Below are 44,021 nucleotides of genomic sequence, written 5' to 3'. Positions count from 1 at the left end.
TAATCAGGGTCAGGCTTATCTTCCTAGCTCTGGCGGTCTGGTTGCGCTGCGCTGCGGTGGCTACTGGGTTAACGGCGTGCATTGTGGTCCGCGCACGGTGGACTTGAACGGCTACCCGTGGGGCGTGCACACGGGCATCGGTTCCCGGCTGGCCTGCGACGCGGCTGCGTAAGCAGACGCCCTGGCGGCGGTTTTACCGCCGCTGCCTGAATTTCTGAATCTCTGGTTTTGCTTTATGAATGAATTAACTGATAGACAAAAGACCGTCCAGGTGAACAAAGAACCGTTTGGCGCTGTTGAGAACCTGAAATTGTTCCAAAAATTCTATGACTTTATGACGTACTTTGAGCCGATTATAGAAAGGTTTCCGAACTTTGAAAAATCAGCCTGGTGCGCTGAAGCTAAAAAGCAGCTTATCAGAATGATGCGGATCATTATTGTAACAAATAAATCCCGGCAGAAAGTGGCCGGATGGCATGAATTTGATACTGAATTAACAGTGTTGAAAATGTACATCCGGCGTTTCCGCGAAAAGAAATACTTATCCACCAAAACTTACGAACACAGCGTAAAACTTCTGGATGAGATTGGTAAGATAACGGGTGGTCTTATTAAAATTGCGCAAAATGCGCGATAAGAAGGTAAAGTGTCGAAAAAATATTGTTGTTCCTAACTCTGACGGTCTGGTTGCGCTGCACTGCGGTAACAACTGGAATAACGGCGTGCATTGTGGTCCGCGCACGGTGAACTTGAACAACTACCCGTGGAACGTGAACACGAACATCGGTTCCCGGCTGGCCTGCGACAAAGTTTTTAAGCATTTGAATAACGCAATTTGAATAGGCACGGAAATTTCTTTAAGGAGAGTTTCCGGCGATTATTCCGCTTTATAAGCGATTGTCGGGCATTTTATCTTTATTCCTTTTTGGAATAGAAGTATTCAAGCCGTTGCGGTTACGACTGTAACGGCTAATTTTATTTAAAGTGATAAGAAGATGGATAAACCTAGATTTGAACAAGTGTACGATTTTGAAAATATTTACCAAAGTGCAAAAGAGGTTTTATGTGGTAAAAAGTTTCTGCCGCATGAGTTATATTTATCTTATAATTTAGAATCGGTTTTAATAAATATTCAAAATAATTTAATCTGGCATACTTACGAACCAGGTCCATATAGTAATTTTTATGTACACGATCCAAAATTAAGGCTTATAAGTGCGCCTGGATTGCTTGATAGAATAGTTCAAACAATGGTTTGCCGCGTTATTGAGCCATATATAGATCCGCGGTTAGATTATGATTCATACGCCTGCAGGGATGGAAAAGGAACGCTGAAAGCAGCTGAACGGGTTGCGCATTTTATAAACCGTCCTGATTGTAAATATTATCTTTATTTTGATATTAAGAAATTCTTTGAAAGCGTTCCTATTTTTAAGCTGGAAGAAATTTATAAAAACTTTGTTACTGATGATAAAGATATTTTGTGGTTATTGCATAAAATATTTATGAATGAATGCAATGGTATCGGATTAAAGAAAGGATGCAGAACCAGCCAGCTGAGCGCAAATATTTATTTGAATGAACTGGATTTTCATTTAAGGCATAGTTTACATTGTGAACATTTCTTGCATTACATGGATGATTATTTGGTATTTGATTCTGACCTGAAAAGATTGGAAGAATTGAAGTATGAAATTCCTGAATTTTTGGAAACGTTGTTTTTAGGACTGAATGATAAAACGCGCATTGGTGAAAGTGCGGCCGGATTGTGTTATGTCGGCTACAGGATTATGCCGGATTATAAGCTGGTAAAGAAAATTACTATGGACCGACAGAAAAACGATGTTAAAGCGTGGCATAATGGAAAAATTACGGATGATGAACTATACGCAAAACTTGCTAGCAGATACGGGCATTGTCAGGGAACGGCAAGTTATAAATGGATAAGTGAAGAACTGCTGAAGATATTGCATGAAAAACTTACCAATCAACAGTAAAGCCCAGCTTCTTAAAATGTTCCCGGTAGTCTTCGCCACAGTAAAATTCAGGCTCAGTTTTGCAGAACATACCGTCACTTATAGTAATTTCAAAACTGGTGGCTTCTGGATGCTGAAAATAAAAATCTATAACTTCGCTTATAGAATCGAAATATAAACAGCGGAATGACCAGCCGCCAAAAAGATCTACAGGGAATGAATAAGAAATCCTGATTTTATCCATTTGTTGTTTCTTCCTTCTGGGGTTTGAATAAATAATCCATGTCAAAAAGTGTCGGCTGGTCGCAATACTGAACATCAAAAAGAATTAAGTATTTTGCAACTTTTTTATTTGTTTTATACCAGGATCGGATTATAGTGGCGGCGGCTTCTTTGGCTGTTTGTAACGATGGAAAGCAGTCTTTTTCTTCGTGTGGATAGACGGATTTAATGAATCTGCCCAGCTTGGCATCTATCGAGAATAAAAAATAGTTTTCACCCTGGTAGATGCGCAAAATAATTTGAGAATCCGGCTTTGTTTCATTTTGTTCCCATATTACAGGCAGATTTTTTATACTAATCATTTTCTCTTGTTATCACTGGGCCATTGGCTGAATAGTGGTAAATATCCATGTTTAAGACTTTGGCAATTTCACGTTCAAGTTTTGCGCCTTTTGACGTTTGCCAGTCTTCCAGAAGGCAGATGCCGTCACAAAATAAAAGCTGCATAATATCGGCTTTTAAGTATGTGTTATAAGGTAGGCTTCCGGCGTATTCTGCTTTAAATTCTTTGTCGAGGTATTCAGAAATATCTACAGGATTAACAACTTCACATTCTAAGTTGTCGGCAATGATTTTAGCAGCTTTGTTGAACTTTCCGCGAAAATCCGGGTCTGAACTGATTGCGCCTGATATGTAGATTTTCATTATTTACCTTCCTTGTCTTTTTCGCTTTTAAGCTGTTCTTTGTTCTTATAATATTTGATTCCGACAATTACGACTTCGCCGCCGTATTTGATGCGGAAAAACTCATTGTCAATTCTTTTTACTTTGATAAGTTTCTTTGTTCTGGTGTTGATGTTCAGAATGTAGTTCTGAACCCACTGACATAAATTAAAGTTTTCTGGATTCATCATTGGTTATTCCTCCGGTGCAAAGTCAAATATATGTGAAGCATTTTCTTTGTCGCGCATTACAATAACGCCGCCTTTAGGTATTCCAAAAAGCCCGTATGCACACCAATTACAGCCAGAACTATCACCTTTAACCGGTGAACCTTTTCCAGTGTATCTACCAATACATTCTTGATATGCACAATTTGGATCTTTAGCGCCAGCGTTTTTGAAATCCTGAACTGATGCTATATGTCCGCACATAGGGCATAAAAATTTCCAGTCCATGTAATTATCACCGAACCTTCTATTTCCTTCTTTCGTCCAGGCTTCAGGTGATTCATAAACTTTTGTATTGTTATCATCAAAAGTCATTGTTTGTCTGTCTGACAGTTTTACTTTTCTTTCCATTGTCTGTTCCTCCTAAAATATATCTGGCTGGTCGTCGTCAAAAGGATTATCTTCTGGCGGCTCTAAGTCTAAATATTGCGGCTGCTGACGAGGTGGCGGGGCCGGTTGCTTTGTTTCTTTTGGCTGTTGTTTTTGTGCAGCATTTTCCCATTTTACAAGTTTGATATTCTGGAAAATCTGTTCAGGATTACCACCAAAACGCTTTTGTTTAAGCACTAATTCGCGGTGATCACGGCGCAAGTATTTGATTACTTTAGCGCGTGACATTGCTTCTTTTGAATCTTCAGTGAGCTGGTAGAAATCAAGATAACGCTGGTAAACATCAGCGGTCTTTTCGTAATACGGTTCACCGGTTGCAGGGTCAAATTCAAGGTCAACTTTGATATTTGCTTCAAAAAAGCGGTCAAGGTCGGTTTTTTGTTCTTCGCGGTATAAGTCTTTATAAGCAATACATTCCTGAGAAAATGGAATATTGCCTTTTAAGTTAATATGTAAATCAACATATTTTTCACATAAAAACTTAATTATTGCCGGAAATTCCGGTCTTAAATCGCTTACAAAGTCATTTGAAGTTTTTGTGTCTTTGCTGCCTTTTGCGTGTTGAATCTTAAAATGATAAACGGCCATACGGGTAAAAGCTGCATCATCGTGAGCGTCAAAAGATGGCGCATAGTTTGAAGCAATAATAATTTGCGCTGTTGGCAAAAAGTCATGTGGATTTTCGCGCAACATACGGGCTGTTAAAGTATCGCCACCGGTCAATTCTTTCCAGAAATTTGTATTTAATGCGGCGTTGCGGGCTGTTTCCTGAACAAAGGCAGCGCAACGGCCTTCCAGCTTTGCAATTTCCGGTGTTGCTTCGTTACCGCTTACGTTGCGGCCGCCTGCAGAAACGAGAACTTCAGTTTTAAGGCGCACACAACAGCCAGAAAAAACAGCTTCAATAACGTTCAAAGTGGTTGATTTACCCGTATCATGCTCACCCAGAAAAACGCCGCCGTATTTATAGCCGGTGTTACGGCTAGGAATGAGCGATAAATAGTAAAATAAAGAATTAAGCGTTTCTTCGTTTGCAAAGTTTCCGCGCATAAACTTTAAGAAGTTTTCCGGCGTTTTTGCGTTTCTAACTTCATCAACTGTATAAGGCAGCATTTCGCGGCGGTAGTCTTCTGTCTGGCTTTGACGGAATTCTATTTTATTGCCTGAGAAATCCATAACGCCGTCCAAAAGTGTCAAAGTTTCACGGATTTGCGGACCATCAAAAGGTAATGATTCACACCATACATCCGGCTTGGTTCCGTTAATATCCTGGGTGATTCCCTGGCGGAACGGGCGGCCGCCAATTTTGACCAGCAGTTCTTTTGCAGCCTTCTTTTCTTTTGGATTTTTTTCAAGATATTTTTTGATTAAAGAACAAAGGATTGTATAAGCAATTCCGGCAACGTCAGGTTCACGAACCCATACAAAACCATTAAAGAACCAGTTCTTTTTGTCGTTTTCAGTATAGCGCAAACGGCCGTTGAAAATTTCTACAATAAGCTGAGCTGCAGAAGCGGCATCTTTAAATTCAAAAAACTGATTGAATGATTCAGATTTTAGAATCTTGTCATAATCAAGTTTTACAATAGTTTTGCGGTCTTTGATTGATTTTACAATTCTGGATGCCGGAATAAGTGCGGCTTCCAGTTCATTGCGCAAGTATTTTGAAACTCCGTATTTGTCACAGGCTTCCAAAAGGAAATAAGGACTGATGCCGGAATTTTCTTTGATTGTTTTTTCATCCAATACAGCATTACTGGCGGCGGCCCATTTGGTCAGCTCAGTGCGTGTTTCTGTTGATTTACAAGCCTTCATGCAGGCATTTACAAACAAGTAAACATCTGATTCGTCAATAGCGGAAAATTCTATTTTTTTAAGAAGTGCTTTAAGTCTTTTTATGCCGATTGTGTCAAATTCTTCTTCGCCTTTTTCGTTGAAGCGGTCGGCTGGTTTTGGTTTGCCTGGCTTTGGAAGCGGTTTCCATTCCTGGGCATTTTTAATAGCGGTATCAATAAGATCTATTCTGTTGTTGATAATACATTCGTCACAATCTTTATAATCACAGTCTTCCGGTAATTGCGCAACTTTGATAATGCCTTTATATCCGGCCTGTCGGAAGATTTCAGGGCGTGAGCTTGTGCCTTTTCCATCTGCAAAAGGAATGATGCCGGAATTTTCTTTTCCTGCAGTGTCCTTATCGAAAAGAAAAATAACTTCTGGAACATCCAGCAGATACTTTTGAACCTTTTCTTTTGATATGCCGCCGGTTCCGCCAGCTGAAAAAACATTGTTAAATCCGGCGGCATTGCAGGCAAGTGCGTCCATTTCACCTTCAACCAGGATGATTGAAGACGGAAATGGTAAGCAATAAGGCTGCGGAAAGGTTGTTACACCTGAACCGTTCCATTTTACGCATTTTGTTTTGTCGTCAATATAGTAATGAAGTTTGAAGCCATTAGATTCTTTAAGCGCTACGCCTGAATGATCCCATGAGCTTTTATTATTCTTTTCAGGATTACGGCCGCCGATTCCTGCAGCAACTAAAGTTTGCCAGCCTAATTCAGCTTCTGCAGCGTCAAAACCCGGCCAATAGTAAAGAGTTTTTAACAGGTTTTGTTCTACAAAAGAAGGATAGCTTTTAATTTGCCCTTGTGTTGTATAACGTGCGCGACAGTCTAAAAAATTTTTGATTGCTTTTTGTGCGGCCGGAAGTGTTGAAATCTTTTTGAAATAGCTTTCAAGAGTTTCAAGGGCTTTTTTGTCCGGTTCTTTCTTTTCTTTTGCTGGAACAGGTTCTTTTGGAACATATTTTGAAATTGAACCTTCACCGGTTCCAAAATGAGAATCTACCCATCTGAATTGTTCGCCGCGGTCAGAAATGCCTTCCAGGAAGCCTACAGCGTCGTAAATATCAAAACGCTGATTGCAGCCAAAACAATAACAGTTATCTTCATACACTGCCATTGATGGCCCGGCATCTTTATGCGCCGGATTGATACAACGGATATTTTTGCGGGAAAAATCTATTCCTTTTTGAGTAAGATAATCACGTAAAGCATTTTTGTATTTGTCGAAGTCGTACTTTATTTCTGACATTTTCTAATTTTCTCCGAACTTTAGATTTTCCCTTCCTGGAATTGCTGGCGGCGCGTCCACAACTGTTCCTTCAAACAGTTTCTTAATGATATGAACCTGAATCGGACAATCGTTTCCAGAACGTGCAATTAAAGCAAGCTCAGAAGGTGAATACTTTACACCGTCACGAGTAAAAAGCCAGCCTGATGTTTTATCGTATGCGCAATCTTGCTGAATTGCGTCACTATGAAACTTAGTCCAATTTCCTTTTGCCATTAGATACCTTCTTCAAAAAATTCAAGTAAAGCAGTGTACAGGTCAAAAGCGGTCATATCTTCTACACGGTCACGATAGCGCGCCTGATATGTCTTCCAGAAGTCGCGGATCTGAATTGCAATGGTATTTTGCAAAGACTTATCCGGCGCCTTCTGTTTTGCCGGTTTGTTTGAAACTGGCTTATATTTATGTTGAATTTCTGTTGCAGCTTTTACAGTTCCGCCTTCATGTTTTAATTCTTCAACCGCCTGCTGAAGATTTTCCTGCGGGACACTGCGGATTTGAGCCATTGCGCGTGTGCCGATTCCTGAAGTATCAATTCCGGCAGATTCAGCTTCCTGGCGTTTATTGATTCCGGCTACAATGTCAGAAACCCAGTTAATTGACTTGCTTAATTCAGCGGCAATTTGTCCTTGTGTCATGCCGGAATCTAGCATTTGCTGAATTGCAGCTTCTTTATCTTTTGCGCTTAAATCTACGCGCTGGATGTTTTCTATAAGCTGCAGGGTGTGCATTTTTCCGCTAGGGCGGATGCAACATTCAACCATATTGAAATCAAAACCATCTTCACAAAGTTTCTGGATTGCCAAAACACGGCGGTGGCCAGCAATTACTTCATAAGTCTTTTCGCCGTCCTTTTCCACTGCCGGGCGTACTGAAATAGGATTCAATAAGCCGTTTTTCTGAATTGACCAGGCGAGCTGCGAAATGTCGCCGTTGTCAATTTCTTTTCTGACGTTTTCTGACATATATAATTGTTCAACCGGAATTTTAATAAAGGTTGCGTTTTGTGCGTTCAGTTTCATATTAGTTCCACTCCTTGCCGGTGATTGCATCAATAAATCCTTTTACGCGGTTTTCTACATCGGCGCGGATTTTATAATCGTTGTCAAAAACAATGCGCTGGAAGCTGTTCAGCTGCGGCACAGGTTCTTTAATAAGATAGTCAGTGAATTCTTCCTGATACTTTTGCCAGATTCCGTTTGGATCGCGCGCTTTGTTGTATGCGTTGCAAACCACATACACATCTGATTCCAGGCAACATTCAGCAAGCTCTTGCAGAAAGTTTTGAGTTGCTACAAAGTCCAGCGGTGAGCATTTGCCACACACTACAACAGCATCTGCAGCGTTTACAGCGTTTCTGGTCATTGCAGACCATGTTCCAGGCGGGTCTATAAGGATATAATCATAGTTTGATTCTAAACCCAGTTTTTTAAGTTCAAATTTTAGCTGAGTATCTTTCAAGTTTGAAATCATTGAAAGATTCAATTCAGACGGCACAATGTCGAGCCGGCCGCCGTCGGTTGATTTTTTTACATTGTACGGGCTTACAGTTTGCCCGGTAAGAAGTAAACGGCTTGTTTGTTCCTGAAGAACTTTGCCGTAAATCTCTGAAATACTACAGTTTGCATCCAGGTCAATAATCAAAACTTTTTGATTCTGACGGTAGAGAAATTCAGCCAGAACGGTCATAAGTGTTGTTTTGCCCGTTCCGCCTTTTCCATTAGTGATAGTGATTTTCAATTTTGCTTCCTCCTGCGAAAATAGATTTGGTGAATCACAATTTATTTTTTTTTAATTTTCTGGATTGTCGATATTATCCCAGTCAGGTGGATAATCAGGTTCCGGCGCGTCATAAGTTGGCTGGCTTGCAGCTGTTGCCGGCGTTGAAGATTTTCCTTCACCTGGCCGGCGCAAAGGTCTAACTTTTGATGCACGGATTTTAATTGCTGAAAAAGATTTTCCATCTTTTTCCCAGCGATCTTGCTTCAATTCACCTTCAACCAAAACTTCACGGCCTTTTGTGAGTTCTGGCACAGCTTTTGAAGCATATTCGCCAAAATAGTCACAATCAAAAAAGCTTGTCACCTGGTTCCAATTTCCTGCCTTGTCTTTAATCGACTTATTTACAGCCAGAGAAAGACGAACCAGCGGTGTTCCGGTTGAAAGCGTTGTTAATTCAGCGCTCTTTGTCAAACGGCCCTGCAAATAGACTTGGTTTAAGTCGCTCATTTGTTTTTATCTCCTTCCGGTAAAATTCCGGCATTAACATCAAATTCAGGATGCAGATTTGCCCATTTAACAGTCACAATTAAATGACCAGAAACTTTATATGGCGCGCCCTGGTTCTTTTTGTATTTATTGAAAACGTTTGGATAACCCAGTTCAAAATCTATCGCGCCGGACAATAAAGATTCATACCTGATGCCGTCAATGTACACAGGTATTGCGAAGCGGTTGCGGTTTGACTTTTTGTTTAAAACCTTTTTATAAGCCATCCTTCGTTCTTTTTTCAAAAAGCTACTACTCACGTGAGTAGTTTCCCCTCCGGATCACTCACGTGAGTAGTAAAAAAAACAGGCTTTTGACTGCCCGACTAAAAACAACCAAAAGCCTTTATATCTGAAACAAGGTGTTTAGCCTTGTGCCAGCGCCTAAAAATGTTAGTCGGTATTAAAGCATGACATTTCTAAATGCTTTAATACCTTGATTATATGAAGGAATAACTACAATGTCAAGAATAATTAAAAGTTTTTCTTTGAATTGAGCATTTTAAATGCTATAATTCTGTTGACATTTGTATGTGGGTGGGCGGTCTTCAACGATAAGTTGATAGTCTTACAGCTTATGGAGTTTCAACCCGACTATGAAATGCCTTGAAGAAGATTTTAAGCGATTTTACAAACTTGTAGAATCTGGCCAGTTGCACAATAACGCGGCTGCAAAAGCGTGTAATTACACACCGGAACAATTCAGTCGATTGCGAAAAAAATATTCAAAAATCGGTGACAGAATGTTTATTCACGGATTAAGCGGAAAGAAAAGTAATCATACAAAACTTACCGCTGAAATCAAACACTTTATTATTGAGCAATATTTAATCGAAAGTTCAGAAAGAAATCCAATCAATTTTAAATACTGGCGTGATGAGCTTGAAGAAGTTTATGACATTAAAGTGTCGTATAAAACTGTTTACAATGTTTTGACTGCTGCAGGAATCAATTCACCTGAAAAGCGCAAGGTTAAACGTGCGCCGGTAAAAAGAATCAGCTTCCGGCGTAAAAACTTTGGTGAGCTTTTACAGTGGGATGCTACACCTTACCAGTGGTTTGCGTGGGCTGGCGATACGAGATATTACGCACTTCATGGCGTGATGGATGATTCACGTTCTACCTATCTGGCTTTATACATGACTGAATTTGAATGTCGCTATGGTTATATTGAATGCCGCCGGCAAGTTTTAACGAAATACGGCGTTGAACTTGAAGATTATTCTGATAAAAGCCCGGTATTCCATAATAACTACAAAGATCAAACGGCCCTATCCATTGCAGACCAGCTGGCCGGAACTGAAAAGAAAAAAGCATTGTGGGAAATTATGAACCAGGAATTAGATGTTGATTTACACCTGGCAAATAGTCCACAGGCAAAAGGAAAAATTGAACGCGGCTGGGAAACTATTCAGGGCCGTTTAGTCAATGAGTTCAAGAAGCGCGGAATTAAAACGATTGAAGCTGCAAACCCGTTCCTTGAAAATGAATTCTGCGGTTACTACTTTAAGCATTTTGGAAAGAATAAAGAAAACGTGTCAGTATTCAGAACGCTGGATAAAGGAATCAACTTACAGAATCTGCTTTGTGTGAAAGAAAAGCGAACTGTAAATCGTGAAGGCTGCATAAGTTTCAAAGGCTTGAAAATTAAAGTCCTGAACTTCCAGCACACGCAAGTTGAAGGTGATTTGTGCATAAATCAGAACGGGCTTTGGTTCTTATACAAAGGTCAGAATTACGCCGTTCAGATTAAATCCCCTGCCAGTGAACTTTCAGCTGATGTTCCGCAAGTTCTGGAAAACATCATTCACGATTATTTATTTTCCGAAATGCACTTTAAGGCGGCTTGATGTTGCAGATGTAAGTTGTTTTTTCACTTACGGCAACACCGAAAAAAAAATAAAAATCCTTTTTTCTCACGTTTTTTTTGAAAAATAAAAAATTTTTCACTGTATAGGTTTATATTTTTATTTTTTACAAATTTTTTAATTTTTTCATTTTGAAAAAATCGCGTTAAAAATTAACAGTTTTCTTTCATATTTATTTGTATTTTATTTAGTGTAAGTTTGTAAGTCGATTTTATATATTTAGTATTCAATGACAATGAATAAAAAAAATATGAATAAAATAATAAAGAATAATTACTATACAATATTTTTTATCTAATACGAACAAAAAGAAAAACATTTAAATTTGTCTTACAAACTTACAGATACCAGGAACTGTTTTTATATAACAAAAAGGTACTGGGAACCCCCTATCCCTTATGCAATAATTCGGCGGCGGGTGCCTTTTGCAATTTGTGTATCAGGTTTGAACATGGGTTAAAAATCGGTTAAAGATAGTTATAGCGTTTTTAACTTTTAACTTCTAAAGTTAAAGAATGGAAGTAATACCTAGTCGATTTGCGGAAATGTGCATGGTTTCACCAGCGGCCATTTGCAAAAAAATTAAAAACGGAACTTTAATTCAAAACTCTGCTAAGAAGCTGGATACGGACAATCCGATTAACAGACAATACCTGATGCAGAAACAGGCAGCGTTTAAGGCCGGCATTACTGAAGGCAATTTGAACGTCGTTGCAAATAAACCAGGCTTTGAGCTGGCGGCGCAAACTGCCGGCATTACACCGGAATTGATTCAGGCGGAAACTACTCACGTGAGTGATGTGGGACCAGCTGAAAAGAAAACTACTCACGTGAGTAGTGGCGGAAAACCGGCCGTGTTTACAGCTGCAAACGATATGCAAATTTCCGGCGCGGCGAATGAAGCGCTGAATATGACTTTGCGAGAACTGATTATTTACAGGGGCGGCGGGTCCATTGATGGCGTGGAAAAATATTCAAAGATTTTGCGCGACCTGGTAACAGCTGATGAAAAGGATCAGAAGCTGCAGGAACGTCGATTAGTTCAGATTCCTAAAGATTTTGTGGTTTCCAGGTTGTTTAATTTTATTGACCAGCTGATGAATAAGCTGCTGGATGTTCCAGAAAGCATTACTGACCAGGTAATTGCACGGGTGCAGGCCGGCGGTGATACGATGCGGCAGGATGTTATTAACCTGATAAGCGACAACGTGAGCAGGTGCATTGCCGGAACTAAGGAACATATTATTAGCGAGCTGAACAGCTTGCGCGGCAAGTATGAAAAACAAAGTGATGCGGCCGATGATATGGTTTCTGAAATTAAAGAACAGTTGGAGGCGGAAAAATGACAATAAGTGAAATTCCGGCGGCGGTTGCTACCTGCGCATTTTACATAATGATGATTTTTCTTGCCGTTCTTTCCTTTCCGGTAGTGTTCATTATTTCCGTGGTGGAAAGTTTTCTGGAAGAAGAAGAATATCACGAACATTCTTGAAAAATTTTGCTTTAAATAAAAACGGCCACTACTCTGCCGCATAACAGGAGGTATTAAAAAATGAAAAGTACACTTGAACAACTTGAAAGAAGTATGCAGCGCGAACGGATAACGGCGCTTACTGAATATTATGCCCAGGGAAAAGATACTGACAAAACTTCGCCGTTTTTCTTGCGGGCCGTGTCTAAAGACGGGCTTATGGCTGCCTGGCAGAAAGAAAGCGAAATTGAAGCTGTTGAGCTTGCAAAGGATTACTGGCTTAAAGGCTTTGTTTACGTCGAAGTTTTTTGCTGGCGCAATAAAAACATTGATATTGTCTATCACGGCGTAAGGTGGGGATTTTAGTGATGGAATGCAAAGTTAAAGGCATGGTTTGCGAAGTAAAGGATAACTTTGGGAACGTTGAAAAAGATTATATGAGCTGGCTTGAAAAGGCTTATAACTCTTTTGTGTATATTTCCAGCTGGAAGTTTAATACGACAAAAGCGAAAAAAGAAATCAAAAATATTTGTGATTGCATGGTCGAACTTAAAGATTTTATTGATAAGTACGAGCTGGAACACGAAATTGAAAACCTGAATAAAGACAGCGCACAATTTGACTGCGAAATGTACATTAAAAAAAATGAGCTTGAATATATTGCGGACGAGATACGGGCGGCATATAAGAAAGGCTGGCGGTTTTGTATGGATTCAAAGGAAAAGCCGGAGGTCAAACAATGAAAGATATGTCTAAAAGGATTTTGTTGGCTAGGTGTCAGAATTGTGAAGAACAGATTCAGCGGCAGGGCAAACGTTGCGCCTGGCGAAGTTTGGGCAACGATTATTGTTTTGAAGGAATGAGCAACGAGGAAGCGAACGCGGAAATTAGCAGGAACTTTAAGGACTTTCAAACAAAGATTGCCAGGGAGATGATCTAGGATGTTGAAGCTGGAAGATATTAAGCTGCCTAAGAGTTACCAGGAAACCGGCGAAAAGGTGCGACACGTCCGGAAATGGATAACGCCACCCGGACAATTTTATAATTATAGTATCGTTGCAAGTGATATAAACGGGCAGCTTTATGTGAGTATTGCGAACGCCTGGGACTACAACAGCGAAATTCCGGCGAAGGTGATTCAGCAGGTAAAGCAGGATGTTTTTGGTGATGCGAAAACAAAAGTCAGTATTTACCACAATCATCCGTATATTTGTGAGGTGGCGGAAAATGGGAAAAAGTAAGTGGGACGATTTGCCGGATTCTTTTTCTTTTCCGGGGACGGCGCGGGTAAAGATTGCACGCGGGGCAAGGTGGCGAAAAAAAATCGCTTTAAAAAAGGCGGCGGCCACTGCACTGCATCTAAATGATACAACAGATTCAAACCAGGAGGAATTGAAAAAATGGGAACTGAGAAAAAAGAACTGAATGACAACGTGAATCATCCAGCGCACTACTGCAAGGGTGGCATTGAATGTATTGATTCAATTAAGGCCAGCATGACTGACGAATGTTTCAAAGGCTTTTTGAAGGGAAACGTTATGAAATATGTTTACCGTTATGAAAGCAAGGTGAACCCGCTGGAAGATCTGAAAAAGGCGCGCTGGTATCTGGATAAACTGATTGCTGAAGTTGGAGCTGGTGCAAAATGATTTATAACCAGATGGAAAATGATGATATTTTTACTGAGTTCTGGGCAAGTAATGAGCTGCAGGAGCTTTCTGAAATGTGCTGCGCCGGAAAGATTGACACTGACGTTTTAAGGCAGAAGATTTCAAAGGTTGAAGGCGTTCTTTGCAAAATTAAGGACACAATCAATAAAGTTGAAAAGGGAAATGGAAAATGAAGTTTTGTGAAAACAGCGTGAAGCTGGTAAACAGCAATGTTGAATGGACTGGTGAAGATTACGCCTGGGATATTGCTTTTTACATTGAAAAAATCGCACGGAACGGGACACAGACACAGGACCGTGACAATGCCATGACAAGGCCGATTGAGTTTTGCAGGAACGCATGGAACGCACGGCCGCGGCATAGTTCTATTTTTGAATTTGTGGATTTGACTTTTCAGCTGAACACTTCTATTGCGATCAGCCGGGAATTGATACGGCATAGGCTTTGCAGCTTCAATGAAAAATCTACACGCTATTGTGATGAATCGAACCTGGAAGTAATTCTGCCCTATTGGTGGAAGGATGCCAGCGCGGAAATGCAGCATAGATGGGCTGAGTACATGGAATGCGCTGAAAGATTTTACCAGGAAGATATTAAAACTGGAATGAAAAGACAGGAAGCGCGGGGAGCTTTGCCGCTGGATGCTATGACTAGTGTTTACATAAAAGCAAACCTGGTTGAATGGTCGCATATTCTGCGACTGAGATGCGACAAGGCTGCGCACCCGGATATGCGGGATTTAATGAATAAGGTCAAAATGGAAATCGGGCGGATGTGTCCGTGGATGGAGGAAGCTAAATGAAACCGTGGGAACTTTTTAAGCTGATTGAAGATACTGAATATATTAGCGGCGGCGATGATGTACAGTTTGCTGTTAAGCCGGTTAAAGAAGAAAAGGCGATTTATTTACTTTTTCAGGAATCGGCAAGCAAAAGGGATTGGCAGGTGAATCTTGATTTTCCGGTTAAGGTTTATAAGCAACAGCAGAAATTCTTCCTGGTGCATCGGGGATGGGCTAAAGCCTGGAAAAGCATTAACGATATGGTTTTTACTGAACTTTTGAAAGTTATTCAGGGAAAAGAGGATTGGAAAATCATTGTGGCTGGTTGGAGTTATGGCGGGGCTATGAGCTTACTGGCGGCAGAAGATTATTTCTTCCGGTTCAAAAAGCCGGTGGCCGAAGTTATTACTTTTGGCGGTCCTAAGCCGTTGTTTGGTTTTTATACACGGCATTATTTTAAGAAGGCGGCTGAAAAGTTTTATCAGTATGAATTCAGCTATGATTTTGTGACCTGGTGCGTTCCACTGCCGTTTTACATGAGGTGCGGAAATAACATCATTGATAAAAAGAACTGCTGGAAACTCTGGCGGGTGTTCCAGACAGGGAAATGGCATTGCGCTTATGGTGATGCTGAATATTACTAGAAGTCATATTTTACGTGGGAAGCATCGGGCGGAAATATAGAGAGTTACTACTCACGTGAGTAGTTGGGAAATAATGACTGAGGTTATAACTGAATACGACATTGATTTTTTAGTTGAAAATTTCTCACGAATTACGGCAAAAAGAAGCTATGTGAAGCCGTCGGAATATATTGAGCAGGTGCGATATATTGACCGGGCTTTGTCACCTTTTCCGGGAAAGTTCAGTTATGATAAGTTTCCGTATTTTAGAGAGATTATCAATCAATTTGCGCCGGACAGCCAGACGCGGCGCGTTTATGTGATGAAGGGAAATCAGATTGGAGCGACTACCGGAATCCTTGAATCTGTAATGATGTATTATATCGGCGAGAATCCGGCAGCGGTGCTTTACGTTTTGCCTGATGAAATGATGGCAAAAGATGCAATGGCTACAAAAATAGATCCGACAATCGACAACTGCGGATTGCGGCCATTGATTTACAATCAGACAAGGCAGGCGCGAGGATCTAAAAAGACCGGTGACACGGCTATGAAAAAGGAATATCCGGGCGGATATTTGCACGCGGTCGGCGCTGGTTCTGGAAACCGTTTCCGTAACTTTTCTTATAAGGTTGGGTTGGTTGATGAAGCTGATGGAATGCAGGCGAAAATTAAGGGCGAAGGTTCCGTTTATGATTTGATGGTGGCGCGCCTGGATGCTTACCCTACTTCCAGCAAGTTGTATATTGGTTCAACACCTGCAGAAGAAAAAAGTTCTTTGATTTGGCGATTGTTTCAAAAAGGTACGCAAAAGTTTTTTTACGTGCCGTGCAAATATTGCGGGGAGATGCAGCGGCTTGAATTTACTGTTTGGGATCCGGCTGACAAGTCGCGGAAGATTGGCGGCATTGTGTGGAAGCAGGATGAAAACGGAATTCCTGATTTAAGCACTGTTGGTTATGAATGCCCGTATTGTCATAAGATTATGAAGAACTATGACAAGGCGGTTATTATTCCAAAGGGTGAATGGCGAGCTACAGCTCAGGCGGTGCAGCCACAAACAGAAAGCTATCATATTACGGCGCTTTATAATCCGCCTGGAATGTTTTCCTGGGAAGATTATGTTTCTGCGTGGGCTGAATGCTGGGATTTGAAAAATAATAAGGTGCGCGATAAGGAAAAATATAGGGTTTTCCGTAACTTAAAACAGGGCTTGCCGTATCTGGAACAGAATGAGCAGATTAAATATGAACGGGCCGTTTTACACAGGCGGTTTGGTTTTGCTATGGGAACGGTGCCTAATAAAATGGCGCGTGAAGATGCCGGAAGCAACATCCTTCTTCTTGTTGGGTCGGTGGACGTTCAGAAAAACGGGCTTTATGTAGACATTAAAGGCTATGCGGATAACGGCGTTACTTACACGGTTGATTTTATGTTCCTAGAAGGACCGACTGAACAATTTGGCGGCCCGTGGGATAAGCTGGCGGATATTTTTGACAATAAAGTTTATGCGGATGACAGCGAAGGCGAAAACGTAAAACTTTACAAGGTTGCCATTTTGTTTGTGGATTCCGGTCATTACACGGACTGGGTTTACAGCTTTTGTCAGCGTTTTACTTCCGGTGTTTATGCCTGCAAGGGTATGGACTGGATTAAGGGCGGCGAAACTTACCAGCTTTTCAGCAATTCTACTTTGAATAGAATTGGTTTACAGCTGGCTTATCATGTAAACACGGGAAAGCAAAAGGACCGCATAAGTGTTGCAATGAATGTTCTGCGATGGAACAGCGGCGAACTGCAGCCGGCGTGGTATCCGAATTTCCCGGAAACGTTGCACGATGATTATTATAAAATGTTCGAAGCGGAAGAAAAGGTTGAGGTTATAGACAAAAATACCGGGCAATGGCTGAAGACGATATGGCGGGCAAAGTTTGGCGCGCCGAACCATGCGTTTGATACTTACGTTTATAACCGCACGGCGCTGGAAGTTCTGGCGGATGATATTTGCCGGAATGAAATGGGCTTGCGTTACCTGGACTGGGCAACGTTCTGGAATTACGCAAAAACAGGCGCGTTCTACTACAGTGACAAGGCGACTGACGGGCCGATGTTAAAGGGCTTTAGCGCTGAGGAATTGGCGGAACAGGCGTTGAAAAATGGTGAATAATGGGTGGTGAAAAATGGATAAGCGTTTTATTTGCATCTGGAAAACTAACAAAACCTGCACGATGAGCGCAAGCGCTACAAATATTGTCGTTGAAAAGCTGTTTATTCCTTTTGGTCAGTATAAGAAATGGGCTGAAATGAAAAACAGGACCAGCGGAAGTTTGTTTGAGGAATGGTGATTTTATGAATTATGGATTGCCATATAAAGGCAGTAAAAATTCTATTGCGGCGCAAATAATCGACTTTTTGCCGCCAGCGGAAAACTTTTATGATTTATTTGCCGGCGGCTGCGCTATTACTCATGCGGCTTTATTGTCAGGTAAATACGAGCATATTTATTTTAATGATATAAACCCTGGAATTACACAGCTTTTTGTTGATGCAATACACGGGAAATACCACAATGAAAAACGCTGGATCAGCCGGGAAGATTTTTTCAGATTAAAAGAACAGGAACCATATATTAAATGGTGTTGGAGCTTTTCAAACAATGGGCGTGATTACCTTTATTCAAAAGAAATTGAACCGCTTAAAAAGTCTTATCATTACGCGATTGTTTTTGATGATTGGTCATTGTTGAAAGAAATCTATCCTGATGAATGGGAAGATGTTTATAATGCAATTCATAATATCAAAAATCAAAACAAAAGGCGCTTGAAATTCAAAACAGCTATTCAGGATGCAATTAAAAAAAATGAATCAAAACACTTGACAGAACAAGGCGACGGCGGTATTTTCCGACTTGTCGGGGAAGAAAGAAGTCAGTCGCTAGAAGCATTACAAGGTTTGCAGAGCTTGGAGCGGCTGGAGCGGCTGGAGCGGCTGGAAGGAAGCTATGAGAAGGTCTGCATAAAACCTAACAGCGTGGTTTATTGCGATATACCTTACCGCGACACAAACGTTTATGATAAAGATAATTCGTTTGATTACGAAAAGTTTTATTCCTGGGCGGAAAGACAGACGGAACTTGTGGTTATTTCTGAATACAAGATGCCCGGTGAAATTGATGTGGAAGATTACCAGCGGGAAAATAAACGCGGATATTTTGCCGATTAAGTTTTTTAGACTACTCACGTGAGTAGTCTTTTTTATTTTAAATCATGTTATAGCGTTATTTTTTTATATCCTTGAAAATAAAAAGCGTTACAGGAGGAAGCAAGTATGGGTAACGCATTAAGTGATTTGAATAATATTCTTTTTTCACAGGTTCAAAGGCTGGCGAACGGCGAAAATCTGAATCCTGAAGATATGAAAAAGGAGATTGAAAAGGCAAAAGCCATTGAAGGACTTTCTAAGCAGATTATCAGCAATGCGAAATTGCAGCTGGATGCGGTGAAGTTTTCTAATACCAGCAGGACGGCGGCAAGGCAGATGCCGGATGTTCTGCAGAATAAGAACGCTAACAAGCTGATTGAAAATAAGAATCAGAAAATTCTGGTGGTGGATATGGAAACCGGAAAGCAATGTGAATTCAAGAATGTTCACGAATCCAGCCAGGCGACGGGCGTGCCGGTGGCTAAGATTCTTTTCTGCATCGAAAGCGGAAAGGAATATCAGGGTTATGCTTTTGACGAGGTGTGCTAAATGAAAGGTAAACCAATTAAGTGGCCGGATGAATGTGTGGATTTTTTGCGCGCCTGGTGCCCTTTCTTTTTGGATAAGGAGCTGGCGGCAATTTTAAGCGCTGACTGGGATATGAATATTGACAGGCGGATTTTGAACGCATTCAGGCTAAGAAAAGGAATTAAAACCGGAAGAACGGGTTATTTTCATACGGCGGAAAATCCGGGATATGTGCCGCCTAAAGGGTCGCATCTTTCGCCAGCGACGGAATTTAAAAAAGGCATGAAGCCGCATAATACGGCGGCGGTGGGAACTAAGGTGAAGGATGCTGACGGCTACTGGAAGCAGAAAATTGCGGAGCCTGACAAGTGGGAATATATTCACCGGATGATCTGGGAAGAAGCTCACGGAAAACTTGACCGGCAGGTTCCGGTTGTTTTCTTAAATCAGAACAAGGATGATTTGCGGCTTGAAAACCTGATGGCGATTACGCGCGGGGATTTGGTGACGCTGAATCACACTATGAAACTTTCTACTGATGCGGAAATCAACAAAACAATGATTATTACTGCAAAATTAAAAAGCGCGATTTTTGGCGCGACTACTCACGTGAGTGGTAAAAAATAAGCTGGGGGAAAATATGCGGGTGATTGCTATTAGTGCAAAAGGGGATGAAACTTTAGAATTTAAATCTTTACATGAAGCGGCGCACTGGGCGGGGCTGGAATCTGGCAGAGAGATTAAAGGGCTGATTGACAGCGGGGGTGAATACAGGGGCGTTTTTTTTGACTGGGCGGATGAAAAGATGGAATCTTCTAGCGTAACAGAAAACAAAACACCTGGGCGGACGGAATCGGATGGAAATTGTGAGAAAAAGGAAAAGAAGCCTTCTAAGTGGGATGATCCTGAATATGTAAAAAAATGGCGGCATGAATGGTATTTGCAGCATAAGGAATACATGAAAAATTATGCTAAACAATATGCGGAAGACCATAAAGAAGAACTGGATCAGTACAGGAAGGCTAACGCTGAGAAAATCAAACAGAAGAAAAAGGAATGGCGGGAAAAGCACGCTGAGGAAATACGAGCTTATAACCGGGAATATTTTAGGAAAAGGCGGAAGGCTAAAAAGGCGGCGGAAAATGAAAAAAATTGAAAAGGTTTTGAAAATCAAACTGCGGAAAAATGAGGTTCCGGCCGGATTTGGCGCGCGGGTGGAAATCCTGCGGCCTACTTCTTTCTTTTGGCGGCGACAGCTGGAAAGTTTAAGGGTGCAGCTATACTACGGGTATGCTTATAGGATCGAAACGGTTTTGAAATATGGATTAAACAGCTGGACCGGGCGCGTGGAAAAAGTGAATATTTTTTATAATGACCGCAAAAAGAAATGGTGGTATAAGATTTTTATACAGGTTGATGGGATGAAGATTTGATTTGCAATGCACTGGAAACGGTGCATTTTTCGTGTTTTTTTTGAAAAAAGTTATTGACACTTTTCAATAATTGCAGTATATTTATAAGTGTCAGGGGGTTGGTGATTCACCCAGGACAAGGAGCAAAACATGGAAAACATTCAGATTAAAGAAGGTTCAATCTTTTACAGCAGCTGGGGTTATGACCAGACAAACATTGACTTTTACCAGGTTGTAAAAGCAACTGCAAAAACTGTTTGGCTTAGAAAGCTGAATGCAAAGGTTGAAGAAAAAGGCTTTATGAGCGGCGACACTATGCCGGTTGTAAACAGCTTTTATGATGATGAAATCCTTAGAAGAAGGGTTTCTGATTATGGCTGGGGACCGCGGGTTTCGATTGAAAGTTATGCTTCCGCTTCCCTTTGGGACGGCAAGGCTAAAACCTGCAGCTGGTATGCTTAATTAAAAAGCCAGGGCGCAAGCCCTGGCGTTTGGAGGTGGTGGAAATATGGTGGAAGCTGAAAAGAAAAAAGACGGGCGTGGCGGTGCGCGGGCTGGATGTGGGCGGAAGGCTACGGGAAGGCAGAAGATTTATGCTACTACGGCGATTGCCGGAACGCCGGAAGAAATTGAAAAGTTGAAAAAGGCGGCGGCGGCCGCTGGAAAGTCGGTTTCACGGTTTGTGCTGGACATGATTTAATTTTTCTTCAAATTGTGATATAATCTTTGCAGTGATTTACACGGAGGTTTATATGAACAAGGTTGGAAAATTCTTCAGGAATTTATTTTTCGTTTTGGTGGCTTTGCTGGTGGTGCTGATTATTGCTTTTAATATCGACACCAGGAAGAAAAAGGCTGCGGAAGTTCCAGCGGCTGAGGTTCTGACGGTTGAAGCTGCGGCAAATAAAACAGCTGATAACAAGCCGGAAGTTTATGTTTACTGGAACGGAATGCAGGCAGCTTTGGCAAACCTTACAAAAATTAAGGATTTTGATAAATACTACGGAATTGTTTCTATTGCTGATTTTGAACACTTTTCTGATGATGATTATTTGAAAACTTTGGAAAGTGTTGAAAAAAGCGGAATCAGTTATTTAGCTGTTAGATGCTTAGACACTAACCAGGTTTTGGTTATTCATGATGTAAGTAGATACGGAACGGCAAGTTTTGGCACTATGGACGAGCGCGGGAACTTGCAAAAGTTGCTTTATTACTTTACTATCGAAAACGGAAAGGTTCTGCGTTTAACTGATGCAGAACTTGACGCGCTGGAAAGTGCGAAAAATTAAAACAGGCTTTTTTACCAGTCAGACATTCAGGCGGCTGACTTGCCAGCACGTTGATTTGTCGGCGTAAATCGTGCAGGGACTTAAAAAGAGGAATGGCATCCTAGTCCTGACGACAAGGGACAAAATGCTATTAAAGGGCAGTTTTCACTGCCCTTTTTTATTTTTAAAGCGCGTTCATTGCGTCGTTGTAAAAGACCTGCATTTCCTTTGCGGCCATTTCACTGGCAGGTTTAAGCCAGGGATTTGCCGGGGTGATTGTGGATTTATGTTTCATGTTCAGGACCATTTTCTTTTTGAATGAAATTGCATCGCCGGACTTCCTGAATGATGTTACTTTGAAAACGCTGTTGTTATAGCGAACAAAACCGCCGGTATTTTTTGCGACAAAGGCACGGGCTACGGAATTACTTTTCTTTGAGCCGTGGCCGGATGCCATTGGGATTATCTGCGATTTAATTTTTGAATAATACATTGAAGCTGATACGCGGTTTTTTGGATTTCCGCGGCGGGCTGTTACTGTTGGAATGATTAGGTTTCCGCCAGAAGAACTTCTTTTTGTTCCGCCGGATTCCTGACGGGCCATGTATTCAGCGCGATCTAATATTCCGGTGTAGCTGGCAAGGTTTACAACGGTGTTTGCCTGCTGGCATTTGGTATAGCGCACGCTGTTTGCCGTAAAATTATTACGGGTAATGAAATTCTTATGAATATTTTCTTTTGCGTACTCTGACGCCTTAAACGCTGCCTGATTCAATGACAGGGCGGCGGCTTTAATCATTGTGTGGTGTGCGTCGTCGTATGCTTTGGAAAATGTGTTGAATGTTTTAATTGAACTCATGGTTTTATTTTTGGGCGGGTCTTATAAAAACGCAATAACAAAAAAAAATGTCCGTGTATGGAACACGGACTTGTGATTCACCCGAAGGAAGCATCTTCAGATACTTAAAAATATAACACATTTAGCGTTTTTGTCAAGGCGGAAAGAAATTCACGCTATATGTGGGGAATTTTCCACAAGTTTTCCACTCTTGTGGATTGATATGAGTACTCACGGGGATGCTGAAACAAGTTCAGCATGACGGGTGCAAGCTCAGCACGGCAGGTAAAGGAAAATAAAAGTTGATGTTATAGCGTTATTTATAGTTTGAATTGAAAATGAAAACCATGGGCATACTTTTAGACGATCCAGACGGAATCGGAAATTTAACAGGAAAGCAATATTGGGAAGTGCAGCTGAGAAACAAAAAGGTTCTGCTGCAGAAGGTGCAGGAAGGAATTTTGCATTTGTCTTCTGCTTCCGGTGCAAACAATATTGTTTCTTACACTATCGACACAGGACAGGATAAACAGACTGTTACACGCGCCGACTTGTCTTCTTTGAAATCACTGGAATTTAATCTGCAGAAAGAAATTGCGGCTTTGGAAATGCAGCTTTATAACAATGCGCCGCGAATAATTCAGCCGGGGTATTGATATGGGTTTGTTTAATTTTGGAAAAAAGAAGGAATCTCAGATAATGGCAATGCCGGAAAAAACGCTGAATAATTACGGCGTTTACCTGCGGGCTTTGGCTGGGGATTCCTGGAACGGTTCAAAGTTTGCTGGTAGTTTTGGTCCGATTGATGATTTTACTTTTGTTGACTACTGGACGCTGAGAAAAAGAAGTTTACGTTTATTTCGTGAAAACATTTACGCAAAAGGTATTATCCGCCGTTTAATCTGGAATGAAATTCACACTGGACTTGTGGCAAGTCCGGTTCCAGAAAGTTCAATTATCTGGCCTAAAGAAGATCCGACTGCACGGGAAGAAAAAGGCGTTCGTTTTGGCGAAGAAATTTCTACACAGTTTAATTTATACGCAAATACACCGACTGTTTTTGACTGGGGAAAGCATCGCAATTTTGGCGAGTTCCAGGCACAGGTTCGCTTTGAATCTTTGGTTTGCGGCGATGGAATTATTATTTCAAGAATTGACAAAGACACACAGCTTCCGCGCTGGCAATGGGTAAACGGCGATAATATCAGAACGCCGGATAATTACTCATGCCCACCGGGCGGATATATTAAGCATGGTGTTGAGTTTGACAAGAACGGAAAAAAGATTGCATTCCATGTTAGAAGCGAGGTAAACGGAACGGTTACTTATGAGCGTGTTCCGGTGCGCGGTAAACATTCCGGCCGTTTAATCAGCTGGATGGTTTATGGTTCAGAAACGCTTCTGGATGATACACGCGGGGAACCGTTCCTGGCTGATACTCTTTATATGCTTAAAGACCTTGACCGCTACCGTGATGCTGAAACACGCGCTGCGGTTGTTAATGCTATGCTTGCCTATTTTATTGAGCGTGGCGGAAACAATACGACTTTCACACGTCCTACTGACGGGCTTGCTTCCCGCTTACGGCCGAACAATATTGAGCCTAAAGGCTACATGGAAGAAGGACCGCGGCAGGAAATTAAAATCACTGAACCTGGTACGATTTACGATAATCTTTTGCCGGGTGATCATATTCAATCATTCCAGACTAACAGACCTAACGTTAACTATTCCACTTTTGAACAGGCTGTTTTAAGCGCTTTGGCTTGGACTCACGGCATTCCGCCGGAGATTTTAATGCTGAAGTTTGGCAGCAACTATTCTGCATCACGCCAGGCAAATAATGAATTTGAAGTTTATCTTTCACGCCAGGTAAAGAAAAATGCTGATGATTTCTGCCAGCAGATTTATGAACAGTTTGTAACTCAGGCGGTTTTGACCGGGCAATTAAATCTTCCTGGATTCATTGGCGCTTACAATGATGTTTCAAAATGGCGGATGATTTCTGCCTGGCTTAGCTGCGCATGGATTGGCTTGAATCGTCCGGCTGTTGACAGGCAGAAGGAAGTTTCTGCTAGTCAAACGGCGCTTGATAATGGACTTTCAACATTTGACATTGAAGCAAGAAGAACCTGCGGTTTGAGCTTTGCCCAGGTTATGCAGACGCAAAAACGCGAACGCGAGCTTATGGAGCGCATGGGATTCACGCCGCACACTGACGAAGATAACAACGGAAAGCCTGCTTATTCTTCCGGCAATAAGGATGATGGCGGCGAGGATGGCGACGATGGAAACAACGGAGCCATTTAGCTGGCTGAAACATGAAGCTGAACTGAAGCGTGAAATTGATGCTTTGGAAAAATTGGTTGCGGAACTTAAAGCGGATCTGAAAGAAAAGAACGGTTTAGTGAGCGACTGGAAAAAACGCGCATTAGCGGCGCAAACGGCGGTAATGCAGGCGTATATGATTGCGCTGCGTGAACGCTGGAACGCCGCGGAAGATATAAAACCGCCGATGGGCGTTCTGGTCTGGTGCCAGAGTTATGGCGGGGTTCAGAAAGCTGCGTTTTTTGTGGAGGGTGAAACATGGTACACGGAAGACCACAAGAAAATGCACGTGGAATGGTGGCAATATTTGCCATTACAGAAATAAAAGGAGGATGCTATGGAAAACATGGATAAAGAACTCTTTTTGAAAATGTATGCAGATATACAGGAAAACAGCAAGGTGATGGCAAGGGTTGAGGAGAAAGTTAACAACATTGTAGTTGTAACTGAACAGCAGCAGAAACAAATAAACAAGCTCATTGAAGATAATATTAAAAACCAGCAGGACAAAGAGGAACTGAAAAAAATCAGCAATAAACTTGACGGGGCTTTAACAAGAATTGATTCGCTGGAAAAAAAAAGCGGTCAGGTTGCGTTAGGGGCCTGGAAGAAAATAGGACTTGTAATTCTTACGGTTGTAGTAACTGCCGTAACAACGGGCGTAATAACCGCAATTACAACAGTTCTAAAAAAATGAGGTAGAAGAAATGGCTGAAGAAATCAAAGATGTTACCAGCGACGAAGCTGGAAAGGACGAAAAGAAATCTAAAACCGGAATTAAAAATCTTTCTAAGCTGGGAATTATCCTGGCAACGGTAGAAATGATTGCTATTCCGGTTTTGAAGTGGGCCGGCATCCTGAAAGAAGTTGACATTGGCGATGTTATAAAAATTGCCATTGGACTTGTGGCAGTGTGGACGCCAGGCTTTATTTCTATCTGGCTGGATAAAATTGCAGCCGCATTTATTGCAAAGTTTACGGGCAAGGTTGAAGGCAGTTCCAGCGGCGAGGTTTTACAATGAAAGCGATGTTAATTTTGTGCGGCGTGCTTTTTCTTCTTTTGGTGATTTTTATTTTGCTTTTCGTGATATTTCGTAATAAGGCGAAAAGCTACAAAGAGAGTTACCAGGAAGCGCAAAAGCGCAATGAAGAATATGCGGCTGAGCTTGGAAAGGCAAAGGCTGCAGAATGGATCAAAAGCGACGAAAGGAAAAAGACGGATGAAAAGATTAAGGAAACTAACAGCAAAACTGGCCGTGATAAGTTTGATGCTATTAACGACGGGTTGCGTAACAACAGAAATAAAAACTAGAACTGTAGTTCCTGCTGTTGATTGGCCGGTATTCCCGGATCCGGCAGGAATTGTTGTTTATGACGATGTTACCGACATGGTTTCTATGCCGCTGGAATTTTACGAAAGAATCTATGAATACAAGCTGCGGGTTGATGAAGCTGAAAGGGTTTATCTACTGCAGAAAGCAATCTTTGAAAAGGATAATCCTGAAAAATAAGCGGAGGGCATTAAATGAACTTAGCGGAATTTTTGAATAAGTACACCGGAAAGAAAGTGGACTTTGACAAGGTTTATGGGGCGCAATGCGTTGATTTGTTCCGGCAGTATTGCCAGGACGTTTGGCAGATTCCGCACACTGGTGGCGTGGAAGGTGCAAAAGACTTGTGGCTGAACTATGACAAGATGCCCGGCGAAAAAGAATATCTTTCAAAGGTGACAGGTTTACCGGCCGCCGGGGATGTTGTTGTTTTTAATGCTACGAAAACAAACAAATATGGTCACGTGGCTATTTTTTTAGGCGCGATTGATTATGAAAACATTCTGGTATTTGAGCAGGACGGCTTTAAGCAGGATGGCGCAAAATACGGAACCAGAGGTTTTGACAATATTCTGGGATTTTTTAGAAAAAAATGATTGAAGTAATTATTTACATTGTCATTTTTCTTTTTGTTGCTTTTTTTGCTTTTGGGGCTGCGTGGGTAAATTATGAAGAACACAAGGAAAGAAAAAGAGAATTAAAAAAGGCTAAGGAAAATTAAAAGACTGCTAAGGCGTTATGTTATAGCGTTTTTAATTGTCTGGCTTGAAAATGGGTACTATATGAAAGAGGTTTTGATTAACAAACAGATTGGTTCTGACTGGTGGGAGGAAGGCATCACGGCTGACTTTGTGCGCGATGAACTTAATGCTGCCGGTGATGATGAAATCAGAATCACTATTGACAGTCCTGGCGGAAGTGTTTGGGATTGTATTGCGATTTATAACACTATCCGTGACTTCTGCAGAAATCATAAAAATAAAATTACTACATACATTGTGGGCATGGCGGCAAGTTCTGCCAGCGTGATTGCGCTTGCAGCTCATAACGCTAACAGCAATAACAAGATTGTTGTTGAAGATAATTCTGTTTATATGATTCATAAGGCATGGCAGATTGTAATGGGTAACGAAGAAGATCTTGCGGAAGCTGGTGAAGCTCTCAAAAAGATTGATAACGTTATTGCTTCTGCTTACGCAAAAAGAACCGGACGCGACACAAAAGCCCTGTTGGATGAAATGAGCAAGGAAACCTGGCTTTATGGTCAGGAAATTGTTGATGAAGGTTTTGCGGATGAAGTTATTTCCGCTTCTGACAATGCGGAAGAAAGTGAAGAAAACATTCTGACACTTGCTCAGGCAAAGGTTACTTCTACACGCGAGCAGATGAAGGCTGTTAGCGCAAAAGAGTTTATGAACAAGGTTGCGGCTTGTGCGACTATGGAAATTCCGGGCGGCAAAAAGCCCGTAAATAATAATTCTGCGAAAGCAGAAAATGGAGGGCTGGAAGTTATGACAGCTGAAGAATTTAAAAAGGCAAACCCTGAAGCATACGCTCAGGTTGTTGCTGAAGCAAAAGCCAGTGGTGTTCAGGAAGAAAGATCACGCACTGACGCTTTGCTGAAGATGGGTGAAGTTGCTGGCTGCCCGGAGGTTGCCGCTTCTTTCATTCGTGATGGGTCAGCCGTTGCAGAAGATAAGGTTCAGACTACTTTCTTTGAAAAGAGAGTTGCAAAAGCTAATCTTGATGCACAGGCTAAAGACGAAACAACTATTCCTGCGGCAGTTACACCAAAGGACGACGGCCAGGTTGATGAAAAAGAAATCATGGCTGCTTTTGAAAAGGAAATAGGAGCTTAAAATGGGACAGATGGCTGGAAACATTGAAGTGAAAAATCACAATCCCGATAACCTTTTTATCGGTAACAATAAGTTTGTAAGCGGCACTGTAAAACTTGCAGCTTCTGGAACTGCAAAAGACGGTTATGTTCTTACGCATGACCTTACAAACAATGTTTGGGAAGTTGCAACAGCTTCTACAATCGACGATGGACTTCCTATGGGAATTCTTGCTACACGTGACGACATTGTCAATACAGATTCGTCAAACCCAGCTTCTTTTGCTGGTCAGCGCATTTGTATTGCCGGTGACGTAAACAAGAACCTTTCTTCTATCGGAGGAACAGGTCTTACAGATGTTCAGGGTGAATACCTGCGTGTTCAGGGAATTTACAACATTGATGCAAAACAGATTGGCACTTTTGACAATCAGTAAAACAGGAGAAGAAAATGGATTTTTTGAAAGCCGTTCTTAAAAAGTTCACTGAAGATGCGCGCATGAATAAGCGCGGATTCTTTACAACTTTCTTTAAAACTACACCTGAAGATTATACTGACGGTGAACATGTTGAAATTGACATTGAGCGTTCAGGCGATTATGTTGCGCCTACTCTCAAAGATGCACGCACTGGAAGCGTTGTTATTGATGAAGACGTTTTCACAGAAAAACGCTTTAAGCCGCCTTATGCTGCACTTTCAACACCGGTTCCACTTATGGACCTTTTGCAGCGCCAGCCTGGCGAAAGCGATACTGCAGAAGTACGCGGCCAGTGGTTTGGTAGACTTGTAAACAAACTTACAAAGTCGCTCAGCAAGTTCCATCGTATGTTCAAAGAAAACATTGAACTTCAGTGCGCTCAGATTTTGCAGACTGGTGTTGTAACACTTAAAGACGCAAACGGTGCTGATGTTTACACTTTGAACTTTAATGCAAAGGGAACACACATTGTAACAAATACAAACAGCTGGGATGGAAACTCTGCTGATCCTATCGGCGACCTTCAGGGTCTTTGTGATGTTATCAATGACGATGGAAAAGCTACACCACAGATTGCTATTTTTGGTGCTACAGCTTGGCAGCATTTCATTTCTAACGCTGCTGTTAAAGACATGGTAAAGCGTGACGGAATGAATCTTGGCGCATTGAATCCTGGCCTTCTTAACAAGGGCGGCCGCTATATGGGTTACATTGACGTTTCTTCATACCGCCTTGAATGCTGGGTTTACAACGATTCTTACAAGCGTGTTGACGGTTCAACAGTTTACAAGTTCCTTGATACAAACAAGGTTGTTATTACTACAGCTATTGAAGATCTGGACTTCCGTATTGTTTTCGCCGGTGTTCCTACACTTGGAATGAAAGAACCTTTTGCTTCTGTAATTCCTTCAGAAGTAACATACGACGGATTTATCCGCTGCCATAACCGCGTATTTGAAGACGCTACACAGGACACTTATACAGCTGAATCAAAGATGCGCGCACTTGCCATTCCGGTTTCTATTGACCGCTTTGGCTGTTTGACAGCAGTACACTAATCCTTTTTGGGGGCGCTTATATGAAAACTTATAAGATTGCTCCCGGAAAAAGCCTTGTGGCGAAAAGCCGCGTGTACGGTCCGGGAGAAGTAATTACTGAAGATTGTTTTGGCGATAACAAAACAATTACTGAGCTTTTGAAAAGCGGAAGCATTTTGGAAGCATCTGAAAAAGCTGCTGAAAAGACAGAAAAGGAAGATGTTAAGGAAAACTTAACAACTGACAAGAAATCTAAGAAAGCGGCAAAAACTGAAGGCACTGAAGAAAATACTTCCGGTGCTAAGGCTGAATAATGGGATTAAGGGAACTTGCACTGGCTGATACCGCTATTACTCTGGAATCAGCCGATGGCGGAACAGCAGCATTTACATTAAGTGACAATAACGGACATTCCTGGTCTATTACCGGCATTGTCGGTGACATTGGATTCCTTGTTGATACGGATGGAAACGCTGTTGCCGGGAGGACAGTCTGGACAAGTTTCCGTTCAGACAGAGTAACGATTGACGGGAAAGCCAGGGAACCTGAACGCGGGTGGTCATTTAGTTACACTGATTTGACGGGCAAAAAATGGGATCTTAAAGTGCTTTACAGCGAACCTGACAGAACGCTGGGAATCACTAAGATTTATTTGGTTTTGAATTTAAGCGGTAGTTGATATGGCAGAGATAAACGAGCTTTTAAGCACACCTGATAACATTGAAACTATCCGTGATACTGTTGCGGCGATTTTGGCGATTGAGCTGGAACACCAGCACGAACTTGCTGTTGAAGCCGGGGATGTAAACGCGCGTGATTATGACGTTGGTGTTTATGTGGAAAATGATGATCCGATTCAGCAGGTAAATGCAGACAGTAACCCTTTTCCGCTTGTAAACGTTTCGATTGATGCAACGGATTCAGACAAGGGTTCTACTACAGTAAACAAGCATAATATGACTACAAAGATTATGCTTGATGTTTACGCTACCGGAAACACTTCCAGCAGCGAGGATGCCGGAACTAAGGCATCACTTAAAGCCTGGAAAACAGCGCGCCTGGTTAGAAACATTATAGGGGCTGAACCTTATACTTATTTGAGTTTGCAGGGCGTTGTTACAGGACGAGATATGACGAGCTTCCAGGCCGGCGAGCCTGCAAACTCTACGAGCGCAATTCGCGTAAAAATGATTAGGATAACTTTGGAAGTTACCTATATTGAAGATGTGGCAATTACTGGTGGTGTTTTGTACGAGTTAGGCGGAACGCTAACCATAAGCGACAAAGACGGTCACGTTTTTGTTGGATAAATTAGAAAACTTTTTGTTTTAAGGAGATAGCAATGGGTGTAACAGCTAGTGCTATAAGCCGTGTCACAGGTGTTGAAGTTTCTTATAAAAACTTCAATGTTGGTGCGGCTGCAATGCTTCCGCAGCGTTTAGCAATTATCGGTGTTGGTAATACCGGTGTTGACTACTCTACGGAAAAATACGAAGTGGAGGCCAGTGCGGCTGACGTTGCCGAAAGATACGGTTACGGTTCACCATTGCATCTGGCCGTGAAACAGCTCTTTCCGGTTTCTGGAAACAGCGCAACTTTCCCGGTAACAATTTACCCGGTTAAGGCTGGAAATTCTGACGTTGCGGCAGAAGGTTCTATTGCAATTACAGGACCTGCTACAAAGGCCGGAAGCGGTACAGTGACAATCGGCGGCATTGAAGCCGATTTTGCAGTTACAAAGGGTGAAACTGCGACTGAACTTGCAACTGCTCTTGTGGGCGCAATTAACGCCGTTCTGGATATGCCGGTTACTGCAGCTGTTGATTCAGAAGATACAGCAAAAGTTGTTTTGACCGCAAAATGGAAGGGTGCTAACGGTAACAGAATTCTTCTGGGCGCTGAATATGACGCTGAAGGCATTACTTTGACACTTTCTGCAATGGCTGATGGTGCCGGCGTTCCTTCTGTTTCTGGTGCTTTGGCTTTAATCAATACTGTTTGGGAAACAATGATTCTTAACACATTTGATTACAACGATTCTGGACTTTTGAATGAAATCTTTGAGTTTGGAAACGGCCGCTGGGGTACTCTTGTAAAGAAGCCTATTCTTTGTGCTACAGGATGTGTTGACGGTTATTCTACACGTACTGCAATTACTGATTTGCGTACAACAGACTATATCAACTTCCTTGTTGTTTCTGTTGGCTCTAAAGAATTGCCGTGGGTAATTGCTGCAAAGGCAATGGTAAACGATATTCTTACAACAGCTGATTCAAACCCAGCACAGAACTATAAAGGCCTTTTGACAGGTCTTAAAGCCGGCGCTGATTCAGCCCAGGAAGATTACACTGTAAGAAATATGTCGGTAAACAAGGGTTCTTCTACTAACATTAAGAATGGTAGTGTTGCCCAGCTGAACGACATTATTACAATGTATCATCCGGCTTCTGAAGGCAAATATCCTTCAAAACGCTATGTTGTAGATTTAATCAAACTTATGAATGTTGTTTACAACGTTCGTTTGATTATGGAAGCTGATTCTGTCGTGGGTGCGCCACTTGTTTCTGATACAACAGTAACAACTAACCCTTCTGCAATTCAGCCTAAGACTGTAAAGGGATGGTTTGCAAACCTTGCTAACAGCCTGGCATTGAAGGCACTTATCAGCGATCAGGACTTCACAAAGAAGAACACTATTGTTGAAATTGACAGCGAGAATCCAAAACGCCTGAACGTTTCCTTCCCGGTTAAACTTTCCGGCAACGTGGAAGTTGCATCTGTTGATGTACTCTTTGGATTCTATTTAGGATAAGGAGGAAGAAATGGCTGGCGGACCAATAGAAAGTATTGTAATTGCTGGAAGACGCTTCACTACTGATGGTGAAGATACCTGCGAAATTACTTATTCAGGATATAACAACGAAGTGAAGCCTAACGGTGACGGTACACAGCGCATTGTTAAAAGCGTTCATACCGGTGCTATTGAAGGCTTGAACCTTGTTATTGATCCAGCGCGTGATGATATGGAGTTCCTGAAGGAAATGCAGGATTCATGCGAGTTCCTGGAAGTTTCTGCAAGTTTGGTTGATGGAACTGTTATCAACGGTTCTATGCAGCTTACTGATACGATTGCCCTTGATTCAAAGGAAATGACGGCTGAAGTAACTTTGAACGGAACTTGTGAGAAACTTTAATTAAATAAAAGGCATCTGCGGCATTCCCTCCCACCCATGCTGCAGATGCTTCTACTTTTTAGGAGATTATTATGGCTGATGAAAAGAATGTTGCTATGAGTGACGATTTAGCGGTAACTGAGTTTAACCGCTGGGCTGAAGAAAACGGAATTGATGTTGATACAACTTCAATGAATGATGAAGAAAAATCAACTTTTGACAGCCAGAAAAGAACTATTGTAAAATCCATTGCAAAGGGTCAGACTGTTGTTAATGACAATGACGATCTGGAAATTACTTTAGGCGCGAAAAATCCGGAAGGATATGCCGGAACAAAACTTGTATTTAAGGCGCCTTCTGCTCAGGCTTATCTGGGAATGGATAACTTTAAGGCTAACCAGAACGTGCATAAAATGGTTGCTTATATGTCGGCAATGACCGGAAAAGATATTGCTTACTTCAGCAAAATTGCAAACGCTGACTTTAAGCTGTTTATGGCGGTTGCCACTTTTTTTATTACAAACTAAGCGTGGAAATCGCTTATAACGGTAGTAGAAAAAGGGTTCAGGCGGCGGCAGGTATTCCGGTAATGATTCGTGAAATTTACACTACTTATCATTTGCCGGTAATGCCTAAAGAATTGACTTTGGCGGATGTTCACTTCTGGTATGATCCGCTTATTCCTGAACTTGTGAAAATGCAAAATGAAAATAAGAAAAATAAAAAAGTAAAAAAGTAAACATACTTGCTAGGGGCCGTTTCTGTTGTTAATGAAAACGGCCTTTTTAGTTATAGCGTTTTTCTTCTTTTGGGGTGAAAATTAAAGCATGGCAAACAGATATAAAATAGCGACTGAATTTACGCTGATTGACAATGTAACAAAGAAATTAAGAAGCATGGGCGCGCTGGGTGACGGTGCCGGAATGGCGCTGAATAAAAGTTTTGCGGCTGCCCAGGAGCGTGTTAATAATTTTGGAAGAAGCATTGCAAACGCCGGAAAGATGGCGGCCGGGCTTGCTACAGGCGCGCTGGTTGCCGGTGTTGGTGTTGCTACTAAGCAATTTATTGATTTTGACGAAGCCATGCACGGGGCCGGCGCTGCGTTCAGTGATATTGATTCTAACGCTGCGGATTTTACTGACAGATTGCAGGTGATTGGAAAGGCGGCGCGTGAGGTTGCGGCATCTACTGAATTTGATGCTTTGCAGGCGGCTAACGCAATGGCTACATTGGCGCGGGCTGGTGTTGACAGTCAGAATTCTATCGCGCTTTTACCTGGTGTTGCTGATCTGGCAACAGCGGCTTGTGTGCAGCTGGATGAAGCTGTTGGAATGGCTGTTGGCGGTCTTAATACAATGGGAATGATGAGTAAAGATCCGCTGATTCTGGCTGAGAACATGAAGCGTTTAAGCGATGTTATGGCTTATACGGCCGACAGTGCAAACATGAGCCTGACGGATGTTTCTGAAGCCATTACACAGGGCGGAAATTTCTTTAAGACTGCAAATAATGATTTGAATGTATTCAGCGCAAGTTTAACAGCCCTGGCAAACAATTCTATTGTGGGTGCGGAAGCCGGCGTTCACTTGCGAAACATTATGACTAATCTTTCTGCGCCTACGGCTAAGGCTGAAAAGGCTTTGAATGAACTAGGCATTCAGACAACGGATTCAAACGGAAATCTTCTTTCCCTTACGGATATTGTGGGACAATTTGCCGGCGCTTTGGATGGCATGGGTGACGCTAAAAAGAATGCTTATCTTTATGACATATTTGGAAAACAAAACCTTGCCGCTATGAATGCGCTTATCAATACTGGTGCGGATGCAATGCGCAATTATGAAGAAGCGGCCAGTAATGCTACCGGAAGCGCGGCAAGTAAAGCGGCGGCTATGCGTTCCAGCATTGGAAACCAATTAAAGGTTTTAATGTCGGAATTGACGGAACTGGGCTTTAAGTTTGTTGAAGCGTTCCAGGTTGACGGCCAGAACCTTATTCAGTCTTTAACAACGGCAATTCATAATTTTGCAAACAGCGGAGCTTTAACTCAGGTTGCGGAAACTATAAGAACTATTGGAAGCATTATTGGCAGCGTGATTCAAGTTATATGGGCTTTGCGCGGGCCTATTATTGCGGTAACTGCTGCGGTAATGGCTTACCGGCTTGTTATGGATGGAACGGTTCTGGTAATGACAGCTTATAAAACTATTGTCGGAATTGTAAAAGGCGCTGAGCTTGTTATGGCAACGGTTAAGGGAACTGCTACAGCGGCGACTATTGCAGAAACGGCGGCTACTACAGCAGCAACAGGCGCACAGGTTGGATTTAATGCGGCGATTGCGGCAAACCCGATTGGCTTTATTATTACGGCCATTGTGGCTTTGATTGCTGCCATTGTTGCGCTTGTTATGAACTGGGATACGGTCAGCGCAAAAATTAAAGAATTCTTTGGCTGGGTTGCCGGGGTTGCGGTTGGAATCTGGGAAAGCATTGTGGGCGCATTTAAGGCGTTTGGCGAGTGGATAGGCGGTGTATTTACCGGCATTTGGGAAACTCTTAAAACAGCTGTTGGCGGCGCTTTGGACTGGATCAGTGAGAAATGGGCGGCCATTACTTCTTTCTTTACGGGCGGCGGTATAATTCAGGCTATAAGAAATATAGGCGCTTCTATATTCAACTTCATTATTGCGCCGGTTCGCAAGGTGCTTGAACTGGTGTCAAACATTCCAGGCGTGGGAAAACTGGCTGATAAAGGTCTTGACGGGCTGGATGCGCTTGAATCAATGATTCGCGGAGATTCTGCAGAAATTGCTAATTCTACACCGACACAGACACCCGCAGGCGTTGCGGAATATTCTAAGACGGTTACAAATAACAATAACAGTTCTGTTACAATCGGACTTGCGCCTGGATTGCAGGCTAATAATTACCAGCCGGCGCCGGAAGTTACAATTCAAAGAACAAGGTCGGGTTCGTTCTAAGTTTGCGTTATAGCGTTATTTACGGTTTTGACTGAAAATAATGCTATGGCGTGGAATGAAGAAATAACAGAAGCGGCTTATAATTCGCCTTCTGGTAAAAGACAGACTTTTATTTTTGAATCGGTTTCCAGGGAAACTGACCTGAAAACTGCGGCATATACATTCCCAGAAATGGACGGTCAGGAGATTCAATCTTTAGGCGTTGGCGGCCGCCGGTTCCCGTGCGTTTGTATTTTTACCGGTGAAGATTGTTTGAAGGAAGCTGATGCTTTTGAAGAACTTTTGAAAGAACGCGGAAATGGGATTCTTGAACATCCGATTTATGGCCGTGTTGATGTTGTTCCCACTGGTACGATTAAAAGAAGTGATGATTTAGTTTCAAAACTAAATGAATCTACTATCGAAATTACTTTTGCGGAAACTATTGTTTTAAAGAATTTTCCTGACAGCAGTATTCTTGGCGCTGACCAGATAAATGCCGCCCTGGGAAGTTTTGACGATGCGGCCGCTGATGAATTTTCAGGACTGATTGAAGGCAAAAGCATAACCGATAAGCTACAGCTTAATTCTATTGCTGATACTCAAAAAAAATCTATTTTCAAAGACTTTTCTTCTTTCGTGGATTCCATCGGAGATGCAGCTGACGGCATCCGCCAGAAAATGAATGACACAAAAGCTGCTATAAATCAGCTTACAAAGGGTGCTGATACTCTTGTAAACAATTCTGCGAGCTTTGCGCGGGCTGTTTTGCAGCTGGCGCGTTTTCCTTCTAAGGTTGCGGTCAGCGCGATGCAGAAAGTTACCGGCTATATGACAACTATTACCAGCATTGTGAATAATGCTAAAAAAGATCCGGTTGGTATAAATGCGATTAAAAATCAGTTTGCGGTTACAAACGTTGCTTGGGCCGGTATGGTTGCGGCTTTAAGTTCCGGTGTTTCATTGACTGCAGAAGAACAAAAAGGCGCAAGTGTTCCGACTGTTGGCGGTAATGATGGAAGTTCCGGCGGCGGTCAGGTTGCTAACGGCGCAATGAAAAGCCGGGCTGAAGTTATGGAAGCTGTTGCGCAAATTGAAAGCGCTTTTGTTGCTTATAAACAATATTGCGATAAGATTGTTGCTACTGATTCATTTGTAGATTGTTCTGACACATACGAAAATCTTTTGAATGTTGTTGTTTTGTCAGAAAAACTTTTGATTGAAAATTCATTCAGTTTGCCTTCTGTAAAAATTATTAAACTGGACCGTGACAGGCAGGTGGTTGAATTACTTTGTCAGCTTTATGGCGAAGATGGCTTTAACCGCATGGATGAATTTATAAATGACAATGCTTTGACAGCTGATGAAATTGTTTGCCTTCCGATGGGGCGGGAGGTGAAATATTATGTCTAAAACTCATACAGTAAAAAGCGGCGACACACTGGGCAAAATAAGCATTCAGTATTACGGCCGTTTTACTAAGTGGAATGACATTGTAAAAGCTAATCCACAGCTGGCCGGAAGAAAGACTGCGCCGGATGGTTCGCCGTTGATTTTTGCCGGGGATGTTTTGCTTATTCCTGAAGATGTGCAGCCACCTAAAGCCAGCGCGCCGATTCAGGCAAAACAAACTATTGTTTTAGATCCTGACGCTAAAAAGGATCTGGCTTTGTTTGTTGACGGCGTGAAGTTTACCGGATTTACAGGCTATACAGTTACCAGCGCGGTTGATACTTTTGATGCCTTTTCTTTTTCTTCTCTTTGGGATTCTTCTAATAAAAAATGTCGCGAGATTTTCCGGCCATTTACTTATAAACAATGTACGGTTTTTTATGATTCTGAAATGATATTCCAGGGCATTTTATTGCCAGCGGTTCCATCTGTAAGCGACAACGGAAATACAATTACAGTTCAGGGTTATCCGCGATGCGGGATTCTTGCAGATTCTTGTTTGCCTGATTCTTTATACCCGCCGGAATATAACGGCTTGACTTTGCAGGCCATTGCTAACAATGTTGCCGGGCCGTTTGGTGTCACAATTTTGACAAAGTGCGATTGTGGGAACAGTTTTGAAAAAGTTGAAATTCAGCCTGAAGATAAGGTTCTGGACTTTCTGAAGAAGCTGGCGGAACAGCGTGGTGTATTTTTAAGTAACAGCCAGGACGGCTCTTTGATGCTCTGGAAGCCGGAAGAAGAAGCTGTTAGCGCAACTTTTAAGGAAGGCGAAGCGCCTTTTGTGAGTTGCACACCGACTTTTGACGGTCAGAATATGTATTCCCATGTGATTGGTTTTTCAAAGGTTGAAGGCGACAAAGACGCTGAAAAATATTGTTATGAAAATAAACTTCTGCAGAAAGCAGGGGTTTTGCGCGTTTTTGCAAAAACTATTGATGATGCGGATTCCGGTTCACTGGAAAATGCAACTAAGGCAACAGCCGGAAGAATGTTTGCAAACAGCGTGAAATATGAACTGGTGGTTAGTGGTCATAGGGACAGAACCGGCAAACTTTACAGAAAAAATATGTGCATTTCTGTTTATGCGCCGGATGCGGAAATCTACCGGGAAACTAAATTTCAGGTTGATGAAGTGACTATGACTAGAAGTGACAGCGACGGTGAAAAGACAAAGTTTTCACTTGTTTTGCCTGGTGCGCGTGACGGCAAGCTGCCGGAGAGGTTCCCGTGGGAAGAATAGGAAAAAACTTAAAGGCTGAAATAGATCAGTACATAGAACAATGTATAGAAACGCGCCTGGGCTACAATCAAAGTGCTTTTACTTACGGCCCTTCTGGTGATGATTCGCCGCCAGTAAAGGACGACAGGATTGTTCTTGTTCAGGTTGATGGAACGGGAAAGTTTGTTGCTGCAGGCGTTTTGACAGTTTCGCAAGGTGCAAAACCTGGCGAAAAGATTTTGTTTTCACGCAATGCGGACGGTGAAGTTCAGGCAGTTTTGAAGATGCTGGAAGACGGCAAAGTGGAGCTAAAAACGCCGGAAGAAATAAAGGTTGAAAACGACAAGGGAATAACAATAAAAAGCGGCGCTGATATGTCGCTTGATGCTTCCAGCGGAAAGATGGAAATAAAAAGTACGGAAACGACTTTGACGGGCGGAATGGTGAAATGTAAAGGAACTGCTACGCCTAGCGGAACTGGTTGTTTTTGCGCCTTGCCGACTTGTCCGGTAACAGGCGCGCCGCATTCCGGCGAAATGGTAACGGGGGCTTAATATGCTTGATGGAACTGTAATGGGTGACGCTATTGCTGAAGCTATTATGGATGCGGGTGCATCTGCTGAAGGTAAAGCAATGTGTAAAGAATTTTGGGAAAAGGTTGGAAAAGCGATTGTGGAGCATATCACTACAAACGCACAGGTAAACAGTGGGATTCCGGTTAGTACAACTGGAACACAATCAGCGCAAACAGGTGCCACTACAGGGCCGGGGACAATATCGTGAGCAAGGTAAATTTTCAGGGCGATGTTTTAATTCATTCTACTAACGACGGCGGAGAAATTGACGTTGAAGACGGTCTTATTCAGGATTGTAACACTTTTTCAACGGCTGTTTACATCTCTCTTTTTGGCGGCAATAAAGACGATGTTGCCGGAAGAAATAAAGAAACCTGGTGGGGCAATTTGATTCCTGGAACTGATGGAAGCGAAAAGATTGTTTCACAATTCCAGGCGATAACCTGCGGTTTACCGCTGACTGGCGCGAACCTAAAGAAAGCTCAGACGGCGGCGGAAAGTGATTTGAAATGGTTTGTGGATGAAGGAATTGCGGATTCCGTGAGCGTTTCACTTGCTGCAGAAAATATTAAACGCGTGCGGGTAAGTGTGGAGTTTACAAAAGACGGTTCAAAGATTTTTGAATCAGCTTATTACTTTGAATGGGAGGGCGTGCAGAATGGCTTACGCTAATAAAAATATTGATGATGTTTACAATCTTTTAGTAACAAGTTTTCAGGAAAAGTTTAATTCTGAATTACAGATTTTGCCTAAAAGTTTTGTAAAGGTTTTGTGTAAGGTTTTGGCTGGGGTCTATATTATTCCGTTCAAACTTTGCGGATGGTTCTATTTGCAGCTTTTCCCTGATACAGCTTCATATAAAGATGTAATTATTCAGGGCCATAAAGTGAACCCGCTTATTAAGCTGGGTGATTTATTTGGCGTTCCGCAGCCAGCAAAGGGCGATTCCTGGAATGGAACTATCACTGTAATTGTTACGGATCCGGCAGCTGAAAAGGTTTTACAGCAGGGAACACAGCTTAAAAGCGATTTGACCGGACTTATTTATTGTGTTTCTGAAAATACGGCGCTGGATGCGGCGACTGTTGAAGTTCCGGTTTATTGTACTACGGCCGGAACAGCTGGCAGTCTGGCTGTTGATTCAGTTTTGAGGTTTGTTAATCCGCTTGCGATTTGCAGCCAGGAAGCAAAGGTTTCTTCTACTACTCAGGCTGGCACTGAGGATGAAACAGAAGCGCATTATAGGAAGCGCGTTCAGACACGTTATTCTACACAGCCACAGGGCGGCGCTTTGGCTGATTATAGAAACTGGGCTTTTGATATTGCAGGCGTTTTACAAACATATCCTTATAATGACGAAAACAGCCCTGGCGGTGTTTTGCTTTATGTTGCCGGAAATAGCGATTTATATACTGACAGAATTCCGGATTCTGCATTGTTAAAAGCTGTTGGCAATGCCTGCACTTATGATCCTGACACTGGCGTTCAGAATAGAAAGCCGATTACTGCAATTATAGATCCGGCTGGGGATGAAACTTATATCAATGTTATGCCGGTTAGAGTTACCAGCATAAACGTCTTTGTAAACAATTTAACAGGTGTTGCTGCTGCTGACTTTGGCGCTGATTTTAAGGCAGCGGTGGAAGATTTTCTTTTGAACCGTGAACCTTATATCCGCGGTTTAAGTGATGATAATAACCGAACTGATTCTATTTTGCGCAACAGTCTGGCCGGAATTGCTAACGATATTTGTACATCTTATAAAGGCGACTTTGGCGAGCTGTTAATGAACGCTGGCGGCGCTTCAATCAGTTCTTATACACTTGGCCAGGGTGAGCTTTGCAAGCTGGGTGATTTATACATTGATGGAGTGCTTTATGAAGAATAAATCTTTCATAGATGCCATTAAAAGCCTTCTTCCTTCCGGCCGTGTATTTGATATTACACAGGATAAGAACTTGCGAAAGCTATTTGAAGCTATTGCGGTTTTGCCGGATGGAATCAGGGACGAAATAGAGAATGTTTATCTTGATTTATTCCCTGATTCTACCAGAAGCCCGGAAGCGTGGGAAAAGGCTTTTCAGGTTATTTTTACAAAGGCTGAATTAAGCCAGCGCCGTGCGGTTCTGACTGCATTGTGGGCAAGTAATACAGGCGGTCAAGGTTTGGATGTTTTACAGGATGTTTTGCGGCTTATTTGGCCGGAAATAAACATTTTTGAAAACATTCCGACTGGAAACCCGCGTAAATCAAATTATGTTTACACGTGTGTTTGTAACTATAAAACGATGGTTTGCGGGAATAGAAATGCGGTTTGCGGAATGCGTATTGGTGACGAAACATTTAATCCGACAATTCTGCGAAATGACACTTCTTCGCCTTATTCTATCCCGAACGATGCTAAATACTGGCAATTCTGTTTTTATGTTGCAAAGTCGGTTGTAAGAAATGCCCGTCACCAGATTTTGTATGTAGAAAAGCTGGAAATTCCGGCTATATACAAAAACTATATTGAATACCTGATTCTTAGACTGAAGCCGGTTCAGACGGTTGCGGTTTTGGATATTGATTGGATCTAACGGAGGAAATTAGATGTTAAAAATTGATGCTAATTATAGCGACTACTACGACGGAACGGATGTTAATTATCCGGCCGGAAAAGCGATTGATGCTTCAGCTACAGATTCCATTGATGGTACACCGTGGCTGGCAAAGTTCTTTAATGACATTATTGGTGCGCGACAGGCTATCTGGAAGAAGGCATTTGGTAATTTGAACGGGATTTCCGGCAATGAAGACAATGCAAACAATTCAGATGTTCTTACTGCAATTTTGAAGCTGATTGACAATTCTTTCAATGAAAAGTTGTTTCAGGTTGAAATTGCTGGTGAAGAAACTGTAATTGCCTGGAACGATTTAGGGTTGACTTTTGATGCTGATGCTACTTATGCGGTTATTGTGAATGCCGCCGGGAATTATCCTGAGTTCCTTTCTTTTGGTGGTTCTGCTGAAAGTGATGGAATTCATATTTATGCCCGCCGCCTTGTTGACGGAAAAATTACACCAGGAACACGTCATGTTACATGGGGTGCGAGAAACTGGGGTGTTGGTTTATGGAATGATTACGCTTCTATGAACGTGAATCTTCAGGTTCAGAAGGTATCATAAATATTTTTGTCAAACGGGTAATTGCCCGGAGGAGCTTAAAATGACAAAGAAAATCGGTACTATTATCGGTTTGGTTCTTGTAGCTGTTGGCGCTGTTGCAATGTGGTTCTGTAAGATTCCTGCTGCAGAAATTGGCGCTTTTGCAGTAACAATGTTTGGCGCTGGTCTTGCTTGTGCAAATCTGTACAACGGGGCAGAAAAAAAGAACTGGCTTACAATCGTTGGAATTGCAGCGGTTGGAATTGGTTCTTTTGTACTTGGATTCTTTGGCTTGATTTCAAGCGATACAATGGTTTCTATGATTTCAATGATCATAGGTATTGTTGTTATCATTGCCGGAATTATCAGTACAGCAGTCGGAACAAAATTGGCTAAGAAAAAGGAGGCCTAAAGATGGTTGGAATTCCAGCAACTTGTAACACAAAAACAGACTGGGAAAATGCCGTTGAATATGCCGTGGTTCATAATGCCGGAAAAGGCGAAATGAAATCACGCCTGGAACATTTGCGCGATGATCACTACAAACTTGTTTTGAAAGAATCCAGCAAAGATGTTCCAGTGGAAGAACAGACACCGGAAGACTATGAAAAAGTAGAAGATCCGGCAGCTGAAAAAAATAAACTTGCAGTTAGCGATGAATGGATTAACGCTTTAATCGCTAAATTGGAATAGGAGTGAAAAATGGCATTGCATGAATATAAGGACCTTATAGATCCTTGCAGCGTTTCTTTGATTCCAGCTTCCAGCCCGGTTAAGGCTGTTGGTTCAAAGTTTCTTTCAAAGAAAAATCCGTTTGCCTACGATGAAGACAAATTGATTTTGAATCAGGGCGTTTCAATTCCTATCTATGATGGTTCTGCATGGCGTCCTATTATTCTTAAAGACAGCGATTTGGAGTTTGATCCAGCAGCTGCGCTTGATACAGGCGATACGCTTGAATTTGGTAAAGATTACTATGTTTATCTTTGCATTGATGGCGCACAGCCGGAAATCGTTATTTCTTTGAATTCTACTTTCCCTGATGGAAGCACAGCTTTGACTTCCAGAAGAACCGGAGGTTTCCATTATGGAACTATCCGCAAGGTTTCTGATGATGGAAAATGGATTCCTATTGATTCTACCGGGGCAAAATGGGGCGCAAGCGGTACAAAATGGCAGGATAATGTCACTGAAGGCATTGTTCCTAACAGCGTGTGGGATTTGATTCACAGACCGCGTGTTATTGCTCCTGGCATGGCTGAAGTTCACGGCGTATGGCAGGGCATCTATATTGCTTCTGCAGAAGAAACTATTTCCTTTATGGCCGGCACAAATAATCTGCCGATTGCCGAAGGTAAACTTGTTTCTAAATATGGAGCTTTGCCAGTTACCGGAACTGAAGGTTTGTCACAGTTCAACTTCAATGAACTTGCACACAAACAGGGAATGCGCTTATTGCGCTATAATGAATGGCTTGCTGGTGCATTTGGAAGCCCACAGGGCGAAGACGGTTCTAATAACTACGGTTGGACTAAAACAACTAACACCGGAAGAACTTACACCGGCTGCAGTGTTTCTACTTCTGACGGTAAGCATTCTGGTACAGGTGTTAAGCCTTATGCAGTTTCTGCGTATAACCTTACTGATTGTGCCGGAAATGTTTCTGAATGGACCTGCGACTATTCAATTCGCCAGGATTCAACTTCTTGGAACTGGCAGAACGTTCTTGGTGCTAATCAGGGTCAGGCTTATCTTCCTAACTCTGGCGGTCTGGTTGCGCTGCACTGCGGTAGCTACTGGGATAACGGCGTGCATTGTGGTCCGCGCACGGTGGTCTTGGACGTCTACCCGTGGAGCGTGGACACGTACATCGGTTCCCG

Annotated in this window: 65 protein-coding genes; 53 read left to right on the top strand and 12 right to left on the bottom strand. The window is 42.2% G+C overall.

Annotated features, from left to right (window positions below; translation table 11 throughout):
* Positions 1-235: 235 nt before the first annotated feature.
* The gene (avd, locus tag ACKI5B_RS03355) at positions 236-637 is read left to right on the top strand and encodes a diversity-generating retroelement protein Avd (RefSeq protein ID WP_407425829.1); all 402 of its coding nucleotides are present in this window, start codon (positions 236-238) and stop codon (positions 635-637) included.
* A 358-nt stretch (positions 638-995) separates the two neighbouring features.
* Entirely contained in the window at positions 996-1,997 is a 1,002-nt protein-coding gene (locus ACKI5B_RS03350; RefSeq protein WP_407425827.1) for a reverse transcriptase domain-containing protein, read from the top strand.
* Here ACKI5B_RS03350 and ACKI5B_RS03345 read toward each other — a convergent pair.
* Genes ACKI5B_RS03345 through ACKI5B_RS03295 form a run of 11 tightly spaced genes read right to left on the bottom strand, consistent with a single transcriptional unit; the run spans position 1,981 to position 9,186 of the window.
* Positions 1,981-2,220: a hypothetical protein gene (locus ACKI5B_RS03345; RefSeq protein ID WP_407425825.1), complete on the bottom strand. Its 240-nt coding sequence runs from the start codon at positions 2,218-2,220 to the stop codon at positions 1,981-1,983. The genes ACKI5B_RS03350 and ACKI5B_RS03345 overlap by 17 nt on opposite strands.
* Positions 2,213-2,560 carry a hypothetical protein gene (locus ACKI5B_RS03340; RefSeq protein ID WP_407425823.1) on the bottom strand — a complete coding sequence of 116 codons (348 nt, stop codon included), beginning with the start codon at positions 2,558-2,560 and terminating at the stop codon, positions 2,213-2,215. Before ACKI5B_RS03340 ends, ACKI5B_RS03345 begins: the two co-directional genes overlap by 8 nt.
* Positions 2,553-2,903, bottom strand: coding sequence for a DUF4406 domain-containing protein (locus ACKI5B_RS03335; RefSeq protein WP_407425821.1), 351 nt, complete (start codon positions 2,901-2,903; stop codon positions 2,553-2,555). The genes ACKI5B_RS03340 and ACKI5B_RS03335 overlap by 8 nt, the downstream gene beginning before the upstream one ends.
* On the bottom strand, positions 2,903-3,112 hold the full coding sequence (locus ACKI5B_RS03330; RefSeq protein WP_407425819.1) for a hypothetical protein: 210 nt from the start codon (positions 3,110-3,112) through the stop codon (positions 2,903-2,905). Before ACKI5B_RS03330 ends, ACKI5B_RS03335 begins: the two co-directional genes overlap by 1 nt.
* 3 nt (positions 3,113-3,115) lie before the next feature.
* Positions 3,116-3,499 (bottom strand): VVA0879 family protein, encoded by a 384-nt coding sequence (locus tag ACKI5B_RS03325; RefSeq protein WP_407425817.1) that lies wholly within the window; start codon positions 3,497-3,499, stop codon positions 3,116-3,118.
* A 12-nt stretch (positions 3,500-3,511) separates the two neighbouring features.
* Positions 3,512-6,634 (bottom strand): toprim domain-containing protein, encoded by a 3,123-nt coding sequence (locus tag ACKI5B_RS03320; protein ID WP_407425815.1) that lies wholly within the window; start codon positions 6,632-6,634, stop codon positions 3,512-3,514.
* A 3-nt stretch (positions 6,635-6,637) separates the two neighbouring features.
* The gene (locus ACKI5B_RS03315) at positions 6,638-6,889 is read right to left on the bottom strand and encodes a hypothetical protein (protein ID WP_407425813.1); all 252 of its coding nucleotides are present in this window, start codon (positions 6,887-6,889) and stop codon (positions 6,638-6,640) included.
* Positions 6,889-7,695: a ParB/RepB/Spo0J family partition protein gene (locus ACKI5B_RS03310; RefSeq protein WP_407425811.1), complete on the bottom strand. Its 807-nt coding sequence runs from the start codon at positions 7,693-7,695 to the stop codon at positions 6,889-6,891. Before ACKI5B_RS03310 ends, ACKI5B_RS03315 begins: the two co-directional genes overlap by 1 nt.
* A gap of 1 nt (position 7,696) precedes the next feature.
* Complete coding sequence (locus ACKI5B_RS03305) at positions 7,697-8,413, bottom strand: ParA family protein (protein ID WP_407425809.1); 717 nt, start codon at positions 8,411-8,413, stop codon at positions 7,697-7,699.
* A gap of 51 nt (positions 8,414-8,464) precedes the next feature.
* Positions 8,465-8,902, bottom strand: coding sequence for a single-stranded DNA-binding protein (locus ACKI5B_RS03300; protein ID WP_407425807.1), 438 nt, complete (start codon positions 8,900-8,902; stop codon positions 8,465-8,467).
* Positions 8,899-9,186 (bottom strand): hypothetical protein, encoded by a 288-nt coding sequence (locus tag ACKI5B_RS03295; RefSeq protein ID WP_407425805.1) that lies wholly within the window; start codon positions 9,184-9,186, stop codon positions 8,899-8,901. The genes ACKI5B_RS03300 and ACKI5B_RS03295 overlap by 4 nt, the downstream gene beginning before the upstream one ends.
* Before the next feature lie 350 nt (positions 9,187-9,536).
* Between ACKI5B_RS03295 and ACKI5B_RS03290 the strand changes: the two genes are divergently transcribed.
* The 20 genes from ACKI5B_RS03290 to ACKI5B_RS03195 all read left to right on the top strand — a co-directional run bounded on the left by ACKI5B_RS03290 (position 9,537) and on the right by ACKI5B_RS03195 (position 21,783).
* Positions 9,537-10,790 (top strand): ISNCY family transposase, encoded by a 1,254-nt coding sequence (locus ACKI5B_RS03290; RefSeq protein ID WP_407425803.1) that lies wholly within the window; start codon positions 9,537-9,539, stop codon positions 10,788-10,790.
* Positions 10,791-11,323: 533 nt separating this feature from the next.
* Complete coding sequence (locus ACKI5B_RS03285) at positions 11,324-12,154, top strand: hypothetical protein (protein WP_407425801.1); 831 nt, start codon at positions 11,324-11,326, stop codon at positions 12,152-12,154.
* Entirely contained in the window at positions 12,151-12,300 is a 150-nt protein-coding gene (locus ACKI5B_RS03280; protein WP_407425799.1) for a hypothetical protein, read from the top strand. Before ACKI5B_RS03285 ends, ACKI5B_RS03280 begins: the two co-directional genes overlap by 4 nt.
* A 60-nt stretch (positions 12,301-12,360) precedes the next feature.
* Complete coding sequence (locus tag ACKI5B_RS03275) at positions 12,361-12,645, top strand: hypothetical protein (protein WP_407425797.1); 285 nt, start codon at positions 12,361-12,363, stop codon at positions 12,643-12,645.
* A 2-nt stretch (positions 12,646-12,647) separates the two neighbouring features.
* A complete protein-coding gene (locus tag ACKI5B_RS03270) occupies positions 12,648-13,022 on the top strand; it encodes a hypothetical protein (RefSeq protein WP_407425795.1) in 375 nt (124 codons plus the stop codon).
* Between the two features lie 198 nt (positions 13,023-13,220).
* Positions 13,221-13,520: a hypothetical protein gene (locus tag ACKI5B_RS03265; protein WP_407425793.1), complete on the top strand. Its 300-nt coding sequence runs from the start codon at positions 13,221-13,223 to the stop codon at positions 13,518-13,520.
* 159 nt (positions 13,521-13,679) lie between these two features.
* Positions 13,680-13,928, top strand: a complete 249-nt coding sequence (locus tag ACKI5B_RS03260) for a DUF3310 domain-containing protein (RefSeq protein ID WP_407425791.1) — start codon at positions 13,680-13,682, stop codon at positions 13,926-13,928.
* Positions 13,925-14,122: a hypothetical protein gene (locus ACKI5B_RS03255; RefSeq protein ID WP_407425789.1), complete on the top strand. Its 198-nt coding sequence runs from the start codon at positions 13,925-13,927 to the stop codon at positions 14,120-14,122. Before ACKI5B_RS03260 ends, ACKI5B_RS03255 begins: the two co-directional genes overlap by 4 nt.
* Positions 14,119-14,751 carry an FAD-dependent thymidylate synthase gene (gene thyX, locus ACKI5B_RS03250; RefSeq protein ID WP_407425787.1) on the top strand — a complete coding sequence of 211 codons (633 nt, stop codon included), beginning with the start codon at positions 14,119-14,121 and terminating at the stop codon, positions 14,749-14,751. Before ACKI5B_RS03255 ends, thyX begins: the two co-directional genes overlap by 4 nt.
* Entirely contained in the window at positions 14,748-15,374 is a 627-nt protein-coding gene (locus ACKI5B_RS03245; RefSeq protein ID WP_407425785.1) for a lipase family protein, read from the top strand. Before thyX ends, ACKI5B_RS03245 begins: the two co-directional genes overlap by 4 nt.
* 73 nt (positions 15,375-15,447) lie before the next feature.
* Entirely contained in the window at positions 15,448-17,520 is a 2,073-nt protein-coding gene (locus ACKI5B_RS03240; protein WP_407425783.1) for a terminase gpA endonuclease subunit, read from the top strand.
* Between the two features lie 13 nt (positions 17,521-17,533).
* Positions 17,534-17,698, top strand: a complete 165-nt coding sequence (locus ACKI5B_RS03235) for a hypothetical protein (protein ID WP_407425781.1) — start codon at positions 17,534-17,536, stop codon at positions 17,696-17,698.
* Between the two features lie 16 nt (positions 17,699-17,714).
* A complete protein-coding gene (locus tag ACKI5B_RS03230) occupies positions 17,715-18,575 on the top strand; it encodes a DNA adenine methylase (RefSeq protein ID WP_407425779.1) in 861 nt (286 codons plus the stop codon).
* A 105-nt stretch (positions 18,576-18,680) separates the two neighbouring features.
* Entirely contained in the window at positions 18,681-19,103 is a 423-nt protein-coding gene (locus tag ACKI5B_RS03225; protein WP_407425777.1) for a hypothetical protein, read from the top strand.
* Positions 19,104-19,709 carry an HNH endonuclease signature motif containing protein gene (locus ACKI5B_RS03220; RefSeq protein ID WP_407425775.1) on the top strand — a complete coding sequence of 202 codons (606 nt, stop codon included), beginning with the start codon at positions 19,104-19,106 and terminating at the stop codon, positions 19,707-19,709.
* Between the two features lie 13 nt (positions 19,710-19,722).
* The gene (locus ACKI5B_RS03215) at positions 19,723-20,238 is read left to right on the top strand and encodes a hypothetical protein (RefSeq protein ID WP_407425773.1); all 516 of its coding nucleotides are present in this window, start codon (positions 19,723-19,725) and stop codon (positions 20,236-20,238) included.
* On the top strand, positions 20,225-20,515 hold the full coding sequence (locus ACKI5B_RS03210; RefSeq protein WP_407425771.1) for a hypothetical protein: 291 nt from the start codon (positions 20,225-20,227) through the stop codon (positions 20,513-20,515). Before ACKI5B_RS03215 ends, ACKI5B_RS03210 begins: the two co-directional genes overlap by 14 nt.
* Before the next feature lie 129 nt (positions 20,516-20,644).
* Positions 20,645-20,956 carry a hypothetical protein gene (locus tag ACKI5B_RS03205; RefSeq protein WP_407425769.1) on the top strand — a complete coding sequence of 104 codons (312 nt, stop codon included), beginning with the start codon at positions 20,645-20,647 and terminating at the stop codon, positions 20,954-20,956.
* Positions 20,957-21,002: 46 nt separating this feature from the next.
* Positions 21,003-21,194 carry a hypothetical protein gene (locus tag ACKI5B_RS03200; protein ID WP_407425767.1) on the top strand — a complete coding sequence of 64 codons (192 nt, stop codon included), beginning with the start codon at positions 21,003-21,005 and terminating at the stop codon, positions 21,192-21,194.
* A gap of 52 nt (positions 21,195-21,246) precedes the next feature.
* Complete coding sequence (locus ACKI5B_RS03195) at positions 21,247-21,783, top strand: hypothetical protein (protein ID WP_407425765.1); 537 nt, start codon at positions 21,247-21,249, stop codon at positions 21,781-21,783.
* Positions 21,784-21,946: 163 nt separating this feature from the next.
* On the opposite strand, the gene ACKI5B_RS03190 is transcribed toward ACKI5B_RS03195, so the two are convergent.
* Complete coding sequence (locus ACKI5B_RS03190; RefSeq protein ID WP_407425763.1) at positions 21,947-22,621, bottom strand: hypothetical protein; 675 nt, start codon at positions 22,619-22,621, stop codon at positions 21,947-21,949.
* 326 nt (positions 22,622-22,947) lie between these two features.
* Here ACKI5B_RS03190 and ACKI5B_RS03185 point away from each other — a divergent pair, with 326 nt between their 5' ends.
* From ACKI5B_RS03185 to ACKI5B_RS03035, 31 genes are all read left to right on the top strand, one after another.
* Positions 22,948-23,256 (top strand): hypothetical protein, encoded by a 309-nt coding sequence (locus ACKI5B_RS03185; protein WP_407425761.1) that lies wholly within the window; start codon positions 22,948-22,950, stop codon positions 23,254-23,256.
* A gap of 1 nt (position 23,257) precedes the next feature.
* Complete coding sequence (locus ACKI5B_RS03180) at positions 23,258-24,910, top strand: phage portal protein (RefSeq protein ID WP_407425759.1); 1,653 nt, start codon at positions 23,258-23,260, stop codon at positions 24,908-24,910.
* The gene (locus ACKI5B_RS03175) at positions 24,888-25,253 is read left to right on the top strand and encodes a hypothetical protein (protein ID WP_407425757.1); all 366 of its coding nucleotides are present in this window, start codon (positions 24,888-24,890) and stop codon (positions 25,251-25,253) included. The genes ACKI5B_RS03180 and ACKI5B_RS03175 overlap by 23 nt, the downstream gene beginning before the upstream one ends.
* A 12-nt stretch (positions 25,254-25,265) precedes the next feature.
* Positions 25,266-25,625, top strand: a complete 360-nt coding sequence (locus ACKI5B_RS03170; RefSeq protein WP_407425755.1) for a hypothetical protein — start codon at positions 25,266-25,268, stop codon at positions 25,623-25,625.
* A gap of 10 nt (positions 25,626-25,635) precedes the next feature.
* Positions 25,636-25,950: a hypothetical protein gene (locus ACKI5B_RS03165; RefSeq protein ID WP_407425753.1), complete on the top strand. Its 315-nt coding sequence runs from the start codon at positions 25,636-25,638 to the stop codon at positions 25,948-25,950.
* Positions 25,947-26,240 (top strand): hypothetical protein, encoded by a 294-nt coding sequence (locus tag ACKI5B_RS03160; protein WP_407425751.1) that lies wholly within the window; start codon positions 25,947-25,949, stop codon positions 26,238-26,240. Before ACKI5B_RS03165 ends, ACKI5B_RS03160 begins: the two co-directional genes overlap by 4 nt.
* The gene (locus ACKI5B_RS03155; RefSeq protein WP_407425749.1) at positions 26,197-26,439 is read left to right on the top strand and encodes a hypothetical protein; all 243 of its coding nucleotides are present in this window, start codon (positions 26,197-26,199) and stop codon (positions 26,437-26,439) included. Before ACKI5B_RS03160 ends, ACKI5B_RS03155 begins: the two co-directional genes overlap by 44 nt.
* A 14-nt stretch (positions 26,440-26,453) precedes the next feature.
* Positions 26,454-26,855, top strand: coding sequence for a CHAP domain-containing protein (locus ACKI5B_RS03150; RefSeq protein ID WP_407425747.1), 402 nt, complete (start codon positions 26,454-26,456; stop codon positions 26,853-26,855).
* Positions 26,852-26,980 carry a hypothetical protein gene (locus ACKI5B_RS03145; protein ID WP_407425745.1) on the top strand — a complete coding sequence of 43 codons (129 nt, stop codon included), beginning with the start codon at positions 26,852-26,854 and terminating at the stop codon, positions 26,978-26,980. Before ACKI5B_RS03150 ends, ACKI5B_RS03145 begins: the two co-directional genes overlap by 4 nt.
* Before the next feature lie 61 nt (positions 26,981-27,041).
* Positions 27,042-28,118, top strand: a complete 1,077-nt coding sequence (locus tag ACKI5B_RS03140; RefSeq protein WP_407425743.1) for a head maturation protease, ClpP-related — start codon at positions 27,042-27,044, stop codon at positions 28,116-28,118.
* Position 28,119: 1 nt separating this feature from the next.
* The gene (locus ACKI5B_RS03135; protein WP_407425741.1) at positions 28,120-28,533 is read left to right on the top strand and encodes a hypothetical protein; all 414 of its coding nucleotides are present in this window, start codon (positions 28,120-28,122) and stop codon (positions 28,531-28,533) included.
* A 14-nt stretch (positions 28,534-28,547) separates the two neighbouring features.
* Positions 28,548-29,633, top strand: a complete 1,086-nt coding sequence (locus tag ACKI5B_RS03130) for a major capsid protein (RefSeq protein ID WP_407425739.1) — start codon at positions 28,548-28,550, stop codon at positions 29,631-29,633.
* A 20-nt stretch (positions 29,634-29,653) separates the two neighbouring features.
* Positions 29,654-29,926: a hypothetical protein gene (locus ACKI5B_RS03125; protein WP_407425737.1), complete on the top strand. Its 273-nt coding sequence runs from the start codon at positions 29,654-29,656 to the stop codon at positions 29,924-29,926.
* Positions 29,926-30,291, top strand: a complete 366-nt coding sequence (locus ACKI5B_RS03120; RefSeq protein WP_407425735.1) for a hypothetical protein — start codon at positions 29,926-29,928, stop codon at positions 30,289-30,291. The genes ACKI5B_RS03125 and ACKI5B_RS03120 overlap by 1 nt, the downstream gene beginning before the upstream one ends.
* Before the next feature lies 1 nt (position 30,292).
* Positions 30,293-30,922 (top strand): hypothetical protein, encoded by a 630-nt coding sequence (locus tag ACKI5B_RS03115; RefSeq protein WP_407425733.1) that lies wholly within the window; start codon positions 30,293-30,295, stop codon positions 30,920-30,922.
* Between the two features lie 32 nt (positions 30,923-30,954).
* Positions 30,955-32,424: a hypothetical protein gene (locus tag ACKI5B_RS03110; protein WP_407425731.1), complete on the top strand. Its 1,470-nt coding sequence runs from the start codon at positions 30,955-30,957 to the stop codon at positions 32,422-32,424.
* Between the two features lie 10 nt (positions 32,425-32,434).
* Complete coding sequence (locus tag ACKI5B_RS03105; RefSeq protein ID WP_407425729.1) at positions 32,435-32,806, top strand: hypothetical protein; 372 nt, start codon at positions 32,435-32,437, stop codon at positions 32,804-32,806.
* Positions 32,807-32,877: 71 nt separating this feature from the next.
* Positions 32,878-33,312, top strand: a complete 435-nt coding sequence (locus tag ACKI5B_RS03100) for a hypothetical protein (RefSeq protein ID WP_407425727.1) — start codon at positions 32,878-32,880, stop codon at positions 33,310-33,312.
* A gap of 2 nt (positions 33,313-33,314) precedes the next feature.
* On the top strand, positions 33,315-33,524 hold the full coding sequence (locus ACKI5B_RS03095) for a hypothetical protein (protein WP_407425725.1): 210 nt from the start codon (positions 33,315-33,317) through the stop codon (positions 33,522-33,524).
* An 88-nt stretch (positions 33,525-33,612) separates the two neighbouring features.
* The gene (locus tag ACKI5B_RS03090; RefSeq protein ID WP_407425723.1) at positions 33,613-35,766 is read left to right on the top strand and encodes a phage tail tape measure protein; all 2,154 of its coding nucleotides are present in this window, start codon (positions 33,613-33,615) and stop codon (positions 35,764-35,766) included.
* 45 nt (positions 35,767-35,811) lie between these two features.
* A complete protein-coding gene (locus ACKI5B_RS03085) occupies positions 35,812-37,158 on the top strand; it encodes a DNA circularization N-terminal domain-containing protein (RefSeq protein WP_407425721.1) in 1,347 nt (448 codons plus the stop codon).
* The gene (locus tag ACKI5B_RS03080) at positions 37,151-38,440 is read left to right on the top strand and encodes a LysM peptidoglycan-binding domain-containing protein (RefSeq protein WP_407425719.1); all 1,290 of its coding nucleotides are present in this window, start codon (positions 37,151-37,153) and stop codon (positions 38,438-38,440) included. Before ACKI5B_RS03085 ends, ACKI5B_RS03080 begins: the two co-directional genes overlap by 8 nt.
* Positions 38,428-38,973: a hypothetical protein gene (locus ACKI5B_RS03075; protein WP_407425717.1), complete on the top strand. Its 546-nt coding sequence runs from the start codon at positions 38,428-38,430 to the stop codon at positions 38,971-38,973. Before ACKI5B_RS03080 ends, ACKI5B_RS03075 begins: the two co-directional genes overlap by 13 nt.
* A 1-nt stretch (position 38,974) precedes the next feature.
* A complete protein-coding gene (locus tag ACKI5B_RS03070; RefSeq protein WP_407425715.1) occupies positions 38,975-39,202 on the top strand; it encodes a hypothetical protein in 228 nt (75 codons plus the stop codon).
* A complete protein-coding gene (locus tag ACKI5B_RS03065; RefSeq protein ID WP_407425713.1) occupies positions 39,199-39,666 on the top strand; it encodes a hypothetical protein in 468 nt (155 codons plus the stop codon). The genes ACKI5B_RS03070 and ACKI5B_RS03065 overlap by 4 nt, the downstream gene beginning before the upstream one ends.
* The gene (locus ACKI5B_RS03060) at positions 39,653-40,882 is read left to right on the top strand and encodes a baseplate J/gp47 family protein (RefSeq protein ID WP_407425711.1); all 1,230 of its coding nucleotides are present in this window, start codon (positions 39,653-39,655) and stop codon (positions 40,880-40,882) included. Before ACKI5B_RS03065 ends, ACKI5B_RS03060 begins: the two co-directional genes overlap by 14 nt.
* Positions 40,872-41,573 carry a hypothetical protein gene (locus ACKI5B_RS03055; protein ID WP_407425709.1) on the top strand — a complete coding sequence of 234 codons (702 nt, stop codon included), beginning with the start codon at positions 40,872-40,874 and terminating at the stop codon, positions 41,571-41,573. Before ACKI5B_RS03060 ends, ACKI5B_RS03055 begins: the two co-directional genes overlap by 11 nt.
* A gap of 13 nt (positions 41,574-41,586) precedes the next feature.
* Complete coding sequence (locus ACKI5B_RS03050; protein WP_407425707.1) at positions 41,587-42,162, top strand: hypothetical protein; 576 nt, start codon at positions 41,587-41,589, stop codon at positions 42,160-42,162.
* Between the two features lie 40 nt (positions 42,163-42,202).
* The gene (locus tag ACKI5B_RS03045) at positions 42,203-42,553 is read left to right on the top strand and encodes a hypothetical protein (RefSeq protein WP_407425705.1); all 351 of its coding nucleotides are present in this window, start codon (positions 42,203-42,205) and stop codon (positions 42,551-42,553) included.
* A 2-nt stretch (positions 42,554-42,555) separates the two neighbouring features.
* On the top strand, positions 42,556-42,834 hold the full coding sequence (locus ACKI5B_RS03040) for a hypothetical protein (protein ID WP_407425703.1): 279 nt from the start codon (positions 42,556-42,558) through the stop codon (positions 42,832-42,834).
* A gap of 9 nt (positions 42,835-42,843) precedes the next feature.
* Positions 42,844-44,021, top strand: a 1,178-nt coding sequence (locus ACKI5B_RS03035) for a phage major tropism determinant (protein WP_407425701.1), incomplete at its 3' end; no start/stop codon positions are given.

The organism is Treponema sp., assembly GCF_045657965.1.
Lineage (GTDB): Bacteria > Spirochaetota > Spirochaetia > Treponematales > Treponemataceae > Treponema_D.
This window is presented reverse-complemented; position numbering and strand designations above follow the sequence as displayed.

Excerpts from the sequence above, each read along its gene's own strand:
- ACKI5B_RS03165 (WP_407425753.1), top strand. The coding sequence starts at position 25,636 with ATGGCTGAAGAAATCAAAGATGTTACCAGCGACGAAGCTGGAAAGGAC.
- ACKI5B_RS03345 (WP_407425825.1), bottom strand. The coding sequence starts at position 2,220 with ATGGATAAAATCAGGATTTCTTATTCATTCCCTGTAGATCTTTTTGGC.
- ACKI5B_RS03205 (WP_407425769.1), top strand. The coding sequence starts at position 20,645 with ATGGAAAACATTCAGATTAAAGAAGGTTCAATCTTTTACAGCAGCTGG.
- ACKI5B_RS03155 (WP_407425749.1), top strand. The coding sequence starts at position 26,197 with ATGCTATTAACGACGGGTTGCGTAACAACAGAAATAAAAACTAGAACT.
- ACKI5B_RS03260 (WP_407425791.1), top strand. The coding sequence starts at position 13,680 with ATGGGAACTGAGAAAAAAGAACTGAATGACAACGTGAATCATCCAGCG.
- ACKI5B_RS03045 (WP_407425705.1), top strand. The coding sequence starts at position 42,203 with ATGACAAAGAAAATCGGTACTATTATCGGTTTGGTTCTTGTAGCTGTT.
- ACKI5B_RS03285 (WP_407425801.1), top strand. The coding sequence starts at position 11,324 with ATGGAAGTAATACCTAGTCGATTTGCGGAAATGTGCATGGTTTCACCA.
- ACKI5B_RS03110 (WP_407425731.1), top strand. The coding sequence starts at position 30,955 with ATGGGTGTAACAGCTAGTGCTATAAGCCGTGTCACAGGTGTTGAAGTT.
- ACKI5B_RS03320 (WP_407425815.1), bottom strand. The coding sequence starts at position 6,634 with ATGTCAGAAATAAAGTACGACTTCGACAAATACAAAAATGCTTTACGT.
- ACKI5B_RS03120 (WP_407425735.1), top strand. The coding sequence starts at position 29,926 with ATGGGATTAAGGGAACTTGCACTGGCTGATACCGCTATTACTCTGGAA.
- ACKI5B_RS03290 (WP_407425803.1), top strand. The coding sequence starts at position 9,537 with ATGAAATGCCTTGAAGAAGATTTTAAGCGATTTTACAAACTTGTAGAA.
- thyX (WP_407425787.1), top strand. The coding sequence starts at position 14,119 with ATGAAGTTTTGTGAAAACAGCGTGAAGCTGGTAAACAGCAATGTTGAA.
- ACKI5B_RS03115 (WP_407425733.1), top strand. The coding sequence starts at position 30,293 with ATGGCAGAGATAAACGAGCTTTTAAGCACACCTGATAACATTGAAACT.
- ACKI5B_RS03255 (WP_407425789.1), top strand. The coding sequence starts at position 13,925 with ATGATTTATAACCAGATGGAAAATGATGATATTTTTACTGAGTTCTGG.
- ACKI5B_RS03070 (WP_407425715.1), top strand. The coding sequence starts at position 38,975 with ATGCTTGATGGAACTGTAATGGGTGACGCTATTGCTGAAGCTATTATG.
- ACKI5B_RS03225 (WP_407425777.1), top strand. The coding sequence starts at position 18,681 with ATGGGTAACGCATTAAGTGATTTGAATAATATTCTTTTTTCACAGGTT.
- ACKI5B_RS03175 (WP_407425757.1), top strand. The coding sequence starts at position 24,888 with ATGGAAACAACGGAGCCATTTAGCTGGCTGAAACATGAAGCTGAACTG.
- ACKI5B_RS03235 (WP_407425781.1), top strand. The coding sequence starts at position 17,534 with ATGGATAAGCGTTTTATTTGCATCTGGAAAACTAACAAAACCTGCACG.
- ACKI5B_RS03300 (WP_407425807.1), bottom strand. The coding sequence starts at position 8,902 with ATGAGCGACTTAAACCAAGTCTATTTGCAGGGCCGTTTGACAAAGAGC.
- ACKI5B_RS03280 (WP_407425799.1), top strand. The coding sequence starts at position 12,151 with ATGACAATAAGTGAAATTCCGGCGGCGGTTGCTACCTGCGCATTTTAC.
- ACKI5B_RS03170 (WP_407425755.1), top strand. The coding sequence starts at position 25,266 with ATGGAAAACATGGATAAAGAACTCTTTTTGAAAATGTATGCAGATATA.
- ACKI5B_RS03215 (WP_407425773.1), top strand. The coding sequence starts at position 19,723 with ATGCGGGTGATTGCTATTAGTGCAAAAGGGGATGAAACTTTAGAATTT.
- ACKI5B_RS03195 (WP_407425765.1), top strand. The coding sequence starts at position 21,247 with ATGAACAAGGTTGGAAAATTCTTCAGGAATTTATTTTTCGTTTTGGTG.
- ACKI5B_RS03085 (WP_407425721.1), top strand. The coding sequence starts at position 35,812 with ATGGCGTGGAATGAAGAAATAACAGAAGCGGCTTATAATTCGCCTTCT.
- ACKI5B_RS03060 (WP_407425711.1), top strand. The coding sequence starts at position 39,653 with ATGGCTTACGCTAATAAAAATATTGATGATGTTTACAATCTTTTAGTA.
- ACKI5B_RS03135 (WP_407425741.1), top strand. The coding sequence starts at position 28,120 with ATGGGACAGATGGCTGGAAACATTGAAGTGAAAAATCACAATCCCGAT.
- ACKI5B_RS03140 (WP_407425743.1), top strand. The coding sequence starts at position 27,042 with ATGAAAGAGGTTTTGATTAACAAACAGATTGGTTCTGACTGGTGGGAG.
- ACKI5B_RS03080 (WP_407425719.1), top strand. The coding sequence starts at position 37,151 with ATGTCTAAAACTCATACAGTAAAAAGCGGCGACACACTGGGCAAAATA.
- ACKI5B_RS03160 (WP_407425751.1), top strand. The coding sequence starts at position 25,947 with ATGAAAGCGATGTTAATTTTGTGCGGCGTGCTTTTTCTTCTTTTGGTG.
- ACKI5B_RS03105 (WP_407425729.1), top strand. The coding sequence starts at position 32,435 with ATGGCTGGCGGACCAATAGAAAGTATTGTAATTGCTGGAAGACGCTTC.
- ACKI5B_RS03335 (WP_407425821.1), bottom strand. The coding sequence starts at position 2,903 with ATGAAAATCTACATATCAGGCGCAATCAGTTCAGACCCGGATTTTCGC.
- avd (WP_407425829.1), top strand. The coding sequence starts at position 236 with ATGAATGAATTAACTGATAGACAAAAGACCGTCCAGGTGAACAAAGAA.
- ACKI5B_RS03145 (WP_407425745.1), top strand. The coding sequence starts at position 26,852 with ATGATTGAAGTAATTATTTACATTGTCATTTTTCTTTTTGTTGCTTTT.
- ACKI5B_RS03200 (WP_407425767.1), top strand. The coding sequence starts at position 21,003 with ATGGTGGAAGCTGAAAAGAAAAAAGACGGGCGTGGCGGTGCGCGGGCT.
- ACKI5B_RS03340 (WP_407425823.1), bottom strand. The coding sequence starts at position 2,560 with ATGATTAGTATAAAAAATCTGCCTGTAATATGGGAACAAAATGAAACA.
- ACKI5B_RS03325 (WP_407425817.1), bottom strand. The coding sequence starts at position 3,499 with ATGGAAAGAAAAGTAAAACTGTCAGACAGACAAACAATGACTTTTGAT.
- ACKI5B_RS03275 (WP_407425797.1), top strand. The coding sequence starts at position 12,361 with ATGAAAAGTACACTTGAACAACTTGAAAGAAGTATGCAGCGCGAACGG.
- ACKI5B_RS03130 (WP_407425739.1), top strand. The coding sequence starts at position 28,548 with ATGGATTTTTTGAAAGCCGTTCTTAAAAAGTTCACTGAAGATGCGCGC.
- ACKI5B_RS03240 (WP_407425783.1), top strand. The coding sequence starts at position 15,448 with ATGACTGAGGTTATAACTGAATACGACATTGATTTTTTAGTTGAAAAT.
- ACKI5B_RS03190 (WP_407425763.1), bottom strand. The coding sequence starts at position 22,621 with ATGAGTTCAATTAAAACATTCAACACATTTTCCAAAGCATACGACGAC.
- ACKI5B_RS03040 (WP_407425703.1), top strand. The coding sequence starts at position 42,556 with ATGGTTGGAATTCCAGCAACTTGTAACACAAAAACAGACTGGGAAAAT.
- ACKI5B_RS03185 (WP_407425761.1), top strand. The coding sequence starts at position 22,948 with ATGGGCATACTTTTAGACGATCCAGACGGAATCGGAAATTTAACAGGA.
- ACKI5B_RS03100 (WP_407425727.1), top strand. The coding sequence starts at position 32,878 with ATGGCTGATGAAAAGAATGTTGCTATGAGTGACGATTTAGCGGTAACT.
- ACKI5B_RS03125 (WP_407425737.1), top strand. The coding sequence starts at position 29,654 with ATGAAAACTTATAAGATTGCTCCCGGAAAAAGCCTTGTGGCGAAAAGC.
- ACKI5B_RS03220 (WP_407425775.1), top strand. The coding sequence starts at position 19,104 with ATGAAAGGTAAACCAATTAAGTGGCCGGATGAATGTGTGGATTTTTTG.
- ACKI5B_RS03350 (WP_407425827.1), top strand. The coding sequence starts at position 996 with ATGGATAAACCTAGATTTGAACAAGTGTACGATTTTGAAAATATTTAC.
- ACKI5B_RS03055 (WP_407425709.1), top strand. The coding sequence starts at position 40,872 with ATGAAGAATAAATCTTTCATAGATGCCATTAAAAGCCTTCTTCCTTCC.
- ACKI5B_RS03050 (WP_407425707.1), top strand. The coding sequence starts at position 41,587 with ATGTTAAAAATTGATGCTAATTATAGCGACTACTACGACGGAACGGAT.
- ACKI5B_RS03330 (WP_407425819.1), bottom strand. The coding sequence starts at position 3,112 with ATGATGAATCCAGAAAACTTTAATTTATGTCAGTGGGTTCAGAACTAC.
- ACKI5B_RS03210 (WP_407425771.1), top strand. The coding sequence starts at position 20,225 with ATGAAAAAAATTGAAAAGGTTTTGAAAATCAAACTGCGGAAAAATGAG.
- ACKI5B_RS03265 (WP_407425793.1), top strand. The coding sequence starts at position 13,221 with ATGTTGAAGCTGGAAGATATTAAGCTGCCTAAGAGTTACCAGGAAACC.
- ACKI5B_RS03245 (WP_407425785.1), top strand. The coding sequence starts at position 14,748 with ATGAAACCGTGGGAACTTTTTAAGCTGATTGAAGATACTGAATATATT.
- ACKI5B_RS03315 (WP_407425813.1), bottom strand. The coding sequence starts at position 6,889 with ATGGCAAAAGGAAATTGGACTAAGTTTCATAGTGACGCAATTCAGCAA.
- ACKI5B_RS03180 (WP_407425759.1), top strand. The coding sequence starts at position 23,258 with ATGGGTTTGTTTAATTTTGGAAAAAAGAAGGAATCTCAGATAATGGCA.
- ACKI5B_RS03150 (WP_407425747.1), top strand. The coding sequence starts at position 26,454 with ATGAACTTAGCGGAATTTTTGAATAAGTACACCGGAAAGAAAGTGGAC.
- ACKI5B_RS03270 (WP_407425795.1), top strand. The coding sequence starts at position 12,648 with ATGGAATGCAAAGTTAAAGGCATGGTTTGCGAAGTAAAGGATAACTTT.
- ACKI5B_RS03090 (WP_407425723.1), top strand. The coding sequence starts at position 33,613 with ATGGCAAACAGATATAAAATAGCGACTGAATTTACGCTGATTGACAAT.
- ACKI5B_RS03310 (WP_407425811.1), bottom strand. The coding sequence starts at position 7,695 with ATGAAACTGAACGCACAAAACGCAACCTTTATTAAAATTCCGGTTGAA.